General features: G+C 62.2%; 73 protein-coding genes and 1 pseudogene. 9 read left to right on the plus strand and 65 right to left on the minus strand.

Annotated elements, in window-relative coordinates; genetic code table 11:
• Positions 1 to 340: glycosyltransferase (locus Q0H50_RS00580; protein ID WP_294418214.1), on the minus strand; the 340-nt coding region annotated here is incomplete at its 3' end.
• A gap of 342 nt (positions 341 to 682) precedes the next feature.
• Here Q0H50_RS00580 and Q0H50_RS00585 point away from each other — a divergent pair.
• A complete protein-coding gene (locus tag Q0H50_RS00585; protein WP_294418217.1) occupies positions 683 to 1,093 on the plus strand; it encodes a GtrA family protein in 411 nt (136 codons plus the stop codon).
• 303 nt (positions 1,094 to 1,396) lie between these two features.
• Here the strand turns inward: Q0H50_RS00585 and Q0H50_RS00590 are convergent, their stop codons facing one another.
• From Q0H50_RS00590 to Q0H50_RS00765, 36 genes and pseudogenes are all read right to left on the minus strand, one after another.
• On the minus strand, positions 1,397 to 2,425 hold the full coding sequence (locus Q0H50_RS00590; RefSeq protein WP_294418219.1) for a GH25 family lysozyme: 1,029 nt from the start codon (positions 2,423 to 2,425) through the stop codon (positions 1,397 to 1,399).
• 1 nt (position 2,426) lies between these two features.
• Positions 2,427 to 3,077: a C39 family peptidase gene (locus Q0H50_RS00595; protein WP_294418221.1), complete on the minus strand. Its 651-nt coding sequence runs from the start codon at positions 3,075 to 3,077 to the stop codon at positions 2,427 to 2,429.
• A 2-nt stretch (positions 3,078 to 3,079) separates the two neighbouring features.
• Positions 3,080 to 3,388, minus strand: a complete 309-nt coding sequence (locus Q0H50_RS00600) for a hypothetical protein (RefSeq protein WP_294418223.1) — start codon at positions 3,386 to 3,388, stop codon at positions 3,080 to 3,082.
• An 11-nt stretch (positions 3,389 to 3,399) separates the two neighbouring features.
• Complete coding sequence (locus Q0H50_RS00605) at positions 3,400 to 3,741, minus strand: hypothetical protein (RefSeq protein WP_294418226.1); 342 nt, start codon at positions 3,739 to 3,741, stop codon at positions 3,400 to 3,402.
• A gap of 1 nt (position 3,742) precedes the next feature.
• Positions 3,743 to 3,910: an XkdX family protein gene (locus Q0H50_RS00610; RefSeq protein WP_294418228.1), complete on the minus strand. Its 168-nt coding sequence runs from the start codon at positions 3,908 to 3,910 to the stop codon at positions 3,743 to 3,745.
• Positions 3,910 to 4,236 (minus strand): hypothetical protein, encoded by a 327-nt coding sequence (locus Q0H50_RS00615; protein ID WP_035136723.1) that lies wholly within the window; start codon positions 4,234 to 4,236, stop codon positions 3,910 to 3,912. The genes Q0H50_RS00610 and Q0H50_RS00615 overlap by 1 nt, the downstream gene beginning before the upstream one ends.
• 138 nt (positions 4,237 to 4,374) lie before the next feature.
• Entirely contained in the window at positions 4,375 to 5,586 is a 1,212-nt protein-coding gene (locus tag Q0H50_RS00620; RefSeq protein ID WP_294418233.1) for an RNA-directed DNA polymerase, read from the minus strand.
• A 192-nt stretch (positions 5,587 to 5,778) separates the two neighbouring features.
• A pseudogene (locus Q0H50_RS00625) lies at positions 5,779 to 5,916 on the minus strand (DUF6273 domain-containing protein); the annotation flags it as partial.
• Between the two features lie 34 nt (positions 5,917 to 5,950).
• Positions 5,951 to 6,421 (minus strand): hypothetical protein, encoded by a 471-nt coding sequence (locus Q0H50_RS00630; RefSeq protein ID WP_294418236.1) that lies wholly within the window; start codon positions 6,419 to 6,421, stop codon positions 5,951 to 5,953.
• A 105-nt stretch (positions 6,422 to 6,526) separates the two neighbouring features.
• A complete protein-coding gene (locus Q0H50_RS00635) occupies positions 6,527 to 7,444 on the minus strand; it encodes a DUF6273 domain-containing protein (RefSeq protein WP_294418237.1) in 918 nt (305 codons plus the stop codon).
• 12 nt (positions 7,445 to 7,456) lie between these two features.
• Entirely contained in the window at positions 7,457 to 8,182 is a 726-nt protein-coding gene (locus tag Q0H50_RS00640; protein WP_294418240.1) for a hypothetical protein, read from the minus strand.
• Between the two features lie 10 nt (positions 8,183 to 8,192).
• A complete protein-coding gene (locus Q0H50_RS00645; protein WP_035136719.1) occupies positions 8,193 to 8,447 on the minus strand; it encodes a hypothetical protein in 255 nt (84 codons plus the stop codon).
• Positions 8,437 to 9,519, minus strand: coding sequence for a hypothetical protein (locus Q0H50_RS00650; RefSeq protein WP_035136718.1), 1,083 nt, complete (start codon positions 9,517 to 9,519; stop codon positions 8,437 to 8,439). Before Q0H50_RS00650 ends, Q0H50_RS00645 begins: the two co-directional genes overlap by 11 nt.
• Positions 9,512 to 11,821 (minus strand): fibronectin type III domain-containing protein, encoded by a 2,310-nt coding sequence (locus Q0H50_RS00655; RefSeq protein WP_294418244.1) that lies wholly within the window; start codon positions 11,819 to 11,821, stop codon positions 9,512 to 9,514. The genes Q0H50_RS00650 and Q0H50_RS00655 overlap by 8 nt, the downstream gene beginning before the upstream one ends.
• Positions 11,822 to 11,823: 2 nt before the next feature.
• Positions 11,824 to 14,421, minus strand: coding sequence for a tape measure protein (locus Q0H50_RS00660; RefSeq protein ID WP_294418247.1), 2,598 nt, complete (start codon positions 14,419 to 14,421; stop codon positions 11,824 to 11,826).
• Positions 14,414 to 14,650 (minus strand): hypothetical protein, encoded by a 237-nt coding sequence (locus tag Q0H50_RS00665; protein WP_035136714.1) that lies wholly within the window; start codon positions 14,648 to 14,650, stop codon positions 14,414 to 14,416. Before Q0H50_RS00665 ends, Q0H50_RS00660 begins: the two co-directional genes overlap by 8 nt.
• Before the next feature lie 149 nt (positions 14,651 to 14,799).
• Positions 14,800 to 15,261 (minus strand): hypothetical protein, encoded by a 462-nt coding sequence (locus Q0H50_RS00670; RefSeq protein ID WP_035136713.1) that lies wholly within the window; start codon positions 15,259 to 15,261, stop codon positions 14,800 to 14,802.
• An 11-nt stretch (positions 15,262 to 15,272) separates the two neighbouring features.
• Positions 15,273 to 15,812, minus strand: coding sequence for a phage major tail protein, TP901-1 family (locus Q0H50_RS00675; protein ID WP_294418254.1), 540 nt, complete (start codon positions 15,810 to 15,812; stop codon positions 15,273 to 15,275).
• Between the two features lie 16 nt (positions 15,813 to 15,828).
• Positions 15,829 to 16,248 (minus strand): DUF5072 family protein, encoded by a 420-nt coding sequence (locus tag Q0H50_RS00680; protein ID WP_294418256.1) that lies wholly within the window; start codon positions 16,246 to 16,248, stop codon positions 15,829 to 15,831.
• A gap of 9 nt (positions 16,249 to 16,257) precedes the next feature.
• Positions 16,258 to 16,623, minus strand: a complete 366-nt coding sequence (locus Q0H50_RS00685) for a hypothetical protein (protein WP_052043990.1) — start codon at positions 16,621 to 16,623, stop codon at positions 16,258 to 16,260.
• Positions 16,611 to 16,925: a hypothetical protein gene (locus Q0H50_RS00690; protein ID WP_035136711.1), complete on the minus strand. Its 315-nt coding sequence runs from the start codon at positions 16,923 to 16,925 to the stop codon at positions 16,611 to 16,613. The genes Q0H50_RS00685 and Q0H50_RS00690 overlap by 13 nt, the downstream gene beginning before the upstream one ends.
• Entirely contained in the window at positions 16,922 to 17,266 is a 345-nt protein-coding gene (locus Q0H50_RS00695) for a hypothetical protein (RefSeq protein ID WP_052043989.1), read from the minus strand. The genes Q0H50_RS00690 and Q0H50_RS00695 overlap by 4 nt, the downstream gene beginning before the upstream one ends.
• Positions 17,267 to 17,268: 2 nt before the next feature.
• Entirely contained in the window at positions 17,269 to 18,357 is a 1,089-nt protein-coding gene (locus tag Q0H50_RS00700) for a minor capsid protein E (RefSeq protein WP_052043988.1), read from the minus strand.
• 16 nt (positions 18,358 to 18,373) lie between these two features.
• Complete coding sequence (locus Q0H50_RS00705) at positions 18,374 to 18,688, minus strand: hypothetical protein (protein ID WP_178414293.1); 315 nt, start codon at positions 18,686 to 18,688, stop codon at positions 18,374 to 18,376.
• Positions 18,675 to 19,373 carry a DUF4355 domain-containing protein gene (locus Q0H50_RS00710; RefSeq protein ID WP_178414294.1) on the minus strand — a complete coding sequence of 233 codons (699 nt, stop codon included), beginning with the start codon at positions 19,371 to 19,373 and terminating at the stop codon, positions 18,675 to 18,677. Before Q0H50_RS00710 ends, Q0H50_RS00705 begins: the two co-directional genes overlap by 14 nt.
• Positions 19,374 to 19,530: 157 nt before the next feature.
• The gene (locus Q0H50_RS00715) at positions 19,531 to 19,791 is read right to left on the minus strand and encodes a hypothetical protein (protein WP_178414295.1); all 261 of its coding nucleotides are present in this window, start codon (positions 19,789 to 19,791) and stop codon (positions 19,531 to 19,533) included.
• Positions 19,792 to 19,883: 92 nt separating this feature from the next.
• The gene (locus tag Q0H50_RS00720) at positions 19,884 to 20,093 is read right to left on the minus strand and encodes a hypothetical protein (protein ID WP_294418282.1); all 210 of its coding nucleotides are present in this window, start codon (positions 20,091 to 20,093) and stop codon (positions 19,884 to 19,886) included.
• A complete protein-coding gene (locus Q0H50_RS00725; protein ID WP_294418284.1) occupies positions 20,090 to 21,613 on the minus strand; it encodes a minor capsid protein in 1,524 nt (507 codons plus the stop codon). The genes Q0H50_RS00720 and Q0H50_RS00725 overlap by 4 nt, the downstream gene beginning before the upstream one ends.
• Complete coding sequence (locus Q0H50_RS00730; RefSeq protein WP_294418286.1) at positions 21,606 to 22,037, minus strand: hypothetical protein; 432 nt, start codon at positions 22,035 to 22,037, stop codon at positions 21,606 to 21,608. Before Q0H50_RS00730 ends, Q0H50_RS00725 begins: the two co-directional genes overlap by 8 nt.
• Entirely contained in the window at positions 22,018 to 23,457 is a 1,440-nt protein-coding gene (locus Q0H50_RS00735) for a phage portal protein (RefSeq protein ID WP_294418289.1), read from the minus strand. Before Q0H50_RS00735 ends, Q0H50_RS00730 begins: the two co-directional genes overlap by 20 nt.
• Position 23,458: 1 nt before the next feature.
• Positions 23,459 to 24,736, minus strand: a complete 1,278-nt coding sequence (locus Q0H50_RS00740) for a hypothetical protein (protein ID WP_294418293.1) — start codon at positions 24,734 to 24,736, stop codon at positions 23,459 to 23,461.
• Positions 24,720 to 25,133, minus strand: coding sequence for a hypothetical protein (locus tag Q0H50_RS00745; protein ID WP_035136703.1), 414 nt, complete (start codon positions 25,131 to 25,133; stop codon positions 24,720 to 24,722). The genes Q0H50_RS00740 and Q0H50_RS00745 overlap by 17 nt, the downstream gene beginning before the upstream one ends.
• 5 nt (positions 25,134 to 25,138) lie before the next feature.
• Positions 25,139 to 25,378, minus strand: coding sequence for a hypothetical protein (locus Q0H50_RS00750; protein ID WP_294418300.1), 240 nt, complete (start codon positions 25,376 to 25,378; stop codon positions 25,139 to 25,141).
• Between the two features lie 256 nt (positions 25,379 to 25,634).
• Entirely contained in the window at positions 25,635 to 26,213 is a 579-nt protein-coding gene (locus tag Q0H50_RS00755; RefSeq protein WP_294418301.1) for a hypothetical protein, read from the minus strand.
• Positions 26,203 to 26,913 (minus strand): phosphoadenosine phosphosulfate reductase, encoded by a 711-nt coding sequence (locus Q0H50_RS00760; protein ID WP_148334132.1) that lies wholly within the window; start codon positions 26,911 to 26,913, stop codon positions 26,203 to 26,205. The genes Q0H50_RS00755 and Q0H50_RS00760 overlap by 11 nt, the downstream gene beginning before the upstream one ends.
• Entirely contained in the window at positions 26,870 to 27,136 is a 267-nt protein-coding gene (locus Q0H50_RS00765) for a hypothetical protein (protein WP_148334131.1), read from the minus strand. The genes Q0H50_RS00760 and Q0H50_RS00765 overlap by 44 nt, the downstream gene beginning before the upstream one ends.
• A gap of 222 nt (positions 27,137 to 27,358) precedes the next feature.
• Here Q0H50_RS00765 and Q0H50_RS00770 point away from each other — a divergent pair, with 222 nt between their 5' ends.
• From Q0H50_RS00770 to Q0H50_RS00790, 5 genes are all read left to right on the plus strand, one after another.
• Entirely contained in the window at positions 27,359 to 27,892 is a 534-nt protein-coding gene (locus tag Q0H50_RS00770; RefSeq protein WP_294418307.1) for a hypothetical protein, read from the plus strand.
• A 51-nt stretch (positions 27,893 to 27,943) separates the two neighbouring features.
• Complete coding sequence (locus tag Q0H50_RS00775; RefSeq protein WP_294418309.1) at positions 27,944 to 28,279, plus strand: DUF2958 domain-containing protein; 336 nt, start codon at positions 27,944 to 27,946, stop codon at positions 28,277 to 28,279.
• Positions 28,280 to 28,328: 49 nt separating this feature from the next.
• On the plus strand, positions 28,329 to 28,982 hold the full coding sequence (locus tag Q0H50_RS00780; RefSeq protein ID WP_294418311.1) for a DUF2786 domain-containing protein: 654 nt from the start codon (positions 28,329 to 28,331) through the stop codon (positions 28,980 to 28,982).
• 94 nt (positions 28,983 to 29,076) lie between these two features.
• On the plus strand, positions 29,077 to 29,400 hold the full coding sequence (locus Q0H50_RS00785; RefSeq protein ID WP_294418313.1) for a hypothetical protein: 324 nt from the start codon (positions 29,077 to 29,079) through the stop codon (positions 29,398 to 29,400).
• 10 nt (positions 29,401 to 29,410) lie between these two features.
• Complete coding sequence (locus Q0H50_RS00790) at positions 29,411 to 29,632, plus strand: hypothetical protein (protein ID WP_294418315.1); 222 nt, start codon at positions 29,411 to 29,413, stop codon at positions 29,630 to 29,632.
• 296 nt (positions 29,633 to 29,928) lie between these two features.
• Here Q0H50_RS00790 and Q0H50_RS00795 read toward each other — a convergent pair whose 3' ends face one another.
• The 28 genes from Q0H50_RS00795 to Q0H50_RS00930 form a co-directional block, all read right to left on the minus strand.
• Positions 29,929 to 30,468 (minus strand): hypothetical protein, encoded by a 540-nt coding sequence (locus tag Q0H50_RS00795; protein ID WP_294418316.1) that lies wholly within the window; start codon positions 30,466 to 30,468, stop codon positions 29,929 to 29,931.
• A 113-nt stretch (positions 30,469 to 30,581) separates the two neighbouring features.
• Positions 30,582 to 30,809, minus strand: coding sequence for a hypothetical protein (locus Q0H50_RS00800; RefSeq protein WP_294418318.1), 228 nt, complete (start codon positions 30,807 to 30,809; stop codon positions 30,582 to 30,584).
• 11 nt (positions 30,810 to 30,820) lie between these two features.
• Positions 30,821 to 30,949 carry a hypothetical protein gene (locus tag Q0H50_RS00805; RefSeq protein ID WP_294418320.1) on the minus strand — a complete coding sequence of 43 codons (129 nt, stop codon included), beginning with the start codon at positions 30,947 to 30,949 and terminating at the stop codon, positions 30,821 to 30,823.
• On the minus strand, positions 30,928 to 31,221 hold the full coding sequence (locus tag Q0H50_RS00810) for a hypothetical protein (protein WP_294418322.1): 294 nt from the start codon (positions 31,219 to 31,221) through the stop codon (positions 30,928 to 30,930). Before Q0H50_RS00810 ends, Q0H50_RS00805 begins: the two co-directional genes overlap by 22 nt.
• A complete protein-coding gene (locus tag Q0H50_RS00815) occupies positions 31,218 to 31,550 on the minus strand; it encodes a DUF4406 domain-containing protein (RefSeq protein WP_294418325.1) in 333 nt (110 codons plus the stop codon). The genes Q0H50_RS00810 and Q0H50_RS00815 overlap by 4 nt, the downstream gene beginning before the upstream one ends.
• Before the next feature lie 169 nt (positions 31,551 to 31,719).
• A complete protein-coding gene (locus Q0H50_RS00820; RefSeq protein WP_294418327.1) occupies positions 31,720 to 32,058 on the minus strand; it encodes a DNA cytosine methyltransferase in 339 nt (112 codons plus the stop codon).
• Positions 32,055 to 32,870 (minus strand): DNA cytosine methyltransferase, encoded by an 816-nt coding sequence (locus Q0H50_RS00825; protein ID WP_294418330.1) that lies wholly within the window; start codon positions 32,868 to 32,870, stop codon positions 32,055 to 32,057. Before Q0H50_RS00825 ends, Q0H50_RS00820 begins: the two co-directional genes overlap by 4 nt.
• Complete coding sequence (locus Q0H50_RS00830) at positions 32,867 to 33,187, minus strand: hypothetical protein (RefSeq protein WP_294418331.1); 321 nt, start codon at positions 33,185 to 33,187, stop codon at positions 32,867 to 32,869. Before Q0H50_RS00830 ends, Q0H50_RS00825 begins: the two co-directional genes overlap by 4 nt.
• Complete coding sequence (locus tag Q0H50_RS00835; RefSeq protein WP_294418333.1) at positions 33,184 to 33,432, minus strand: hypothetical protein; 249 nt, start codon at positions 33,430 to 33,432, stop codon at positions 33,184 to 33,186. The genes Q0H50_RS00830 and Q0H50_RS00835 overlap by 4 nt, the downstream gene beginning before the upstream one ends.
• Positions 33,401 to 33,610, minus strand: coding sequence for a hypothetical protein (locus Q0H50_RS00840; protein WP_035136683.1), 210 nt, complete (start codon positions 33,608 to 33,610; stop codon positions 33,401 to 33,403). Before Q0H50_RS00840 ends, Q0H50_RS00835 begins: the two co-directional genes overlap by 32 nt.
• The gene (locus tag Q0H50_RS00845) at positions 33,607 to 33,837 is read right to left on the minus strand and encodes a hypothetical protein (protein ID WP_294418336.1); all 231 of its coding nucleotides are present in this window, start codon (positions 33,835 to 33,837) and stop codon (positions 33,607 to 33,609) included. The genes Q0H50_RS00840 and Q0H50_RS00845 overlap by 4 nt, the downstream gene beginning before the upstream one ends.
• Positions 33,834 to 34,049 (minus strand): hypothetical protein, encoded by a 216-nt coding sequence (locus tag Q0H50_RS00850; RefSeq protein WP_294418338.1) that lies wholly within the window; start codon positions 34,047 to 34,049, stop codon positions 33,834 to 33,836. The genes Q0H50_RS00845 and Q0H50_RS00850 overlap by 4 nt, the downstream gene beginning before the upstream one ends.
• Positions 34,046 to 34,441, minus strand: coding sequence for a hypothetical protein (locus tag Q0H50_RS00855; RefSeq protein ID WP_278541288.1), 396 nt, complete (start codon positions 34,439 to 34,441; stop codon positions 34,046 to 34,048). The genes Q0H50_RS00850 and Q0H50_RS00855 overlap by 4 nt, the downstream gene beginning before the upstream one ends.
• 3 nt (positions 34,442 to 34,444) lie before the next feature.
• Entirely contained in the window at positions 34,445 to 34,882 is a 438-nt protein-coding gene (locus Q0H50_RS00860; protein WP_294418343.1) for a hypothetical protein, read from the minus strand.
• A 14-nt stretch (positions 34,883 to 34,896) separates the two neighbouring features.
• On the minus strand, positions 34,897 to 35,610 hold the full coding sequence (locus tag Q0H50_RS00865; RefSeq protein ID WP_035136676.1) for an ATP-binding protein: 714 nt from the start codon (positions 35,608 to 35,610) through the stop codon (positions 34,897 to 34,899).
• Complete coding sequence (locus Q0H50_RS00870; protein WP_035136675.1) at positions 35,588 to 36,202, minus strand: hypothetical protein; 615 nt, start codon at positions 36,200 to 36,202, stop codon at positions 35,588 to 35,590. The genes Q0H50_RS00865 and Q0H50_RS00870 overlap by 23 nt, the downstream gene beginning before the upstream one ends.
• A gap of 36 nt (positions 36,203 to 36,238) precedes the next feature.
• On the minus strand, positions 36,239 to 36,778 hold the full coding sequence (locus Q0H50_RS00875; protein WP_294418347.1) for a single-stranded DNA-binding protein: 540 nt from the start codon (positions 36,776 to 36,778) through the stop codon (positions 36,239 to 36,241).
• A complete protein-coding gene (locus Q0H50_RS00880; RefSeq protein WP_035136673.1) occupies positions 36,779 to 37,126 on the minus strand; it encodes a hypothetical protein in 348 nt (115 codons plus the stop codon).
• A 3-nt stretch (positions 37,127 to 37,129) separates the two neighbouring features.
• Complete coding sequence (locus Q0H50_RS00885) at positions 37,130 to 37,699, minus strand: ERF family protein (RefSeq protein WP_294418350.1); 570 nt, start codon at positions 37,697 to 37,699, stop codon at positions 37,130 to 37,132.
• Positions 37,700 to 37,702: 3 nt separating this feature from the next.
• Entirely contained in the window at positions 37,703 to 38,686 is a 984-nt protein-coding gene (locus Q0H50_RS00890) for a DUF1351 domain-containing protein (RefSeq protein ID WP_294418352.1), read from the minus strand.
• Positions 38,679 to 38,882: a hypothetical protein gene (locus Q0H50_RS00895; protein WP_178414780.1), complete on the minus strand. Its 204-nt coding sequence runs from the start codon at positions 38,880 to 38,882 to the stop codon at positions 38,679 to 38,681. Before Q0H50_RS00895 ends, Q0H50_RS00890 begins: the two co-directional genes overlap by 8 nt.
• An 11-nt stretch (positions 38,883 to 38,893) precedes the next feature.
• Entirely contained in the window at positions 38,894 to 39,211 is a 318-nt protein-coding gene (locus Q0H50_RS00900) for a hypothetical protein (protein WP_294418359.1), read from the minus strand.
• Positions 39,208 to 39,669: a RusA family crossover junction endodeoxyribonuclease gene (locus Q0H50_RS00905; RefSeq protein WP_294418361.1), complete on the minus strand. Its 462-nt coding sequence runs from the start codon at positions 39,667 to 39,669 to the stop codon at positions 39,208 to 39,210. The genes Q0H50_RS00900 and Q0H50_RS00905 overlap by 4 nt, the downstream gene beginning before the upstream one ends.
• Positions 39,666 to 40,001, minus strand: a complete 336-nt coding sequence (locus Q0H50_RS00910; RefSeq protein ID WP_294418362.1) for a hypothetical protein — start codon at positions 39,999 to 40,001, stop codon at positions 39,666 to 39,668. Before Q0H50_RS00910 ends, Q0H50_RS00905 begins: the two co-directional genes overlap by 4 nt.
• On the minus strand, positions 39,994 to 40,278 hold the full coding sequence (locus Q0H50_RS00915; RefSeq protein ID WP_294418365.1) for a hypothetical protein: 285 nt from the start codon (positions 40,276 to 40,278) through the stop codon (positions 39,994 to 39,996). Before Q0H50_RS00915 ends, Q0H50_RS00910 begins: the two co-directional genes overlap by 8 nt.
• Before the next feature lie 34 nt (positions 40,279 to 40,312).
• The gene (locus Q0H50_RS00920) at positions 40,313 to 40,687 is read right to left on the minus strand and encodes a hypothetical protein (RefSeq protein WP_035136664.1); all 375 of its coding nucleotides are present in this window, start codon (positions 40,685 to 40,687) and stop codon (positions 40,313 to 40,315) included.
• On the minus strand, positions 40,684 to 40,815 hold the full coding sequence (locus tag Q0H50_RS00925) for a hypothetical protein (RefSeq protein WP_294418369.1): 132 nt from the start codon (positions 40,813 to 40,815) through the stop codon (positions 40,684 to 40,686). Before Q0H50_RS00925 ends, Q0H50_RS00920 begins: the two co-directional genes overlap by 4 nt.
• Positions 40,815 to 41,021, minus strand: coding sequence for a helix-turn-helix transcriptional regulator (locus Q0H50_RS00930; RefSeq protein ID WP_052043979.1), 207 nt, complete (start codon positions 41,019 to 41,021; stop codon positions 40,815 to 40,817). Before Q0H50_RS00930 ends, Q0H50_RS00925 begins: the two co-directional genes overlap by 1 nt.
• 132 nt (positions 41,022 to 41,153) lie before the next feature.
• On the opposite strand from Q0H50_RS00930, the gene Q0H50_RS00935 reads away from it, so the two are divergent.
• The 3 genes from Q0H50_RS00935 to Q0H50_RS00945 all read left to right on the plus strand — a co-directional run.
• Positions 41,154 to 41,384: a helix-turn-helix transcriptional regulator gene (locus Q0H50_RS00935; protein ID WP_294418371.1), complete on the plus strand. Its 231-nt coding sequence runs from the start codon at positions 41,154 to 41,156 to the stop codon at positions 41,382 to 41,384.
• Between the two features lie 2 nt (positions 41,385 to 41,386).
• The gene (locus Q0H50_RS00940) at positions 41,387 to 41,668 is read left to right on the plus strand and encodes a hypothetical protein (protein ID WP_294418373.1); all 282 of its coding nucleotides are present in this window, start codon (positions 41,387 to 41,389) and stop codon (positions 41,666 to 41,668) included.
• Positions 41,669 to 41,758: 90 nt separating this feature from the next.
• Positions 41,759 to 42,963 (plus strand): recombinase family protein (locus tag Q0H50_RS00945; protein WP_294418374.1); only part of this gene is annotated, 1,205 nt, incomplete at its 3' end.

Raw genomic sequence — 42,963 nt, forward strand, 5'->3', positions numbered from 1 at the left:
CGTCAGCGAAAAGCGGCGCGAGCAGGGCCGGGGCGGCCTCGGCGGGGTAGGTGTCGTCGCCGTCGACCATGAGGTAGGCCTCGGCGTCGATGTCGCGCATCATCTGGCGCACGACGTTGCCCTTGCCCTGGCGGCGCTCCACCTTGACCGTGGCCCCGTGGGCGCGCGCGATGTCGCCCGTGCCGTCGGAGGAGTTGTTGTCGTAGACGTACACGGCCGCATCGGGCAGCACGCGGCGGAAGTCGTCGACCACCTTGCCGATGGTGACGGCCTCGTTGTAGCAGGGTATGATGATGGCCACGCCTTTGCCCGTGAGGGCGGCCTTGTCGGTTTCAGTCACCGGGCGCTCCTTCGTGAAAGTTGAATGCACAAGTACTTGCATGCTACTCGAAACCGCGTGGTTTCGCTACGTGAATGCTTCGCTTTCCGCAGTATATGCGCGGATGGCGTGGGATTGTTGTGCCGATGGGGCAAGGGGTGCCATAATCGTCGGGTTGCGCAGCATCCGTTTTCGCGATCCGCACGGGTTGTTCGGCGTGCTGCCGAAACGATGCGCCGCCTGGATGCTCAAGGTCGGTCCCACGGCATGCGCGGCACTGAATGAAATAGGTACCGAGGCGGGCCTTGCCTGAGGGCCCGACGAATGCGGGATGCCCCCGCTTGCGATGGAGAGGAGCCCTGCGTGAAGAAGCTTATCGCGCAGCTTATGAAGTTCGGCGTGGTCGGCGTGATCGCGTTCGTCATCGATTACGGCCTGCTTGCCCTGCTCACCGAGGCGTTCGGCGTGAACTACCTGGTCAGCGCCACCATCTCGTTCACGGTGTCGGTGGTGTTCAACTACGTGGCGTCCATGCGCTACGTGTTCACCCATAAAGAGGATATGTCCCGGCGCCGCGAGTTCATCATCTTCGTGGTGCTGTCGGTCATCGGCCTGGGCATCAACAACGCGTGCATGTGGGCGGGCGTCGAGCTTCTGGGCGTGCATTACCTGATCACCAAGATCTTCGCCACCGCCGTGGTCATGGTATGGAACTTCGTCACCCGAAAGATCTTCCTGGACGCCGGCGACGCGCCGCAGGGGCAGCAGGCGTAATCGCCGCTGCGTCTGATGGTGCGCTTCGCCCAAGGCTTTTATCTGGCAGGTGGGCGCGTTGGATGATGAAGTGCCCGACGCTGGAGGCGTGTGCGCTGGATGACGGGGCGCCCGATGCTGGAGGTGAACGCGTCCGACGACATGGCTCCCGGCGCTGAACTACGATGCGAGAAACAACGAACCCGCCAGACTTGACACCTGGCGGGTTCGAGGCAAATCGGAATGGTGCACCGTTTGCGCATCTCCTCGAACCGAGGTGTGCGCAGTCGGCACGATCATCTTCGTTAGGATACCACGAGCGGCCTAGGAAACAACCAGGCGCATGCCGGGATAGATCAGATTCGGGTTTGAGATGCCGTTCTTGGCGGCGAGATCCTGATAGGTCGTGCCGTACTTTGAGGCGATTCCAGAAAGGGTGTCGCCGCTCTGCACCACGTACACCTGCTCGGTCTCGGCCTGGCCGTTGATCACCGCCATGACCTCGTCGTAGCGCGGCCCCAAAACAGCCTTGCGGCGGCTGCCGTTGCCGTAATCGCCCGCCCATGTCTCCTTTGCCAGATCCTCGGCGGATGCCGTGAGGATGTGATTCACGAGCGACTGCACCTCCTGGTAGCGGTCGCCCAGCGCGTGCTTGCGGTCGTCGCCGTCTCCGAGCTCGCCAGCGAGCACCTTCGCCGCGAGGTCTGCCGCAGGCGTCTCGTCGATGCCGTGGATAAGCGAGTCGGGATCGCCGTTGGAGCCGCCCGCCATGGCCTCCCACTCCGCACGGGAGATATAGCACTTGTTGATGTCGAGGTTGCCCGCCCAGCCGTCCAAACGCCCGCAAGAGGAGTACTGGCGGATGGCGCAATCGTAAGCGCCCTCGTGCCACGGCGCGTCCTGGTAGCCAGTGGGATTCATGTCGGCGTACTGCGCCACCCACGTCTTAGCATCGGTGAGGCCCCACGGGAACACGCTCTTGGATGCGTAGATACCGATGCGATCCACGCTCACGCCAAGAAGCTCGGCAAGGCGCTCGGCCATGGCCTTGAGGTAGGACGTGTCGCCCCATGCCTTGTTGCCCTGATCCTCCCAGTCGATGAAGAACGCGGCCTTGCCGACGTAGCCCTTGCAGTGCTCGTAGAAGTACTCGGCCTCCGCCTCGGCATCGCCGCCGTTGACGTAGTGGTACACGCCCACGAGCTTGCCAAGGCCGATCGCCTGCTGGACCTGGCGGTCGCAGTCTGGCGACACGTAGCGCGTGCCCTCGGTGGCCTTGCAGATAACGAAGTCGAACGGGACGGCCGCGAGGTTGATGCCGTTCTGCCAATTGCTGATGTCGATTCCGTTCATTCTATTCAGCGCTCCCTATCGCTATGAAATAAGCCCAATCAACTTGTTCGTACCGTTCGCGGCTCAGACGCACCACGCCCTCGTAGGGGTCGTGGAAGGTCGCCGTCTCGCCGTCCCACCCGCAGAGCAGGACGATGTGACCGCCGTAGCTCTTGCCGCCTTCGCGCAGCCGGCCCGTTAGGCTGCAAAACACCATCCACCCGCTTGCCGCCTCGTTCAGTGCGGCATCGGCGTTGTCGTGGATAGGCGTGTAGCCCAAAGCCTGGTCGTTCGCGTTCATCCAACGGCAGAACTTCTCCATGTCGTTCACGCCGTCCGTGAGGCACGATTCGCCAACGAATCCCAGCATCTGCTCCGGCGTGCACGTCTGGCCGTAGAGCCATTCCCACGCCATGGCCGCGCACGTGAGGCCGCAGCCGGCAGCGGCCAGGTCTTCGCCCGCATACGAAAGCCCGCCCCAGCGCTCGTCTGCTTGGAGGTAGACGGGCACCTCGGCGGGCTTGTCGAGCGGCTTGTCGTAGATGACGGGCAAAGGCTCCTCCTTTGGCGCCTTCGGCACGTTAGAGGCTATAAGCGCCACGTCGGCGAAGGCGGCGAGCAGGGCCAGCAGCGAGACGGTGGCGGCGATGCGTGCGAGGCGCTTGCCGCCCATTCCTAGTCGTCCTTCTTCGGAGCGCCCATGGCAAGCAGTGCGTCGAGCCACTTGTCGGTCACGCCGACCGCTTTGAAGGCCGCATATGCCACCTGCACGCCGCCGACGCAGGCGAAGATCGCGGTGACCCACGCGCCGGGGTCGGTCGGGATTCCGTTGGCCATTGCGGTTAGGGCGCCGAAGAGCGCCGAAGCGGCGATGGCGAGCCAACGCGCGGCGTTGCCGCCCATGGCCTCGGACTTGATCGCCTGGATGATGAACGGAAGGATTACGGAAGAGATAACGGCGAGAGCCGCCTGGATCGTGGTCATGGTCTGCTCCTTTAGTCGATTACGGGCATCTTCATGGCGTCTTCGTAGAGGCGCGTTCCGGTGCCGTTGCCGCCCAGCCCGTGGTAGGCGGCGTAGACGTTTTCGAGGTGTTTGCGGTCTGCGACCGTCAAGCCGCCTTGACGGACTGCCTGCTCATGGATGTTCTTCAGCTCGCGCCAAAGCAGCGCACGCACCCCCATCCTCAAGGCCTCGTCCGTCGCCTTTTCCGCCTCGGTGCGCTCGACAGCCTTGCGTCCTTGCGATTTGAGTGCCGCCACCAAGGCGGATACCACGGAGCCGACGAGGCCAGACACGATGGCGGTGACCGCCACGGTGTACACGAGGTCGTTCACGCTAAGCCCCCGTGTACTCTTCGCCGGTGATTTCCTTGTACTCGTCGGCGGTGATCCATTTGCACTCGACAGCCTTGTAGACGCGCGCCTTGCTCCAAAGGTCTTTGTCGTAGTACTTCTTGACCTTCGCGAAGTGCTTGGAATGCTCAACGGTTTTCTTCGTAGCCATTACTGGTCACCTCCCACGGTCATGAGCAGGTAGTCGATGTTCGCCGTGTTGGTCTCGGTCTGCGTCGGCTGGGACGCCTGCTCGCGCATCTGTTCGAGCAGCGCCGGGAGGTCGGGCACCTCGCCGTTGGCGTAGGCGGCGAGCGCGGAGGTGTAGGCGAGCTTTCGCGCCTTCCGCTCCACGTACTCGTCATCGTCGATAACGCCCGCGTCGTGCGCCGCGTCGGGGTCGCCGATCTGCGACAGCAGGTCGCGCAGGGCGTTGACCTCGGCCAGGGTGCCGTCTCGAAGCTCGTCGGGGCGCGGCATGTCTTCCTCAGTGTCCATGCGGACTCCTTCCTTATCGGGGAATGTGCCGCCATCGTATTAGCGCCGTGAGATTGCCTGGCCGTTTGGGCGGGCGCGAAGAAAGAAGGCGCGCCGCAGCACGCCTTCGCTGTCTTGGTTATTTCGTTTTCGACCCGTCTAGGCCGCCGTTTTGAGTTGCCGCCCTTCCGCTATGGCGAGGGCGTTCCGCCCGAATCGTCTCTCGGGCTTGATTGCATTGAGCAACCCCCCCCCCGCGAGATTTTCGAACAGGCTGCGGTACAGCGCGTCCATGGCCAGCACGCTGCGGTGCGCGTCCAAGTGAGCCATGCCGCCGCGCCAGCTCTGGTAGCTCTGCTGCACCTGCTCGGGCGTCATGACCCCCTCGGCCACCATGCGGGCCATCTTCTTCAGCTTGCGTCGCTCGCGCGTGATGGAGTCGCGGCACGGCTTCATGACGATGCGGCCCGTTTCGGTGTAGAAGATGCGCTTCTTCAGCCACGTGAAGCCGCGCGTCAGCTTCACCACGCGGGTCTTGCGCGGGTTCAGCGCGATGCCGAGCTTCGCGCACTCGTGCTCTATCAGCAGAAGGCACACTTGCAGGTACTCCTTGGACTCGTGGATCAGGTAGAAGTCGTCCATGTAGCGCCCGTAGGCCTCGGGGCGCAGCATCTCGGCCACGTAGTGGTCGATGCGGTTGGGGTGCGCCACCGCGCATATCTGGTTTGGCTCGCTGCCCAGGCCCAGGCCGACCTCGCCCTGCGCGTCTATCAGGCGGTGCTCAAGGGCGACCACGCGCGGGTCGAGCAGCGCGTCGGCCACCTGCCGCTTGACCGGCTCGTGGGCAATGCGCGCGAAGTAGTCGGAGAAGTCGCCCAGCAGTATGTAGCCCTCGCGCCCATGCCGCCGCCAGTGGTCGGCCAGGTGGCGCTTGAGCAGCTTAAGGGCGTAGTCGGTGCCGCGCCCCTTGATGTTGGCGGAGTTCGCGGATACGAGCGTGGGGACTATCGCGGGCACGAGGGCGTTCTGGGACAGCGACTTCTGCACCACGCGCTCGGGGAAGTGCACTGCACTGATGTGGCGCAGCTTGCCGCGCTCCCACAGGTCGAAGCGGATGAAACCCCGGCATATGTCGCGGCCCTCCAAAAGGTCTTGGCGCGATTTCACGGCGTTTCGCAGGTAGTCCTTCATGTACCGCTGCGTCGAGGCCTTCCACATGACGCCACGCGCGGCCTGCTTGGAAGCCTTGCACAGGCTGTTGAGGTCGGCCACCGTCTCAAGGGTGCACGCCTTGACGCGCTCGGCCTTGGCCCTGGCGCGCTTCTCCTCGCGGCGCTTCCGGCGTGCGGCCCGCCTTTGCTCCGAGTTCATAGAAGGCACCCCGCACGGCTTTCAATGTGGCTCTGGCAGCCGCTTGAGGTATGGCCATGAAACGCGGCGAAGCCACGGAGCGCCGCGCCATGCAAGCAGCGTCCGGCCACCCTCGCGGGGTGCGTATTTACGGGCTCGCGCCCGATGGTCGCGCCTTCCTTCCTCTCCGCGCTCTGCTTTCGGCCCGTTGGCCTACTCGGTCTGGCAGTAAGGGAATCCGGGGCGGGGGCGAACCCAGGTGGTCGTCGCCGAGTTGTAGTTGGCATTGCCGTTATTGTTGACGTAGCACACGTTGGACGAGGAGCCACCCATGACGGAACGCAGCCACCAATTGTACCGATATACAAGACGGGACCGCCGCCCATTATAGCGAACGCAGGCGCTCTAGCTCGGCCTCGGCCTCGGCTATGCGCTCCTCTGTCGACTTCTTGCCGGTGACGCGCACGTTCTTGCGCGCGCCCTTGAGCAGCTTGATCTCCTCATCGACCATGCCCGCCAGCGCCTCGAAGCGGTTGGCGTTCACGGGCAGGCCTATGTCCATGAGGCACTGCATGTCGAGCATCAGCTGCTCGCAGTCGGCTATCGCCAGCGTCAGGTAACGCTTGCGCTCAAGTGCGTTGAACGAACTGTTGGGGTAGAAGCAGTCGGCGCGGTTGACGTTGTATACGATGCTGCGCGCGGTCTCCACCGTGGGGACTGCGTTCAGCAGCCTGTAGGCTTTCGGCACGACCGACGAGGAGGCCATGAGCTTGTTGACCTCCACGCGGATGGCGATGGCCTGCGTGAAGAACTTGTACTCGGACACCTCGCGGTTTCGCTGGTAGACGCCGCTCATGGCACCTCCCGGAAATAGTGGCGAAAAAAACGGCCCGCTGCGCGGGCAGGGATGCGACCGCGCAAGGCGGTCGCATCGAAAGAGAAGTATAGAGCACTCGGCTGGCTAGCCGACGAGGAAGCCGGGGCGGGGGCGAACCCAGGTGGTCGTCGCCGAGTTGTAGTTGGCATTGCCGTTATCGTAGACGTAGCACACGTAGGACGAGGAGCCACCCATGACGGAACGCAGCCACCAAGAGTACCGAGTTCCGTTCAAGCGGTGCGCGGTATCGCGGAACAGGTCGAACTGGCAGTCGAAGCCCACGCTGTAGCCCTTGGTGCCCCACACTGGGCAGCCGTACACCTCCATCTCTGACAGGGACCACACCTTGCCGATATCCTGCCAGCTCCAGTTGTTGGAGTCGGTGAGCGCCCCGCTCGCGCTGTACCTCTCCTCCAGCAGGACGCGCTGGGTGAGCAGGTACTTGGTCAGGCCCTCGGGCAGGCACGCCTCGAAGGCCGTCTCCCACGCCTTGAGGTTGCTCCCCAGGTAGGGGTTCTTGGTCTCGGCCGTCCCTTGGTTGGTGTTGGTGGTGTTCCACATCAGAAAGCTGTCGTTGGCCACGCCGGTCACGGTTTTGGCCACGGACACGGGAGCGGACGCCACGAACGCGATGTGGTGCCCCTTGCTGTTGTCGCCGCAGTACAGGTACGGGTCGATGTGGGCCAAAAGGAAACGCACGGACTGCTGGGCCGCCACGTTTGACGCGCTCACGAGCGGCACGTCGATGTAGTCGCCCACGCGCATGCCGCTGAAGTTCGCGGCCTGCACGCGCTTGTGCAGCGCGTCGTAGATGGTGACGGAGCCGGAGACCTCGCCCGCGAGAAGCGTTGCGAGCGACTGGCCCGGGTACTTGCCGATCAGGCCCTGTCGGTTGTACTCGGCGTTGTTGAGAGCCGTGGTGGCGTTGGTGCGGGCCAGTGAGTCGATGATCTCATGGCTCACCCCGTTCACGTTAAAGCGCTCGGCGTTTACGTTTGCCATTCGTTTTCCTTTCTATGCGAGCACGATGGTCGTGCCGGATACCGTGCAGGAGGAACCGAGTTTTACGGTTCCGTCCTCGAACGTTGCCTTTGAAGACGGCGCGTACACCGTGCCGTCCATGAACACGAACTTGCCGCTCGACTCAGCGAGCATGTTTGCCAGGATCGCGTTCTGCTCGCGCAGCGCCGCGATGTCCGAATCGCCCGCGCTTCCTTGCGCAACGGAGTTGGCGATCTGCAACGCCTGGTTGGCCGCCGCGTCAGCACGCGATGCCGCGCCGTTTGCCGCCGAGGTCGCGTTGCTCGATGCCTGTTGGTCGGCGATATGCTCGTCATGGCGCTGGCTTTCGGCCTTTTTGCGTTCGATCTCGGCGTTCGATCGGCTCGTCTCGTTGTTCTGGCGCGTGGTTTCGGCATTCTTTCGCGCAGTTTCGTTGTCTTGACGTGTTGTCTCGGCGTTCTTGCGCGACGTCTCGTTGTTCTTGCGGGTTGTCTCGTTGTTGCCGCGCTCGGTCTCAGCCGTTTTCCGAGCGTTCTCGTTTGACACGCGCGTTTTCTCGGCCGTTTCAGCGCTTTCCGTCATGGTCTTGCAGTTGGCGGCTGCTGTCTTTGCCTCTTCCGCCGCCTCCACGGCAAGCGTTGACTCGATGCGGTAAATAGAGCCGTCAGTCGTTCTCACGCGGTCGATGTTGCCGTTCTCGTTGAGGACAAACGCCGCGATCTGCGTTTCGTCTGCCATCGCACCTCCTCTACTTCGCGATGATTCCGGTTACTATGGCCTGCGGCCCGATCGTCTCGACAATGCAGCGGTCGCCTGCCTTGGCGCTTGAACAGCCAGTGGTCATCGGTAGACCGGAAAGCGTGGCCCCCGACATCGAGACGGTAACCTTCGCGTCGGATATCGATTTGACCGTGGCGAAGCCCATGGAATGGCCCGAGCCGCCTTTCGGCGTGAAAAGCTCGGCGAGCATGTCGCCCGCGTTGCTTATGTCGTTAACGTTCAAAGCGTCTCATCTCCAATTCCATCGGGCATCCTCCCACGAGGGTGAGAGTCTGCTTCCTGATTGCGAAGTTCCCGCTGATACCCTCGCTTGGCCAGCGCACGTCGATAGCGTCGGAAATGCCGACGGGCGCGTAGATGTGTGTGGCCGTTAGGCGGTGGATAGCCGATTGCTCTGTGGCAAGCAGGCTTTGCGCCTCGGCATTCGCGTTTGCCTGCCGCTCGGCTGCTGTGCTTCCGTGAGGAAGCTCGCTTCGCGTGTAGGAAACCGCCTTGCGCCAGCCACGGCGCACGGTCGAGTACTCGCTGTTCGGGTCGGAGTCGATGGCGGTGCCGCGTATGCTCTCGTCGCTCGTCGAGTAGTCGATATGGACGACGTTCGCTACCTTCGACTTGTCGAACTCCTCGGTGCCGTCGTCCACGAAGCGTGCGCCCTTGCCCTCTTCCATGACCATGGTTGGCGCTCGCTTGTCGGGCTCGATGTACTTCCGCAGCAGCACTCGGCCCAGCGGGTCGCATGAAGCGGAGCTGAACCCAGCCGCCGCGAGAAGCGCGTTGACAGCCTTTAGGCGGGTTCGGTAGTTGCTCTCTCCGTTTCCGATCGCTCCGACCACCCACGCCGTCGTGAGCTTGAAGTCCGATTGGTCGGCGATCACCTCAAGGCCGGCCTCGCGCAGCAGCTTCGCCGCATAGTCAACGGCGTTCGTGCCGGCGGGAACCGATCTCGGCTGGTCGAACTCGTCCTCGTCAACTTCGGCCAATCGCCCGGAAAGGTCTGCCTCGGCCAGCGCCTGGCCGATCGGGCGCTTCGGCGTTGACACGAGGAAGGTTCCAAGAGGCTCAAGGTGAATAGAGCCATCTGGGAACGCTGCCTCAAGGTACACGCGCAAAAGGTCGCTCCCGAGGTCTAGCGCGCCCTTGTAGCTGACCTTGCCCGTCTCGTAGTTGGTATCCAGGTTGCGCTCGATCGTCCCGCCGTTGCAGATGTTCCTAAGCCGCTCGACGTCTAGGTTCGTCTTGCGGTCTACGCGCATGTAGCGGTAGGACGATGCGAAGCGCTTCTTCCAATCAGGCATTGTTCGGCTCCTCGAATACGTCGTGCTCTATCTTCACGGATGCCGACCAAAGCCCCGGCGCTTTGAGCGATTCGCTGAACGTCATCGCTCCGAAGGCGCGCTCGCCAGCGAGGCCGCGCCACCAGCCCTGCCATTGGCTCTTCATGGCGCGTCGGAAGGCGTCGTGGCCGTCGCGGCGGAAAAGGCACGAGGCGGATGTGGCAAGGTCGCACTCGTCGAGCAGGTACGACATCGGAAGCCCGCCGTTCTCCCCGCCGTCGGCGAAGTGGTAGCTCTTGTAGCTGCGCGCCGCAGACGTGGAGTAGCCCGCATCAAGCTCCATCTTGATGAGCGTTGACGCATCCTGCCCGAAATTGAGCGCCATGCAGCTCGCAAGCAGCTTCGCGTCGATCTCGGCATACGCAGACGTTCCGTTCGCGGCCGTGCCTGTTGCGCGGTACTTCATGTCCGCATTGAGCGGCGGAACGCGGTCGATCGTCTCCTGGGCATCGAGCAGGCCGCTTGCCAGCGTGCTTGAATCATCGTCGTAGATTCGCTCGACGATGAAGCTCTCGCACTTCGATGCGCTGCCAAGCACAAGCTCGTGGCCATCGCACGTGATCGTTCCCAACATGGGAAGCTCGTTGTTGTCCTCGTCGTAGGTCATCGGGCCGATAAGCGTCGTTTCCTCGACGTTGTAGGCTGAAACGCCGTTCTCGACCTTCACGTGGCATGTAAGGTCGTCGCCGTAGGAAACGGTGACCACCGGCGTCGCAGGTTCCGCCCAATGCGTCCTGAATCGGCGCGTGGCGGTTTTCGACAACCCGGAGCCGCCGACGACCACAAGCGTGAGCATGTAGTCGATGCCGTTTTTGATGGTCGCGTAGCTGCCGAACTGCACGGGCTGCAAGCTCGTGACGTCTGCGGTGGCGACAACTGCGCCGCCGACCTCGGCAAGGGAAAGCGTTGCCTGGGCGATGCCCGTCTCGTCGGACGCGGCCACGCTTACGGTGAGCGGAACCTGGTCGATCAGGATGCCATCGGTGGCGGGCGATGCCACCCAGCACTGCGGGTAGTCGGCGACGACGATCGCCACATATCCAGACCATGCGCCCCAATCGGCATGGAGGCCCTTGGTGCGCACGCGCGCCTTCCAGTTGCCTTTCGCGAGCGCCACGGATGCGCTTTTGGCGGTCGTGTACGACTTGGTGATCGTCTCTGGGCCGCTGAACTCGATCTGCGCGGCGGTCTGTGCCGAGCCGTCCTGATGGTTGGGCACCCATGCCACGCTTGCCGCTGTTCCGGTCGGCACGACGGAGCTTGCGGTCACCTTCGGGGCGAGCGGCGGCGTGATCGTCGTGACGGAGTTCGATTTGACCCACGAGGAGGCAAGGCTTCCGCGCTTGGCCCTGACCCTGTATACGACCGTTCCCGCAGGAGCGGCCTTGTCGTGTAGGTCGAGCCAAGCGGGGTCTTCACCCTCGGTGCTGGCCGTTATGGACGACCATGTGCTGCCGCCGTCCGTCGAGCGCTGGATGTCCCATGCGGCTGCATATGTCCAAGCACCGTAGACGCGAAGCGTTACTTCGGTGGCGCCCGCCTTAACGGCCTCCACGCGCGATGGCGCGGAGGGCGTGGTGTAGGCGGTTCCGCAGGACACGTGCGTGGAATTGCCGCCAGGGCCGTGGGCGCAAAGGCGGTACTCGTATTTATGGCCCGGCTTCGTGGAGTTGTCGGTGTAGTTGGTCACGTCCCACGACACGTCGGCGATATTGACCCATGAGCCGTCGTCGGTGCGTCGATCGACGTACACGCCAGCCCAAGGGTATGCGCCGTCCATGCCCGTGTAATCGACGTCCCACGTGATCTTGTGCGAGGTGTCGGAAACGCGAGCAAGCTTCGGATTCCTGGGCGGATGCGGCTGCGAGTACCCGCGCTGGGGAATCCAAGCGTACTCCGTTGCCCAGGCGTCGCCGCCCGCGCTGCCGTAGTAGTTGTTGTACGTCTTGCCGTAGACGTGGATCTGCACGGAGCAGTTCCAGCCGCTGGCTCCGCGCCCGACGTCCACGGTGAAGGTCACGGCGTCGCGCGTGGCCCAGTTGCCGTAGTTGTTGAGCAGCACGTCGCGCGACCTGTAGGTGACGCCGTTGACGATTACGTCATAGTGCGTGCCGTACTGCGCGGCGTACTTGTCTTCGAGCGCGGCGGTGACTGTGATGCGCGAGGTGGTGTCATTGACGGTGTTCACCGCATCGACCGAGATGTAGCCGCAATACCAGCGGTTGAGCCCCGCGATCTGGATCTCTCTTGTATAGGTTCCCACGTCTACCTCCTCGCCGTGGAAGAGCGGCGTGCGGCGGATACCAGCACGTCGATGGCGTTAGCCACCGCGATGTCTGCGTCTGCCGTGTTGCCGTCGATGGTCATGTAATAGGTGTCGCCGCCGGCCACCGCTCCGACTGCGGCTGCGGCTCCGGTCTCGTAGGTGACATCAGGCCCGCCGAACGACATGCTCAGCTCGTCGGCGAAGCCCGAAACGGTGTCCTTCACGCCCTCGAAGCGCTTCTTGAGGCCCGTTTCGAGCGACTGCATGATCCAGCCGCCGTTGGGGATCAGGAGCCTCAAGTCCTTGCGCTTCGGGCCTTTCAGGCTCGCGATCGTTCCGGCGATGCCGGACACGAAGTCGTAGACGCCGCCGATAGTCGACTTGATGCCGTTGAGCAGGCCGCTCACGATGGAGCTGCCGGCGCTGTAGAGCAGTGAGCCGAGGTTGCCGAGAGCGCCTACGATTCGTCCGGGGATCGAGGAAACGAAGCTCACCACGGAGTTGATGCCGCTCGAAACGCCGTTGGTGATTCCGCTCCAAGCGTTGTTGAGGATGCCCTGCACGGTGTTCCACGCCGAGCTCCAAAGGCTCTGCACGGTCGAGAGGCCGCTTGAGATGAACGACTTGACGTTGTTTATGCCGCCCTGCACGACGGACTTGATCGTGTTCCAGAGGTTCGTCAGCCGATTGCCGATCGCCGACCAGATGGAATCCCAGACGCTTTGGATCAGCGCAAGGCCGTTCGTGATGACCGCCTGGATGAACGCAACACCGCCGTTGACGATGTTCTCGATGATGCTCCATACGCTCGAAGCGAGCGCCTGGATGCCGTTCCACACGCTGCCCCAGTCCTGGTTGATGATGCCGAGGACGATCGTCACGATCGCCTGGATGGCGTTCATCGCTGCGGTGACGATTGCGGAGATGTACGGCCAAACGGCGTCGATAACGGCCTGGATGGCGGTCATGGTTGAGCTGAAGATCTCGACCATGACGGGCAGAACCGTGCTGATGATCGTCTGGATCACCGTAAGAACACCAGTGATTACTTCCTGGATAACGGGCATGTTCGCCGTTATGAGGTCGGTAATCTGCTGGATGATCGGGCAGAGCGTGGTTGTTATCACGAGCGCGATCTGGCCCACCACGTCTATGATCGTGCTGATGATTGGCACGAGTCCCGAAACGATGGTGGCGATCACAGGGGCCACCGCAGCTACCAGGCCGCCAAGTGCGAGCGCGAAGCTGTTCACAACGATAACGGCGGCGGCAAAGAGACCTTGGAGCGGTTCGGCAAGCCCGGTGAGCGACTGGAACGCGGGGGCAAGCGATGACGCGATGCTGGATGCTATGCCGATGATTTGGTTTCGGAACGCCTCGTTGGTGGCCATGCTGTAAGCGAAGATCGCCGCAAATGCAGTGATGGCGGCAACGGCAACGGCGGCAGGTGCGCTCAGCGCCGCAAAGCCTGTGGCAACGCCCTTAATTGCAGGAATAATCCCGCCCGTGAGCGAGTTTGCCAAAGCGCCGAGAACTGGGATCTGGCCGATAAGCCCGCCCAACGACACGGCGGCAAGTCCCGCCAGAGCGGCTGCTGCGATCTTGCCGCCCGTTCCGAGCTGCGAGAGGTCAACGCCCTTGATCTTCTCGGCCAGCCCGTCGAGGAACGTGCAAAGCTTCTCGGCTGCTCCGCCGGTGCGCGTGAGGTTGCCCTGAGCGTCGTAGGTGACGCCCAAGAACTCGCCGAAAGCGGTGGAAAGCGGCTTGATGGCCGCGCGGCACGAGTTGAGAACCCCACGGATGGAGTTGAACACGGGGATGGCGGAGTCCTTGAGCGGTGTCATCCAGTCCTGGCCGATCTTGGAAAGCGCTGCTTTCATGTTCGCCATGGAGCCGGTAAACGACTCGTTGGCTGCTTTTGCGGAATCGCCGAAAGACGCGTACATGGCGTCGGAGAACGTCTGAAAGTCGATCTTGCCGGCTGTGACCATCTTGGAAACCTCGTCGGAGGACTTGCCGAGATAGGTTGATAGCACGGAGATCGCATTGATGCCTCGGTCTGTGAACTGGGCCACCTGCTCGCCCGAGAGCTTGCCGTTGGCGGCAACCTTTGCCCAGATCGACGAGAGGTCGCCGAGGTCTTGAGAGAACGTTGCGGCGGTGCCGACGCAGCCGTTGAGGGCCTTTTCCATGTCGGAGCCTGCCGCAACGCCGGAAGCCGCCAGCTGAGCCGCAGCCGTCGCTGCTGTGTCGAAGCCGAAGGCGGTTCCATCTACGGAATCTTGGATCGTCTGGTAGAAGTCGCCCCATTCGAGCTTCATGCCCTTGAACATGGCCTGCGCCTTCTCGATGTTGAGGGCGCGGCTCATGCCGCCCGTGGCGGCTAGCGTGGTGACGCCTGCGGTCACCGTGCCGATCGCGGTGGCGATGGACTTGCCAACGCTGCCGAAGCTTGAGGCGAAGAAGCCGGCAACCTGCGAGCCTACGGACTTGGCGGTGTCCTTGAGGCCGCTGAGCTTGGAGGCGGACTTGTCGAGGCCGCCGTCCATGTTGGAGCCGTTGTAGGTTCCCTTTGCGGATAGAACGTAATCAGCCATTCGGTTTCGCACCTCCCCATGGCGTCCAAGGCGGGTTCTTGCGGTATTGCTCCTTCAGGGCGTCGATCTCGGCGTGGGTGAAGTCCGTCTCGCGGAACTCGCCGTTGCGCTTCTGCCAGAGCTTGTAGGTCTTCTTGGAAAGGCAGTTGGCTACGGCGACCTGAACCGCATCCTTGAGCAGGTTGGAGTCGCGAACCGTCGCGGTCTCAAGCTCCTTGCGCACGAACATGAGCTGGACGGGCGTGTGCTGGGCGTACTGCTCGTAGTCCCAGCCGAGACGCGCGGCGAAGAACGCGAAATCGGCCTCCCTGTGGAACAGGGCAGCGTCTTCGGCATCCTCGCCGCGCTTTTGAACGGTCTTGAAGTACTCGAAGCCCGTTAGGCGAGTGAGAGCGCGTTCTGTGCGCCCATGAATAAAAAAGCGCAGTCGCGCTGAAGGGCCAGCATCACGGCCTGGTACACGGCGGGGTAGCCGTTGGCCTCGATCAGCTTGTTAACAATCTCCTCGCCCTTGTTCGGGATGAAGTAGCCGCCGCCCACGAGCTTCAGACCGTAGCCGGCAATGGCGGAAAGCTCCTTGAACGTGAACATGCCGTCGTTCTTGTAGAAAGAGGCGATGATGGGCGTGTGGCGCTCCTCGTAGAGGTCGATGCGCTTTCGCGTGAAGGCGATCTCGCACTCGCGCCCCTTGACGGTGAACGTTGCGCGCTCCATCTCTTCGATGTCCTGCTCAAGCTCTCCCTTGAACTCCTCCTTGACGGAATCTTCGAGGGCGTCTTCCAGCTCCTCGTCGGACTCGTTGCCCTCGATGAACTCGTCGAAATCCTTCTCTTCTGCCATTCGTGTGCTCCTTAGTCGTTGGTGACGGTCACGGTCGCTGCGGTGATCTGGTCTTCGGTCGCGGTCTCGTAGAGCCACGGCTTGCCGGAGCCTTGGAACTCCATGGAATAGGTGGTGTTGTCGTCGTTCGGCGCCTCGAAGGTGTCGGAGGTGACAATCGCCAGGCCCATGCGCAGGGGGACGTACTTGGTGTTCGCGGTTGAGCGGATGCGCTTGCAGATCTTCAGGCAGAGGTAGGTGCCGTCGGCGAGCGCCTTGACGACCATCTTCGTGGCCTCGTCGTCGGGCGAGTAGAGGCCGTCGATGGACGCGTCCCAGTCCTTGTTGCTGGCGAAGCGCAGCTTCCAACCGCCGATGGCGTCGTCTTTGGTGGCCGCCTCGGTGGTGTCCTGGTTGAGGTTGAAGGAAAGCCCCTGCTGTCCCGCCACGGCCAGAAGGTTCGCGCCCGTGCTGTCTGTCACGAGCGCCACGATGTCGTTGCCGTTGAGCGCCTTTGCGGTGGCGGAGTCGAAGTCGCACCCAACGAGCTTGTTGTCGGTAACGGAAGCCATTGCGGCCCCTTTCTCGTTATTTGACGCGGAGGCCGTAGCAAACGCGGAAGGTTACCCCCACGATCGCGTGCCCCTCGTCGGTTTCGTCTTTCTTGAGCGTCTGCACGCCGTCGAAGGTCGTGCGGTATAGGGAGAACGGTTCGGGCAGCTCGAACCCATCCGCAAGCGCCTGCTCAAGGCGCTGGATCATGCCGAGAACCTTTGCGTTGCTGTACGGGCGCATAGGCTCGCTTATGCAGTGAACCCATACGCTGATCGCGTCGATGTACATGGTCTTGGTGTTCTCTGGCTGCGTGTTCTGAAGCTCCACGCTGTATAGCGGAGAAGCCCTGTTTTCGGGGCTGTCGTAGCATTTCGTGCCGGTGCCCTGCTCGATCGCGTCAATGAGGCAACCGAGAAACACGGCCAGGCTTAGGCGCTGCACTGCTCGCGGCATCGTTCCTCCTTAGAGCTTCTTCAGCTGGTCGATCAGGTCTTGCTTGAAAATCGGGCGCTGCGTGTCCACGTTCCGCTTGAGGAACCGCTGGCCCTGCACGTAACCGCCGTTCACGGTTCGGTGGCCGTACTCGACGTGCGGCGCATAGCTCTTCGTGTAGCCAACGGTGTCTCCCGAGTGGCCCAGCGACATGCGCAGCTCGCCGTGCGGCCCGCCCGGCCTGGTCTTCTCGGTCGATACGGGCGTTCCGCCGTCGGCTTTGCCACGGTTGAAGATCTGGGCCATGTTCTTCGTGATGACCGCATCGAAGCGCACGGAGGAAAGCCGCTTCAGCTTTCCCGCGAGGTCGTTCACGTCTTGGATCACAAAACCCATGGCTTGAACCCCTTCACGGTGAGGACGGTCGTATCGCCGTCCGCTGATACGTTCGCCAGCTCGTAGGCGTGGCCCTTCACCTCGACCGCGCACATTCCGCCGAAGTCTGCTGCGGGCCTCTTGGTGAGCAGTGAGCGGGTAACGCCGTCGTAGGCGTTGCCCGCGTTGTCTGCCTTGACCTTGTGCCACGGGCCTACGCGAACGAAGAAGTCGAAGGCGGACACCTCGGAGCACACGGGGTTGTGCAGCTCGTCGGTGCCCGTTTGCTCGCGCTTGATCGCAGCCGCCCTGTACCACCTCATCGCCGCGCCCCCATGAACTTGATGCCCTTGGGATGGCACGCATCGCGCAGGGCCTCGATGTCGGCGGAATAGGCGGACAGCACGTCGTCAACGAAGGAGTTCGACATGCTGCCGCCGTCCGATGCAGATTCGGAGGTGCTGCCCTCGTAGCCGCGCAGGCGCAGGGCCTTGATCGCCGCATCCACGGCGATCGACTCGGCGAGGCGCGGCAGCTCGGCCACCTTGAGACGGATGCACAGGCGGTCTGATACCGTCGCGATCATCTCCTCGATAACGGCGTCTGCCGGCACCGCCTCGTCTTCCAGGTAACGCGCCTTTACGCGGTCTGCGAGGGATGCCATGGCTAGCCCTCTACCGGGCGATCGCCATTTTCGAGCGCCTGCTCGGAGGTCGTGTCGATGGTGGCGATGATGTGGCCGTAGACGTTGGGAAGCACGGGGATGAACAGGCCGGAGGCCTTAGTCCACGTGGCAACCGGGTCTTGGGTGTCCCAGCGAACGCAGGTGACGTACTGCTCCTGGCGCTTCTCGTCGAACGCGCCGCCCTGCTCAAGCTCCTCGGGGGTTACGCCCCAAAGGCCGGTGCCAACGGAGCCGTCGTAACCGACGGAGCACATGACGAACTTGTCCTCGGGGAAGAAGCGGCCCTGGGTAACCTTCATGGAGTCGGCGGCGGTGTCGATCACGCCGTAGCGCTCCTCGTCGATGTTCAGCGTGAGGCCGTTGAACTGCTGCGCGAGCAGGTTGTTGACCTGCGCGAGGCTCGGCAGGATGCCGGCACCGTTGATGCCGAAGATCGCCTTCTGCACGGCTGCGTTGCGCTGGATAAGGGAGAACACCTTCTTGGAGGTGATTGCGACGGTGGGGGTCTGGCCCTTGCCGTTGGCGATGGTCACCCACTTGTCGATGTCGCCGATGATGTCGGCGTCGGCGACGGCCCACTTGGTGGCTACCTTCTGGTCGCTGGGGACACCGAAATCGACCTCCATCGAGACGTTGTTCTCGTTGATGGTCATCTTGCCCGTGGAAAGGGCCTCCATCTTGGCCTTCTCGACGCGGGCGACGACGGACTCTGCCATGCGGGCAACGTCGTCGAAGCAGTAGCGGCGCACGGAGTCCATCTGCATGTCGAGGCCGCGCGTGACGAGGCGCAGGCGCTCGGTGAGGTTGATCTTCTCCTTGATGAGCAGCTGCTCGGTGACGACGCGCTCGAACGGAACGCGGGAGGCGATGTGCGCCTCGGTGTCGAAGCCGTGGATCATTGCCACGGTGGGAAGGTTGCCGTTCTCCACGATGCGGGAGTACTCGGCCTCGATGTACTGGGTCTTTTGATCCGGGAACAGTCGGGAGCCGAGGTAGTTTCGCTGGACGTTGAAGCCCTGCGAGAAGTCGAGCATGTCGCGCTCGGTGATGAGCTCGGAAATGGGACGCATCTAAGCTGCTCCTTTCTTACACGAGGTAGAGGCCTGCGGCGGCGAAGTCCGCCTTCTTGGCCTTGGCCTCGGTGGATACCTTGTCGGCCTTGAGTCGGCCCTGGAAGATCACGGCGACGGGGCACTTGTCGGTGTCCGTCATGTCGTAGTCCTCAAGGAACACGCCGAACTCGTCGGTGCCGGTGAACAGCGCACCGGCCTTGATGATCTTGCGACCGTCTACCTCCTTGGCCATGGCCTGGGTAGCGGTTCGCGTCTTGGTGACGATGCCCACCTCGGAATCGAGGATGCTTTCGGACTCGCCGTAGGTGAACGCCTTATTGAGCGCCATCTTTCTTTCCTCCGTTCATTCGGTTGCTGTATGCGGCTGCGAAGCTAGCGCCGAAGGACTGGGGCTTGCCCTCGCTGCCCGCCTTGGGGGGCTGGCGCTTGAGCGCTTCCTGCACTGCGGCGTCTACCGCCTTGGGGAAAAGCTCCTTGATCTTGGAGATCGCGGCGTTGGTGTCGTCCGCCTTCTCCGTCACGAACATGGAAAGAAGCTCGTCGCCGAGGTCGATGCCTGCGGCCTTCAGTTCGGCGCGCGCAACGCCCATCTGCTCGGACAGGTTGATGCGGCGCTCAAGCGCAGCCTTCTCGGCGTTGGCCTTCTCAAGCGCGTACTGCGCGCGCTGCAAGTCGTTCATGCCCGCAAGCTTCTCGGCCTCGCTGCGCTGGTCGTCGGCCTCCTGCTTGATCTGCTCGCGGATTTGCTTCTCGATCTGCGCGCGCTCGCGGGAGATGCGCTTCTTGACGATCTCGTCAACGTCGGCGTCGGTGTAGGTCTTGCCCTTCGTCTTGGGCTTGCTTCCCTTGTCGTCCGGGTCTTCACCCGCGCCCTGCTGGTCGCCTTCGGGGCCTTCGCCCTCGGTGCCCGCCTCTTCGCCAGCGCCTTCGGTTCCCTCGTCGCCTTGCTGCGGCGGGGTGAGGTTTCCGCCCGCTACTCCTGCGAACTTCTGTCGGTTTCCGTCCTTTGCCATGCTTCGTACCCTCCATAAGGTTTCTCGTGGCTCATGCCTGCACGTTTTCCGTAGCTTTTAGCGGGTTCCACGCCTGCCCGAACCGTGGCTTTTAACGACCTCAACGCTCGGTCGGTCTTTGACCATGCGAGTGTCCTTCATGCGTGAGATTCGCCCGTCAGGCGGGTTCCAGGATGTCCTCAAGGCGCTCAAGCGTTGGCATCTCAAGCAGGCGCATGACCTCGCGCCCGCCGTCGGTTACAACGACCATGGGAACGCGGGTGATGCGCTCGGCGTTGTTCAGCCGCTCCATGAGGCCGTCCCATGCCTGATGAACCCTCACGCGCCCCGGGTACTCCTCGGAAAGCGGGTCTATGACCGCTCGGCGGTACGCCTCGCATGACGGGCACCCAGCGCGGGTGATGTATTCGATCTCCATGGCTCCTCCTTGACGCAAAAGAAAAGGCCCCCGTGTTGGGGGCCTTGATTGTGCCGTTGGGGTGAGATGCCTATTCGGTTTTCGCCTGTTTGCTATCGGTGCAGCGCCTTGTCGCGCTTTCTTATAATCGCCTCGGCCTCTTCCTGGCCAATCTCGTCTAGCCATAGGTCGCCGCTTTGCGTTCCGAACACCTCTGTGTCGAATACCCAGCGCCCGAGCGTGAAATCGTAGGTCTCGCACACCATCTGTTTCGCATCGAAGCGCGATACGCGCCTGCGGGAGTCGTCGGTGTAGTAAATCATTTGCGAACCTCCTCGATATTCGGCGGCGTCTTTATTTTCGCGGCGTTGTCGGCCATCTCGCGGCGAAGCTCCCACTTGCGCTCAAGCGGGGTGTCCTCAAGCCGCTCCTCCTCGTAGAGCGCGTGGTTGCGCTCCTTCACGTCGAGGCTCTGCTTCGTGTGGAACTGAAGCTCGAACTTGAAGCCGTCGGGCGTCTCGAACTGGGTGTTGACGCCTCGGTAGGCGCTTGCCGCGTCTCCGAGCGTATTCTTGACCTTGACCACAGTATAGCCCGCCTTCTCAAGCGCCTGCCTGATGCGCGCGAACTCGTCAGCAAACGACTCCACGGGCAGCACGTAGGTGTAGCGCAGCACATCGTTTATGCCATCGGATGCCTCCTTCTCGCTCACGTCGAGCTTGTGCGAGTCCGTTCGGATCTTCCGCGCAAGCGACTGCTGGCCCTTGAGCCTGAAATCAAGCCCGGCCAGCGCCGAGCCGGCGCGTTGCAGCGATTCGAGTAGGGACGTGGTGGCGGGTTCTCGAACCATGGCGTTTGATCGCAGCGTCATGGCGTGGGTCGCCGAATCGCCGCCGCGCTTTGCAACGTAATCGTCGATCCACTTGTCCCAGTCGGCAACCGCAAGGGTGTACGAGCAGCGGCACCACGGGTGCATCGGCGGGAAGTTCGTGCCCGGCATGCGCTCGGAGAACTTCGCCGGGTGCTGCTTCTGGTAGGCCTCAAGCTCGCGGCACACCTCGCAGGCCCTGCCGTCGTGGATGCACGACAGCGCGTAGCTGTCGAACTCCGACTCGTGCACGCGTGCCTGCGCCTCGTTGAAAAGGTACGTTCCCTCTGTGTACACGAGGCGCATGGCGGTCTTCGCGCCGCTGTGGTTGAGCCTCTGGCGAAGCTCGCGCGAGATCTCGTCGTACGAGGCGCCGCGTGCGATCAGCTTTGAGAAGTCGTCGTTGAGGTAGCTCGCCAGCTTCTCGCGGTTCGCCCAGATGTTGGCCGAGAAGTCTCCGCCCGCCGCCCAGGCAGCTCCGACCGTCGCACGCACGACCTCGGAGTCGTAGCGGTAGAACTCCTTGCCGAAGCCCAGCTCCTCGGCGGCGATGTTTGCGGCACGCCGCGCCTGCTCCTCGAAGTGCCTGCGGAACTCCTCCTGCTCGATCGCGCCGATCTCAAGCTGCTGCAAGCGTATCTGCATCTGGATAGCCTCAAGCTCGTTCAGGCGGTAGATGCTCTCGCGCACAGGCATGAGGTCGGCGTACTGCGGATACTTCTTGGCGAACTCGTCCATGCGCTCCATGAGCAGCGTGTGGTCTTCCGCGCTGATGGATTGCAGCAGGCGGCGGTACTCGATCACCTTGTCCTCGCCGTACTTGGCGTAGTAGGCCGCTATCATGCGGTCGAGCTTCGCCGCCTCGGATGCGTAGACCTTGGAAAGCCGCCTTGACAGGTCGGCCTCGTCCTTGGTCAGCTGCTGCAAGAACTCGTCGCGCCTCTCGCGCCAGTATTCGTCGCTCGGCTTACTCATTGGAAAGCAACAGCTCGATGATCTTGTCCTTGGTGGCGTTCTTCGGTATCTTCACGCCGCTGTTGCGGGCAAGTTCGCGCAGGTCGTTGAGCTTCATGCTGCCAAGCTCGCCGCTGTCCTCTGCCGGCTGCTCCTTGGCTTCGGTTTCGCCTGGCTGCTCGGCAGGCGTGACGGCATCCGTTTCCTGCTGTGGTTCATTTGGCGCTGTCTCGGGCTGCTTGATGCTGTAGGTGGTCATATCGACTAGGCCGTAGATGCTCACGAGGTCTTCGCGCACGTATCCGCCCATCGTCAGCTCAACCCAGCCGTCGGCGACGGACTCCACCCGCGCCGCCGTCATGTTTCCCATGGTGCCGATGATCTCGCCGCCCGGCTCCTCGCGGATGGCAAGCTGCTTGCCTCGGCTATAGGTCGCTACCTTCATCGTTGGTTCCTTCCTCTTGGTTGGTCTCGATCGTTCGGTTGGTTGGATAGCCATCGCTCACCGCGTTGGCCTTCTCCTCCTGCTCGTCGCGCTTGCGCTGTATCTCGGCTTTGGGATCGCTCACGCAGGAGAGCACGGAAAGCTGCGTTTCCTCGGACACGATGCCCGAGAGCTGCCCGGCAACCGATGCCTCGCTCTGTAAGTCGTCGGGCATGTTGCGGTGCATGGTCACATCGACCATCTGCCAATCGTCGCCGCTGAATCCCTGGCTCAACGGATAGGCGGCTAGGAGCTTCAGGCGCTCCTGCACGCCGCGCTTGAACTTGCGGTCTTTCTTGCGGGCGAGGTTGCTCATGGGCATCATGCGCATCTTGAGCGCTATGCCGGAGGCGGTGACGAAGCTGTCGGAAGTGATGTCGGGCACCATCGCCATCTTGAAGATCAGCTGCTCAAGGCGGTTGATAAGGTTCTCCTGCACGGAGTCGGCGTTGGGCTTCGCCAGGAACACCACGTCAAGGCCCTCCAAGGACTCGCCGAAGAGGTTGATCACCTTGTTCTCGCGGATGTTCACCAGCTCGTCATCGGTAAGCTCTTTGCCCTTGACCACGAGGTAGCAGTCGCTGAAGTACTCCACGTCGTTCGCCTTCTCGGAAAGCACGGCGTTGTACTGCTCGACCATGGAAAGCACGCCCTCGTAGAGGCCGCGCCCCTTGGTGTTCTGGCGGAAGTCGACGGCGGGCACGCTGCCGAAGCTGTGGCCCTCGGCCTCGCCGAACTCCAAGCCGGCATCGCCGCGCCTGAACGGCACGACCTCGTGGGCATCGGAATAGCTGCCCTTGATAGCGCCGTCATCGCCGTAGAACCAGCGGACGAAGAACATCGGGCGCTTCAGCACGGAATCGTCGTAGACCATGAACGACGTGAGCGGCGACACCGCGATTGATCGCGGCAGGCCCTCTTCGTCTTGGTACAGCATCTCGTAGGCATGGCCGAACTTCGACGCCATCTCCGACAATTCAGCGTCCACGTCCTCCTGGAAGTTTCTCGCCGTATAGTCGGCGATGAACGCCTCCACGGCCTTCTTGCGCCCATCGTCCTCGCCCTTGACCGAAAGCGTCATGGGCACGCCGATGTAGTAGCCCTCGAACGTGTCCGTGATGGTGTAGCAGAAGTCGGCAGACAGGCGGTTGTTCGGCTTGTAGCCGGGCTTCTTGCGCCATGATCGGTCGAAGATCGCGTAGTGCGTGTCGTACACCTTGTCCAGGTACTCGTAGCGCGGCTTGTGGTCTTGCTCGAACTCGTCAACCAGGCGCTGAAGCAGCTCCTCGGTCATCTCGGTTCCAGCGGGCAGGCGGAAGTCGTCGGTGGACGGCTCTCGCTGCATTTGGTCGTAGTAGAAAGAATGGAACTCGTGGCTCAAATCAGATACCCCCCTTGAAGGTTTTTATGCCGGGTCGGTTCTCCCATTGCCTGATCGCGGACGCCAGGGAGTCGGGCATGTCGTCGTGCGCGGCGTTCTCGTTGTAGTCGAGCACCTGGTTCAGCGCCTCTGCGTCAAGCGGGTACTCGTCGCAGTCGAGGAAGCGCACGTTCTGCCACTCGCTGCGCAGGTGCGTGCTGATCTTCAGGTACTTGTTCTCCTTCTCCTGGTATCCCACGCACGGCCTGCCGCGCTTTAGGATGCCCTTGCGCAGGTACCCCTTGTCGGCGTTCATCTCGCAGTGGATCGAGCCTATGCGCAGCGCCTTGCAAATCCCGATGATCTCGTCCAGGCAGTCGTCCACGTGCTTGTGCCACATGCGGATGAGGCAGTACCAGATGCCGCCCCTGTTGCATATGGCCGTGAAGGCCGTGAAGTCAGCGCCCCCGTAGCTCGCGTCGATGTGGCCTATGCCGTCTCGCAGAAGCTCAGGCTCCTTGAAGAACTTGGCGTTGGTGAACATGGCGTCCTCGTCGGCGATGTGCTTCAGCTCGTAGTTGGCGGCGAACAGCGACGGCGACATGCTCGCCCGCACCTGTTCGATCTCCTCGCGGCTCATGAGGCCCGTCTGCCAGCAGTCCCAGCGGCGGATGTTCGGCATCAGCTGGAACGCGTCGTCCTTGTGCCACGGCGTGCCCGTGTTGAAGATGCGCCCGCCACGGTTTCGGATGTTCTGCAACTCCTGGTAGATCAGCTTGATGCGCTCGCGCTCCGCCGCCGACACGCGATCCTTCACGTTCACGATGTCGTCTGTGAACACGCGGTCTGCGTGCTTGCCGGTCAGCGACCCTCCGCATCCCAGGCCTAGCAGCTGCGGAGCGCCCGACACGCCCTGCTTGAGGTTGGTGGATACGGATGACTGCGTGGCCCTCGTAAGCTCAAGCTCCACGCCGTAGAGCATGCGCACGATGCCGCGGAAGTAGTCGGTTTGCAGCACGTTTGCCGTGGCCGCCATGACCTCCGCCACGTCGTCGTCCGTCTTGCGCAGGAACATGGATCGCAGGCCGGGGAACAGCACGATGATGAACGCGAACGAGATGCCTAGGCACGTGGTCTTGAAGCTGCCACGGTGCGCCTGGATCGTCTCGTCGTCGGTGCCGAAAACCATGTCCTTGATCCACTCGTTGTGCAAAGACGTCAGCTTGTCGAATCCGATGTGCACGGCGATATCCACGGGGCAGTCGTACACCAGGTCGATCAGGTCAGCCCTTGTCGGCATTGCGCTTCGCCTCGATGAGCTTGCCGATCTCGTCGCAAGCGGCCCCGATGTCGGCGGACACCTCGATCTGCTCCACGGGCTTCTCGCCTGCGGTGTCGCGCAGGAACTGGATGGCGGCTATGTCGCCGCGCATCGCCTTCTTGGCGACCTTGAGGATCGAGATCTCGGAAACCGTGAGCTTGCGGTCGGGGTAGTCCTCGAAGCTCAGGCCCTCCAAGTCGTCCAGCTGCGCGTCCGTTCCCTCGAACGGCATGTGCAGCACGATCTTGGCTATCTCCTGCATCTGCTTCTTCTCGCGGCGCTTCTTCGCAGCCGCCTTGCCGGCCTTCGATGCTGCGGCCTTGCGCTGCTCTGCGGTCTGATCCCTCTTGGGCTTGATGAGGTTCTGGTCGTTCACGGCGATCAGTCCTCGAACGTGAGGCCCATGAAGGCCAGGCGCTTGTGAAGCTCGGCCAGTGCCCCGAAGTCGTTGGAGCCGTAGACGAGGGCGTGGACGATGGCCGTGTCCATGACGTACTGCCACTGGCGGTCGTCCCAATGGTCGCTGCAACGGTTTGAGCGCCACGCCTCGAACCACTCGACGGTCTCCTTGGGCCAGTCTGTGTCTTCGGGCAGCGTCGGCTTGTCCTTCTTCGCGGCCATTTCAGCTCCTCTCTATCGGTTGTCGTTTTCAGATGGAAAGGGCGCAACGGCTAGCGCTGCGCCCGGGTGCCCCCTCTAGTAGGAGGAGCGGCCAGAAGAGCTGCCACGGCTGCGGCTGAACGCAGAGCGGACTCGGTTGGCGATGTTGCCTGCTGCGGCACGGATGCGACCGAACATGCCTGCCTCCTCTCGTTTTCGGGAACAAAAAAGGCGACCCGTAGGTCGCCTTAGATTCTCCTATGCGCGTGAGATTGGCCTATTCGCCCATGGCTCCAAGGATCTTCGAGCCGTCCATGTACAGGTCGCCGTACTTGGCAAGCGCGTACTCCCTGATGAAGCTCTCAAGGTCGTCTGAATCGCGGAACACGCACACAACGTGGTAGACGCTGCTCCAGACGTTCTCGTAGTAGGGCTTCACCTCGATCGCCTGGAAAGCCTTGAGGATTGCGTTCGCCTCGGCGAAGCTGTCGGCTTCGAGGTCACCCGTGGGCTCGATCCCCGCGAGCGGGTTCGGCACGGGCGTGCCCTTCTGCTCCTTGGGCTTGAACTGCCGCTTGTTCTGCAAGCCGATTCGCTCGGTGAACACGGGGCGGATGACGTCGCCGTAAGTCCAGCCGTCCTCGTCGGCCTTTACCAGGTCGGCGAACTTGTCCCTATCGGCCTGGTCGTGGAAGCAGAAGCAGATCCAGAAGCCGGAATCGACGGCCATCTGGAAGCGCTTCTCCTCGCGCTTCTCGCGGTCTCGGTACTCCTTCTGGTGGTCGGTGAGCTGCGCTGCCTCAACGGCCCTCTTCTCGGCCTTCGCCTCCTGCGGCTTCTCGAACTTAAAGCCCATAGTGCGCCCACCTCTTCTCGTCGGCCTCGATGAACGGGTACCACTGCTTGACCACCTCGAAGTCCTTCGGGCGCTTCTCGCGCAAGGGCTTCATGAATCGCATGTCCAGGCCGTCGAAGCTTCGCCCGAACAGCTCGTAGTCGGGCGGCAGGCCGATTCCGCGCCTATCGATCGCCGCCATCACTTCAGATTTCGTCCAGTCGGCAACCACCGACGCCTTGCGCGTGGTGAGCTTCATGAGGCCGTGCTTGGTGAGGCTCGCGCGGCGGTAGGGGTTGTCGCAGGCGCGAACGCCATCGCAGAACCACGTGTCCTCTGGAAGCCCGAGGTCTTCCAGGATGAACGGGCGCATGTCGTCGTAGCCGAACACGGGCATGTTCGCCGCTTCGATCACGTCGCAATGCTCGGGGCTTTGGAACACGCAGTTGTTGAGCGTCCTCGACCACCTGGGATGCGGGTACTGGTGGATCTTCACGCCGAAAACGCCCTCGATCGTCTTCACGTTGTGCTCGACCATCGGAAGGCCTGGGATGGACCAGTAGTAGATGGGCACTACCTCGATACCCTCGTCCTCAAGCGCGATCCACGCTGCCAGCGAGTCCTTGCCAAGCGAGCAGGACAGCACGACGGGCCGTCCCTCCTCCTTGAGCTTGCGCCTAACCTCGGCGCTTGTTGGCTGGCCCTTGATTATCGTCGGCATCGTCACTCCTCTCGGTTATCTCTATCGGCTCTCCCGAGCCGTCGAGCACGAGCTTAAAGCCCATGTGAGAAGCCATCTCGGCCAGGCCGGACGCTCCGAGGTCGGAACCTTGCTTGAGCGTGTTCCCGATGTAGTTGCGGCTCTTGCCCATCGCCTTGGAAAGCGCGTACATGCTCATGCCCGAGCGGTCGAGCATTTCCCTAAGCGCCTCTGTTGGTGTCATTCACCCTCCCTTCAGATCTGATCACTATTGCACATGATTATAGCACAGTAGCTAAAGTGCTAGCACATTTATTATTGTGTGCATATTGTGTGGCCCAGTAGCTATTGTGCAATTCTCACTTATGCACAGTAACTATTGTGCAATACTATCAACTGTCAGCAGGGGCCACAGAGGCCACCAGGAAGCCGACAGGCACCTACAAAACAGAAGAGAGGTAAGCAGATGGCAGAGCAAGAGAGCTTGGATCTGATGGTGAGTGGTCAGCTGGTAAGCAACCACACGATTTTGGCAATTGTCGAGGGCATGAGAGCACGAGGCTACTTCAGGAAAGGCTCACAGGGCCGAAAGGATGGCCTAGAGCTTGCAACAGCCCTGAAGCTTGTTAACGAGTACATGGCCTACCCAGACCTTGGAAGGTACACAGTGGAGGCCATGAAGCACAGGCCGATAAACGAGATCCCCCGAGCCGATTACGAGCAGGTGGAAATCATGAGGGCTTGTGATAACTGGCTGGCCCAGATTACCGAGGCATTCAAGACCAACAGCGACGAAGAGACCATTATCTACATGGTAAGGGATCTTCGAAAGCAGGTCATAGCCGACGGCATGGAGGCAGGAAGCCTGAAAGTGCGGAAGTACTTCGGGAAGCACGGCTTCTACTACCTGGACGATCAGGGCAAGTGGCAAAACGCCAAGAACGTCGATTGGAACATCGGCGAGATCAACCCCATCAGACCGGCAGAGCAAGCAGCCTAAAGGAGAGGCCCCGAAAAGGGGCCTCAACCAACACACACAGGAGATCATACCATGCAAAAGCTCATGACCAAAGAACTACAGCGCAAGCTCCCGCCCCTCTACTCGCAGGACGGAAAGAAGTCCGAGACCGTGGTATACGGCCACTGGTTCAGCTGCCTCAACGGCTGGGACTTCTACGCCACCGAGTACGACGAGGAGAGCGGGGACATGTTCGGGTTCGTCTTCGGGGCATTCCCGGAGATGGGCTACTTCAACCTGGCAGAGCTTGAGGAGATCAACCGAAAGTACGGGATGAACTTCTTCGAGCGCGACGCCTATTTCAAGCCGGCGAAGGTAACCGAAATCCCGAGGATAGCCGATCAGTTCGGCTACCTCTGGGAGAAGTAACGAAACACGACCGGGAGGGGCTGCGGCCCCTCCCCGATGGGAGGCAGACATGGACAGGCAGAAGATCATCGAGAAGATCAAGAAGCTTCGCGAGCACAGCGTGGAGAACGGCTGCAACGAAGCCGAGGCGATCCAGTTCGCCCTCAAGGCCCAGCGCCTGATCGCGGACAACGACGTGGAGGAATGGGAGCTTGCCGACGAGGTGAAGCAGGTGACCGAGACCGCCACGGCGCGAACCGCGAAAGCATGGGCGCCGAGCCTCGCATCGGTGATCGCCGACAACTTCCGGTGTAGGGTGTACCAGCGCAGGGTGACCGACCGCAAGTACGAGTACGTGTTCGTCGGATGGAAGGCCGACGGCGAGGCGGCTGAGATCGTCTACCAGAACCTGCTTGAGGTGGGCGACAAGCTGGCGCACGAGTACGAGGACTTCGCCTATACCGACCCCAACGCCTACTCGAACTTCATCGTGGGGTTCGTGGACGGCGTGAAAACCGAGCTTGAGAAGCAGAGCTTCGAGCTGATGATCGTCTGCCCGTCCGAGGTGAGCGACTACTTCGAGGGCCTAGACCTTGGCCGATCCACGAGGCGAGGCCCGAGGGCCACAAACAGGGACAGCATCAGCAGGGGCCAGGCAGCGGGGCGCGACGCGGTGCGCAGCCGCCGCATGGATGCACCGAGGGCAGGGCTTCTCACAGCCTAGCAGGTGAGCACAGGGGCAGGGCTTGAGGCCTTGCCCCGATCACGAAACGAGGCATTAAACCACGAGGCACGATCACATAGGGAGGCATTAAACCATGGTCAAGCAGGGCGACATATTCACAAGGGAAGGCCTTTTCTACCAGGTGACCAGGGCCACAGCGAAAACAGCCACGATCAAGCCCATAAGGGCCGAGTTCGTGGGACACGCAGACCCCTGGGGATGGGAAAGGGAGTACATGCCGGTACCCGGTGAGTTTATCGACGACGACCCGATCATGGGCAGGAAGGCCAGCGCCGAGGGGAAACGCCTCAAGATCCACGACTACAGCGCGGCAAAGAACATGCCGACCCTCGTTCTCGGGGGCGAAAATCTCTACCTATGGGACGGCGAACCCAGCATTTTCGACACCTACGACTAAGGAGGGAGCAATGCGCAACTCAAGACGATACACTTGCATCATAAGACACAGCGGCGGCTTCGACGGCGGCTGCGGCGGCATCTACGAGAGGGAGCACAGCTACTACTCGACGCACAGGGCAGGCAGCAAGGCGAACGAGGAGGACGCCATAACCACATGGCACAGGCGGAACGGCTACACCGGATGGTGCGAGGTCGTGCCAGGTACTGCGAGGATCGACGAGGAGGGCTAGCGATGGAAGCACGAGAGCCGAAACAGTGGGCCGAGATCCTGAAGATCTTGAAAGATGCCAGGGAAGACCTAGGGAAGGCCATAGGGGCAGAGAAGCCCATAGCCGAGGGGATCGCATACAGGCGATAGCAGGAAGGCCCCGGGGATACCCCGAGGCCTTTTGTTGTGGCTAGCAAATCCCCCATATAGACATGATCCACCTAAGCAGCAGCGACACGAGGCCGACGAACAGCAACAGGCAGGCGCATATAGAGCCTACTAGCACGATCCAGGTTATGACCTTCTGTGCGCGCGCCACTATTCGGCACCCCCCATCGCCTTGCACCTTTTCACCAGATGCTTGCACATCATGATCCCGGCGGTGACGTTATGTACGTTTGCCATGTCCTGCCCGATAACCTGCTCGCAGTACCCGATCGGCGACATCGCGCTATCGTGTTCGATCGCCTCCCACGAGTCGCTGGACTTCTGTCTCACCTCAATGGGCACGAAAACGAAACGCTTGCACTTCTCGCGCGTGCACTGGCTCCCACGATCGACCATGCCGGTTATGCGCCCGCGCTTGCGGTTGCGATCCTCGCAGTCCCACAGGGCAAGGCGCAGGTCGTCGCACCCGACCGCAGCGGCCATGTTGCAGCATGCCTGGATCATGTCGCAAAGCTCGGCGATGAGGTCGCTGGAATCGCTGAAGGTGTCCTTATCGAGCTTCTGCCAAACGCCGAAGACCTCCGCAGCCTCTTCCAAGACTTTCATAGCCTGGGCCTTACCGCATTCCACGTTGTCGAACACTGCCACGCTGCCAAGTTCCACCGTGTTCTGGTAGGTATCGTCAAACATCTATCCTCCAATGATCATGCGGGCCAGCGATACCGCCGCCCACAGCGTAAGTCCGTCTATTAGCAGGGATGCCGCTATCACGAGCAGACATCCCCGGTTGCATCCTGGGCGGCTCATTCGTCCTCCCACCTGACGGTTCCATCGTCGTACTCGGCCTTGAGCCAGTCCAGATACTCGCCCCATGAGCCGAAGTCCCGCACCCAGCGCGATTCGAACGCGCACGTGGTGAAGGGGTTGCACTCGCTCAACGAGATTTTGAACCGCCGCCCGTCGCGCATCATGCGCACCTCCATGCGCATCGCGGCCTCGGGCGTGCCGAAGTACCGCTCCAAGTTAGTCAATCCGCCACCTCCTACCAGCAGGCGAGCAGGGCCAGAAGCACCAGCCCCGCCGCCAGCATGCGGATCGCGTAAAGCTCAATGGACAGCACCGCCAGCAGCAGCGCCACGGCAAGCGCGGCTAGGGCTTGAAGTGCTCGCAAGCTATCTCGCCCCCGTCCCTCAGATGATCGAGCGCCCAGTCCACGGCCTTGTTAGCCGTGTCTGCCATGCTCTTGCCCGTAAGCTCCTCGTTGGCGATCGCGGCCTCAAGTTCAAGGACGCACACGCCGTCGTCTCCGTCGGCGGGATTGAACCACCTGCACTCGCAGCACGGCTCAGGCTCCTCCCGGTTCCACGGCGCGTTCGGGTCTCCCTCGAAGCAGCCTGGCGGCAGGTTCCAGCCGCTATGAGGTTCGCAGTCTGCCATGCTCATGAGGCATCACCGCGACACGGGAGGTCGTACCCGATGATCTCAAGGTCGTAGGCCACGGCTGCGGCACGCTCGACCTTGCAGCCACGGGCGTTCTCCCAGCCCTCGCACAGGTACACGGCGTCGCATTCGGCCATCTTCGCGAGGCTCTGGCTTATGTAGTACAGCGGCACGTTCACCACCTTGGGCGGAACCGTGAGGCCGTCCTTGAAGTACGTGTTAACGACCTCGTAGCCGCGCTTCTCAAGCTCCGCAACGGCCTTGGCTCGTTCCTCTTCGATCTGCTTCTCGCCAAGCCCGTTCATGGGCTGGACGATCATCGCCTTCTTCATTTCTGCTCCTCTCGCACGTTGCTATAGTCGATTTCGTCGCGGCACTTTTCGCAGACCTCGCCGACGCGCTTCTTGTTGTCCTTCCAAAATTCGCGCGGGTAGCACGTGAAAAACGGATTGAGGTACGTTCTGCCGCATCGGGCGCACGTCCATTCATACGGGTCGCAGCTCACGAGATCTCACCCGCCTCGGCCATGGCGATCCTCTCGCCGATCCATCGCATCACGGGCACGGCCATGCTGTTGCCGATCGCCTTGTAGCGAGGGCCGTCCGGGCACTCGTCTGCGGGCTTGCCGCGATAGGGAATCTTCGTCCAATCACTGGGGAAGCCTTGCAGCCGCTCGCACTCGCGCGGCGTGAGCCTTCGCACAACCATGTCTCCTCCTTCCTCGCTGAAAAGCGTCTGAGTGTTGCTGGTGGAGAGGGTGAGCGACACTTCATCGCTCACCAACGCGCCCTTGCCGCCACCCGCGCATCCGCAGCGGACGAGCAGCGTGCAGGCGCTCATATGCACACCGACGGCGCGTCGCCGCCCACCTTGAGCGTGCCCACCATGTCGTATCCGATCGCCGTGTTGGCGTTGAGGTCGGCCATCGTTATCGGCTCGTCGATGGGGTACACGGCTGGGTTGTGCCAGTCTGCGGTTAGCGTGGGGGACTGCTCGGGTTCCGCGCCTACTCCTCCCGCGCCTGCTCCCTGGTGGTACTTGAAGCCTGCGCTACGAGGGCTTCTTCCAGCCTCTTCGGCAAGGCTCGCCCTCTTTTCCGCGCTCGATTCAAGATCCCCTCGCATGCTCTCCGGCTCAATGAGTACGCCGACGGGGGGGCAGGCTCCAAGATGTCCGACAAGAAAGAGACGGCGGCGTCTTTGGGCCACTCCGAAAAATTGCGCATCGAGTATGCGCCACGCCAGGCCGTACCCGAGCTTGTCCATTTCGGACAGGAGCTGTCGGAAAGCCTCCCCATTCTCGCTTGAGAGCGCTCCCGGGACGTTTTCCCAAAGAAACCATCGAGGACGTATCTCACGTACCGCCCGAATGTACTCGAACATGAGTCCTGACTCACCTTGCAACCCCTCCCGTTTGCCCGCGATCGAGAAGGACTGGCACGGGCTTCCGCCAACCACCAGATCCACCTTGTTGCGGTACTTCTTCCAGTTCATCTTGGTAACGTCGCCGATATTCGGAACCTCTGGGTACCGCTCGGCCAACACGGCGCTGGGGAACTCGTCGAACTCGGCGAAGCACGCAGGCTCCCAGCCAAGCGGCTCCCACGCCACGGTTGCGGCCTCTATGCCGCTGAAAAGCGAGACGTACTTCATTGGTGCGCCCCCAATGCTTGCTCGACGAGCATGAAGAAGCGGCGCTCGGCGTTGTCCGACGGGTTGCGCTTTCGCATGTCGGCGATCTTCAGCAGCTCGTCTTCCTCATAATGGGTGGCGTCCCAATCGACCTCGGGCCAGTCGTAGCAGGAGCAGTGCCAGCCCTCAAGCAAGATGTAGCCTTTGTCGTAATAGTCATCGCTTCTATCGCCGGCATAGATCAGCATGTAGCGCTCTTCGCTGTAATCGGGCTCGCTTTGGGCCGCGCAGATGATGCGCCACGGCTCGATAGTTTTCGGCGCCTCGACGGTTTTCATGACTCGTCACCGTCCTCGGCCTTTGGCGGTTTCTGCTCGAATCGACACCACCTGGTTCCGCGCACGAGGCGAGATTTCGCGATGGCGTAGGTCTCGCCTTTCATTCGCTCCGTGTAGTCGCGGAACGCCGGGCATGCGCAATAGATCATCGTGCCGTCGAAAGGCTTGAATCTCGAATGCATGCACTTGATGCATGACGGCGTTCTGTACTTCCTAATCTCCCTGATCGTGTTCTTGATCTTCATGAGCCTTCACCTCGTTTCTCCCGTGAATGAACCGCTGCACCTCAACGCTGCAATCGCGGCACAGGTCGAAGCTCTCGATTTCGCTGGGCCAAAGCGCCCCACGGAACGTGCCGTGGGGGTCGTCGCCGATAATCAACTCGCCGCATTTGTCGCAGCGCATGCACTTGACCTTGCTCATGCGCCATCGCCTCCGAGCTTCGCGCCGCACATCGGGCAGTAGCTGATGTCCTTCGTGTAGCAGTAGTCGCCGTTGTAGAGGCTGATGCCGATCACGTACGGCTCCTTCGCGGGGCCTTCCTTGCCGAGCACGCACAGGCGCTCTACCGATATGTCGTCGATGTCGCAGGCGCGGCCCTCTGCACTGGCGAACAGGGTTCGCCCTTCCTCGCAGTACTCGCAGCTCATGCCATCACCCCCGCGAGGCATCCGGGGAATGTGCCCGTCAGGTCGATGCACGTGCCGTCATCGTCGACGGCGAAGCACTGGTAGCTGTCCTCGGTCATGGCCTCGACCTGCTTCAGCGCGTCCTCTCGCGTCTCGGCCTCGCCGATCTTGATGCCAGCCCTGTAGGCGCTCGCGTAGCTCTGGCAAAGCGAGCGCTCGTAGATCCCTATCATTCCTGGCCCGCCTTCCACTCGTTGACCAGCTCGTCGTACTCCTCTCGGAACTCTGGCTCGAAATAGGCGATGAACTCGCTCTTGGTCATGCCGCAGCGCAGGCTTGAGTAGCCGACGTGCTCGATGCACCAGTCAGAGAACGGAATGAGCTTGCCGCCGTCGTCCACGCTCGTGCGGTAGCCGGTGCCGTCGCGGTAGAGCTTACGGCGGCCTTCCTTGCGGATGGCCTGCTCGACCTTCGAGGCATCGCGCTCGCCGCGCTCCATGAGCTTGCCGCGCAGCTCCTCTGCCTCGTCCTGCGCCTGCTCAAGCTTGCCGCGCAGCCAATCGCGCTCAGCCCGCGCCTGCTCCAACTGGTCGAGCACGTACTGCTCGCATGTCTTGATCTCCATGGGTTACATCCCTTCACGTATCATCTCGTTGCCGTCACGGTCTGTGATCAGCCAATATCCGTATTCGTAGAGGCCAGGGCTGTGCGGCTCGTAGACCTGCAACAGCTGGCCCGTCCACCAGGCCTCCTCGTAGACCGGATGCCGCCAGCGCCACTCGGCCTTGAGCCGCGCTCCGCCGTGGAACTTGTCGTGGCATCCGGTGGTGCCGCTGCCGCAGAGGCAGAACAGCGGGCTTCGCAAGTCCCAGGTGCCGCACGGCGTCACCAGGCGGAAAATCTCGCCCCAAGAGCGGTGCGCCACGTGGTGGACGCTTCCCGCACGCCCGCCGCAGACGCAGCATCGGGGCGAAAGCGCCTCGTAGGCCTTTCCATGGGTGTAGTGCGCCCCCAGGTGAGGCTTGCCGTAAAGCTCGGCTCGCTCCTTGGGGTAGCCGCGAAGCACCCCTGCATCGAGGATCATTGCAACCTCCCGTCCGGGCCGTCGAAGTGCACGACCCTCGCGCCGCCCCTGAGCCGCGACACGATGGCCTTGGCGGTGTCGGGGTCTCCCTGCTCGGCGAGCCTGCGCACGAGGTCGCTTGGCTTGTACTGCGTTGTTACCAGCGTGGGCAGCATCGCGGAGTAGCGCTGGTCAATCAAGCTGAAAAGGCTGTCGAGCACGAAGCCCGTCGGCCTGCGCTTGCCCAGGTCGTCCACGATCAGGTAGCGCACCTCGGCGTAGCGCTTGAGCGGGTCGCCGCCGTCGTGGAAGCTGCGCTGGATTTCGTCGAGGATGCGGTACATCGGGGCCATGAGCACCGACCGCTTGCCTCCCGCAAGGCGCTTGGCCACGGCTGCGGCGCACGTGGTCTTGCGCGTTCCCACGTCGCCCCATAGGTACACCCACTGGCCGTTCTTCATGCCGTCGGCGATCTCGGCGGCCAAGGGGTGGTCGAGGCTCATGTAGCGCTCGGGAACGCCGGCGCGCTTCCAGTCGTGCATGGCCTTGTCCTGAACCGCCTTGCGTGCGGCCTCCGCCTCGACCTGGCGCTCCTTCTCGCGCTCGGCCTCGGCGCCCGCGCAGCCGCACTGCTCGTAGCCGCAGAACAGCGTCCGCCCAGCGAGCCGCGTGGTGCGGGCCTTGAGGGTCGCGCCGCAGTGCGGGCACTCAGTCGTAGGCCGAAAATCCATCGTCTGGCACCTCCTTCGCAATGCCGTTTTTGGGCTTCGAGGTGCGCAGCCATCGGCGCACCGTTGCCTTCCAATCCTTCATCGGCTGTTTGCCGACATGCCATCCGTTTGACTCGTAGTAGTCGCAGAAGTACTCGGGATCGAAGTCGATGGCGCGGAGGTCGAGGTTCTTCGTTGCGGCGTATTGCTGGGCATACTCGGACACCTCGGCAGGGGAAGGGGCGCGGAAACGCGCCGCCTTCCTTTTCTCCTTAGCTCCTTCCTTATCTACTTCTCTATCTCTTTCTCTATCTGGGAGGGGTTTCGTAGACCCTTCCGCAGCATCGTTCGTAGCGTCTTCCGTAGGCTCGTTCGTAGGCTTCGAATCGCTGTACCGATTAGCCACGTTTGCGGCGTTCGTCCTGCTTTTCGAAATGCGCCCCTCGCAGCCCTTGAAAACCTTCATTCCGCTCTCGCTCAAACCCTTCGGTTCGATGCCTTCGAAGAAGTAGTCGAGCAGGGCCGTGTTCACCTTCCTTCGTTCGGCCTCCGGTAGAAGCGTCGTGAGGTCGTAGAAGGTGCGGTAGAAGTTCATCCGCTTTTCCTCAGCCATCGCCTTCACCGCCGATTTCCGCTCGCACGATGGCTCCTAAAACGGGATGTCGCCGTCGTACAGGCTTTCCTGGGCGGGCGGCATGGGCGCTTGCTGCGGCGCGTACTGTGCGGGCGCCTGCTGGTAGCCCTGCGGTGCCGTCGGGGCTTGCTGGTAGGCCTGCTGCGCGTTCCACTGCTGCGGCGCCGCCTGCGGGGCGGGCTGCGGCGCGTACTGCTGCTGGTATCCCTGCGGCGCTTGCTGGCCCTGCTTCTGGCTCATGAGCTCGATCTCGTCCACGATCACCTCAAGCTTGGATCGGCGCTGGCCGTCCTTGTCCCAGCTCGAATAGCGCAGCTTGCCCTCGATGGCCACCTTCATGCCCTTGTGCAGGATGCGGCCCATGCTCTCGGCGCGGTTGCCGAACATCGTGCAGTCCACGAAGTTCGGGTAGTCTTCCCACTCGCCGGTTTGCTGGTTGCGGCGGCGGTCGTTGACGGCCACGCCGAAGCCCAGAACCTGCATGCCGCCCTGGGTAGCCCGCAGCTCGGGGTCGCGGGTCAAGTTGCCGCTGATGTTCACTCGGTTGATCGACATTTAGTAACTCCCTTCGCCCGTCCCGTTGGACCAGGTGCGCTTTATGTCCTCGTCGACGGTTCGGATCTTGAGCTTGTACACGTTTATCGCCTCTTGGCTCGCCTTGTAGAGCGCTTCGGAGCAGTCCCTGCGCTGCTTCAGCTCGGCTATGTCCTCCCGGCCTCGGCAGAGGTCGCTTATCACCGTCACGGGCGTTCCCTTGGATCGCTCCTCAAGAATCGCGATGCGCAGCGCCTTGCGGTACTCGGCCTCGTTCTCGGCGTACTGGCTTCCGCTGTTGCGCAGCGCCTGAAGCTCGTCCATGAGCCTGTCGAAGAGCTGCATGCGCTCGGCGTAGAGGTCTTGCATGGCCTACACGACCTGCCATGCGGGGGACGGGCAGCACTCGGGGTTCGCCTTGAACTGCTCGTACTGCTGGCGGCTCTCGAAGACGTAGGAGGTGCCGCAGCTCTTGCACTTGGCGATGAACTGGCCAAACTCTGGCGGCTCCTTCTCGGCGTGCTTCTCGGTTCCCATGAGCGTGTCTGGGTCTGAGGTGCCATCGATGTCGAACGCTCCGCAAAGCGCGTACTTTCTGGCATAGCTGGATGCGCTGCCCGTGACCTGCGCCTCGTTCATTCCCTTCTGGCTCAAAGGCTCGCGGGCGTAGGCCGTCACGTCCATGGGATCGCCGTGGCCGTCCTCGAAGAACAGGCGGCACGTGGCCTCGACGTAGTAGCGCTCGCCGATCTGCACGATGCTGTCGTTGAGCGTGAAGGCTATGCCCGCCTCCTTGCACGGCTCCTTGAGCGCCGCCACGATGTCCTCCATCGAGCGGTAGTAGAAGTTGCCGTGGGCGTTGTAGCGTGCTTTAGGCACAACTACGGATCGCTGCACCTGGGCCACGGCCTCGGCCAGCGTCATGTGCTTGTCTTCTGCCATCGTCTACTCCATCCTCGCCGCCACCTGGGCTGGCGTGCCCCGGCGGATGCTTCCGGTGATTCCCTGCGCCTTGAGTACGGATGCGAGCGCCTGCATCTGCGATCGCGTGGCGCTCGGCACCTCGACCGTCCACGCCTCCAAAGGCTCCGCGACCGGTGCTGGCATGGGTGCCGGCATTGGTGCGGGCATTGGCACTGGCGCGGGCATCGGCTCAGGCTCGGGCGCTGCGATCGGCTCTGGCTCAGGCTCTGGTTCAGGTTCAGGCTCCGGCTCAGGCTCGGGTGCCATGGCCGCCTTCAGCTCGGCGATTCGCTGGTCTTCCTCGTCGGCCAGACGCGCCGCGTTCAAGGCGGCTCCGAGGTCGAGCGTGCGGAAGAACTCGCGCTCCGCGTCGGCGTAGTGCGGCATCGCCTCCTGCTGGGCCTTGAGCGTTTCCCAGTCTCTGGCCACGTCGGACACCTTGGCCTCAAGCGCCTGCTGCGCCTTGATCTCGCCGAAGGTCTTGTTGAGCCACTGCGGCTCATGCAGGCGCTCGTAGGGGACGACCGGCGCGAGCAGCCCCGCGAACTCCTCGTAGTGCTGCTGTAGGCGCGAGTAGAGCGCGTCCTTGCGCGTCTGCTCGGCCTCGTCAAGCTGCGCCTTGATGGCATCGGTTGACTCGTCGATGATGGCCGTGATCTGCTTGCAGCGCCTCTCGAATGCGTCGAGCGGCTTGTTGTACTCGCGCTTCACGGCCTTGCGGCGCTCGTCGATCTCCTTCTTGATGCCGTTGAGGTAGCTGCGGTCGTGCTTGGCCTCCTTGACGGCCTGGGCGCTCGCGAGGTCGTAGGTGGCGCCCTCGTACTCGGCCACGACCTTCTTCACGTGGGCCTCCAACGCGTCCATGTTCGAAGCGATAGTGGCCTCGGTGTAGGTGACCTCAAGCGTGGTGGCCTCGGCCTCGATGACCTCTGCCTCGACCTGCTGCGGTTCGGTTTCCTTAGCCATAGATCTCGCCCGTCTCGTCGTCGAAGTCCATGGCCTGCTGCTGCTCAGCCACGGTGAGCAAAACCGTCTTGCCGCTCTGCTTGATGATGCGGAAGGCGTCGGCGTTGTCGGTCAGGATCTCGAATTGCAGGGTCGCAACGCTGCCCTTCACGGTGGCCTGCTTGAACTGCGCCTGGATGGTGGCTTCGTTGATCATGTCGTTACCTCCTATTTGATGCCGAGAACGGCGGCAAGGAACGCGCGACCGAACTCGCGCTCTTCCTCGCTGACGGGCTTGATCTTGTCGGCGATGAACTCGCGGCTCTTGGCGACGCACTTCTCGTCGATCCTGGAAAGCCCGGCCTCGCAAAGCGCGATCATCACGTGGTAGGCGTTTGCCGCCGTCTCGCCGTCGTTGTTGTCAGGATGCGTGGCGTCGAACATGAGGTTGTTCGCGATGCAGGCGGCGTGGTCGAGCACTGCTTTGTGGAACTTGGTCCCGTGGAAGTCCTCAAAGCCGTTCTCTTCGAAGTATTTGGCGTTCATTTCTTCTCCTTCACGTACTCCTCGACGAAGTACTCGATGTAGATGTCTATGCGCGGCTGTGTGCCGTATGGGCTTCTTGGCCGCTTGGTGACGGCTCCCGTATCGACCTGCGAATCGTCCTTGAAGGCGATCCCGTTGAGCGCGTCGCAGGCGAGCTTGCCCAGGTTGTCCCAGTCGGGCTTGCCGAGGTCGGCGCGGCCCTCCCAGTACTTGGGGTTGCTCTTCGCGAGCGGCCTGGTGGTCGAGATCCGCATCACAACCGGGCCGTCGTGGTCGGCGAATGTCTCGCCGTATGCCGCGCGGAACGCGTCCTTGATGGCCTTCTCGGCCTTGAGCGTCTTGGTCGGCGTGTAGGTGCGGTGGTTGCGGTAGTCGGTCATAGGGCGCTGTTTTCCGACAAGCTGGGCGGGGTGCATGGTGATGTGCGCCGTGGCCGCAAGGGTGCGCTGCCAGCTCATTCGGAAAACCCATCGCTCTGGCTGCGGTGCTTGTTGAAGGCTCCGCGCAGCTCCGGGTATCGCGCCTCCATGATTCGGGCAAGGGCGGGGGCTATGCCGTTCTTGCAGCCGACGTGCAGCTCGTTGCGCACCATGTTCACCAGGTAGTTGATCGACACGTAGCCCTTCTCCTTGAGGCGGCGGGCGTTGGAGAGCATGAACCGCCACGCCTCGGGGTTGGCCTCGATCCACTTCTTGGCCTCGGCAACGTCCTGCTCGCCAGCCATGCCCAGGCCGAAGATCTCAAGCTGGTTGCTCTGGGGTTTGGGGCGGTATCTCTCGTCGTTACGCATTGAGCACCGCCATGCTGCCCACGGCTCGCTGGGCGTCGGCAACGGCCTGGTCCATCGTGGGGATGACCCAGAGCCAGAGCACGGCGAGGAAGACCATGAGGGCCGCGAGGAAGCCGACCATGACGCCCGCCTTGAACTGTGAGCGCTCAAGCTGCTCCTGCGCCGTCGGGCGCTTGCCCTCGAATGGTATGATGGACGCAGCCTCTTTCGAGGCGGCTACGTAGCGGGTGCCCGAAGTGTGGTAGCGGGGGGCGCTCGCTTTCTTTTTTGTCTGCATTTCCGTTCTCCTTCTGGTGTTTTCGCAGGTCAGGTTAACCGTGGCTTTTTCCGTGGCTATTTTTCTTTTTCTTAGCCCGGCTTTTCGCGCTGTAGAAGCACTGGCGCGTGCGGTTGTTCCTGATCTCCCTTGAGGCCTCTTCCTTCATGGCCTCTGCTTGTTCTGCCAGGTCTGCCATGTGAAGTTCCTTCGTGCACTCGATGCACCAGCCGTTGATGCGGTTGAGCGGTCGAAACGTCCACTGCCCGCAATGGGGGCACTGCCTGCGCTTGCGCAGCGAGATGCCGCACTTCCGCGCCTGCCACTCGACCGAATCAACCGATCGCCCCAGGGCCTTGGCAATAGCCGCCGCACCTTCGCCTGCGTGCTCTTCGAGGTAACGAAGTTCACGTGTAGACCATTGCCTCATGCCGTCTTCTTCTCTCCTTTCTCCCATTCGCGGTACACCTGCTTGATCGTCGAGCACATGGTGTCGAAAGCGACCTCACGGGCGGTCTTGGGCTCGTTCTCTTGATTTCGCTTGGAATCGTCTGGCATTAGGCCACCGTCCTGTTTTCCGTCAGCCCGAGCAGGTAGTCTGCCGAACAATGGAATAGGCGCGTCATGGCAATGAGCTTCGAGCTGGGGATTTCGCCACCGCTCTCGTATGCGGCAATAGTTGCACGGCTCTTCAGATCGAGCTTGCTTGCTAGTCCCTCCTGGCTCAGGCCGATACGGACGCGTTCACTTGCGATTGGGTTCATTAGCACCTCCACTTCACTATCTGTGAACTTCACAATTAGTGAATATAGAAGAACATAGGACTTTTTGCAAGTAGATAATTCACTATCTGTAAAGTTTTTTGTACAATATGCCCATGGAGTAAGGAGGACACGGTGGGCACACGTCTTAAAGAAACGCGGCTTAAATATGGCAAGAAACAGCCTGAGGTGGCTGAAGTGCTCGGTATCGGCGTACCGGCTTACTCAATGATGGAAAGCGGCCAGCGCGAGATCAACTCGTCGAAGCTCATAAAGCTTGCCGAGTTCTACGGATGTTCGGTCGATGAGTTATTGGGAACGTGGTACTGGCACGAAGTCGAGAGCCAGCGTAAAGGTAAGGAGTAGCTATGGGGATGTTCAACAAAAGCGCCGCAAAGAAGATGGCGAGCGATGCGGAGGGCTTCATCGTCAACGACGGCAAGCTTCACGCGCTCGTGTTCCAGGTGGCTGGCAAGGCCGTGTTCTCCACGGGCACGCAGTTCGAGGACAAGGTAACCGAGCGCCTGGACGGCGCATTGGCACGCGTGCAGGAAAGCGGTTGTCAGGTCGTTGACGTGAAGATGTCTGCGTGCGCCAACTCGCGCGACACGGACATGATCCTCTACAGCTTCACCGTTCTCTACCGCTAGAAAAAAGAAGAAGCCCCACGGGGTCATAGCGCTGCAACGCTGCCCGCGGGACTTTCCTAAAGAACCTCTGAAAGGAGGCCGTTTCCAATTATGCCAAAAACTGCGGTGATATACGCCCGCTTTTCGTGCAATAAGCAGCGCGAGGCCTCTATCGACGACCAGCTGCGCATCTGCCGCCAGTGGTGCCAGCGCGAGAAGTACGCCATCGTGGCGGAATACTGCGACTATGCCATAAGCGGGCGCACCGACGACCGCCCCGAGTTTCAGCGCATGGTAGCCAACGCGGGTGAGAGCGACATAGTGCTCGTGTACATGATGGATCGCTTCAGCCGTGGGGAGTACGACGCGCCCATATACAAGCGCGAGCTTGCCCAGCACGGCGTGAAGCTCGTCTCGGCGCTTGAGCAGATACCTGATTCGCCCGAGGGCATCATCTACGAGAAGCTGCTTGAGGGCCTTGCGGCGTGCGAGTCGAAGAAGACCGCGATCCGCACGAGGCGCGGCATGGAGGGAAACGCGCTCAAGTGCAAGACCAACGGCGTGCGCGTGTTCGGCTACGCCAGCAACGAGGCCGACGAGTACGTGATCAACGAGGACGAGGCCGCTTTCGTGCGCGAGGCGTTCAAGCGGCGCATAGCAAAGGAGACCACCAACTCGATAGCTCGCGACTTCGCGGCACGCGGGGTCAAGACCTCGCAGGGAAACCCGTGCGGCTACTCGATGGTCGAGCGGATGGTGAAGAACCGGAAGTACACGGGGCGCTACGAGTGGGGCGGCGTTGTCAAAGAGGGCGGCATGCCCGCGATCATCGACGAGGTGACGTTCATGGAGGCACAGGGCATACGCGCGGCCAAGGAGCGCAGCGCGGAGAGCTGGGGCGACTTCGCCCTTTCCGGCAAGGCGATCTGCGCGGGCTGCGGGCGCAACCTGCAAGGCGTGAGCGGGCGCGGGCGCAAGAACGTGAAATACGAGTACTACCGCTGCCACGACGGCTGCGTGAGGCCCGTGCGGCGCGAGGAGCTTGAGGGCGAGATCGTCAAGGCGCTGCGGGCGCTCCTGCAAGACCGCGAGGAGGCCTTGAGGATAGCCCGCATGGTTGCGGAAAGCTCGGACGGCGCGGAGGTGGCGGCGAGGCGCAAGCAGGCCGCCCAATCGCTCTCGGCCGCCGAGCGCGGCCTGAAGAACATCCTCAACGCCATCGAGCAGGGCATAATCGCCCCGGGCGTGAAGGAGCGCATAGCGGAGCTTGAGCACCAGCGCGACCGCGCCAAGCTCGACCTTGAGGCGATCAGGGA

This window comes from uncultured Senegalimassilia sp. (genome assembly GCF_934632265.1).
GTDB lineage: Bacteria > Actinomycetota > Coriobacteriia > Coriobacteriales > Eggerthellaceae > Senegalimassilia.

Coding starts and splice junctions, on each gene's coding strand:
- Q0H50_RS00590 (WP_294418219.1), bottom strand. CDS start 2,425: ATGAACGGAATCGACATCAGCAATTGGCAGAACGGCATCAACCTCGCG.
- Q0H50_RS00595 (WP_294418221.1), bottom strand. CDS start 3,077: ATGGGCGGCAAGCGCCTCGCACGCATCGCCGCCACCGTCTCGCTGCTG.
- Q0H50_RS00600 (WP_294418223.1), bottom strand. CDS start 3,388: ATGACCACGATCCAGGCGGCTCTCGCCGTTATCTCTTCCGTAATCCTT.
- Q0H50_RS00610 (WP_294418228.1), bottom strand. CDS start 3,910: ATGGCTACGAAGAAAACCGTTGAGCATTCCAAGCACTTCGCGAAGGTC.
- Q0H50_RS00615 (WP_035136723.1), bottom strand. CDS start 4,236: ATGGACACTGAGGAAGACATGCCGCGCCCCGACGAGCTTCGAGACGGC.
- Q0H50_RS00620 (WP_294418233.1), bottom strand. CDS start 5,586: ATGAACTCGGAGCAAAGGCGGGCCGCACGCCGGAAGCGCCGCGAGGAG.
- Q0H50_RS00630 (WP_294418236.1), bottom strand. CDS start 6,421: ATGAGCGGCGTCTACCAGCGAAACCGCGAGGTGTCCGAGTACAAGTTC.
- Q0H50_RS00635 (WP_294418237.1), bottom strand. CDS start 7,444: ATGGCAAACGTAAACGCCGAGCGCTTTAACGTGAACGGGGTGAGCCAT.
- Q0H50_RS00640 (WP_294418240.1), bottom strand. CDS start 8,182: ATGGCAGACGAAACGCAGATCGCGGCGTTTGTCCTCAACGAGAACGGC.
- Q0H50_RS00650 (WP_035136718.1), bottom strand. CDS start 9,519: ATGCCTGATTGGAAGAAGCGCTTCGCATCGTCCTACCGCTACATGCGC.
- Q0H50_RS00660 (WP_294418247.1), bottom strand. CDS start 14,421: ATGGCTGATTACGTTCTATCCGCAAAGGGAACCTACAACGGCTCCAAC.
- Q0H50_RS00665 (WP_035136714.1), bottom strand. CDS start 14,650: ATGTTCGTGCGCAAGGAGCTTGAGACCGCGACGGTTCGCGACTCCAAC.
- Q0H50_RS00670 (WP_035136713.1), bottom strand. CDS start 15,261: ATGGCAGAAGAGAAGGATTTCGACGAGTTCATCGAGGGCAACGAGTCC.
- Q0H50_RS00675 (WP_294418254.1), bottom strand. CDS start 15,812: ATGGCTTCCGTTACCGACAACAAGCTCGTTGGGTGCGACTTCGACTCC.
- Q0H50_RS00680 (WP_294418256.1), bottom strand. CDS start 16,248: ATGCCGCGAGCAGTGCAGCGCCTAAGCCTGGCCGTGTTTCTCGGTTGC.
- Q0H50_RS00685 (WP_052043990.1), bottom strand. CDS start 16,623: ATGGGTTTTGTGATCCAAGACGTGAACGACCTCGCGGGAAAGCTGAAG.
- Q0H50_RS00690 (WP_035136711.1), bottom strand. CDS start 16,925: ATGAGGTGGTACAGGGCGGCTGCGATCAAGCGCGAGCAAACGGGCACC.
- Q0H50_RS00695 (WP_052043989.1), bottom strand. CDS start 17,266: ATGGCATCCCTCGCAGACCGCGTAAAGGCGCGTTACCTGGAAGACGAG.
- Q0H50_RS00700 (WP_052043988.1), bottom strand. CDS start 18,357: ATGCGTCCCATTTCCGAGCTCATCACCGAGCGCGACATGCTCGACTTC.
- Q0H50_RS00705 (WP_178414293.1), bottom strand. CDS start 18,688: ATGGCGCTCAATAAGGCGTTCACCTACGGCGAGTCCGAAAGCATCCTC.
- Q0H50_RS00710 (WP_178414294.1), bottom strand. CDS start 19,373: ATGGCAAAGGACGGAAACCGACAGAAGTTCGCAGGAGTAGCGGGCGGA.
- Q0H50_RS00715 (WP_178414295.1), bottom strand. CDS start 19,791: ATGGAGATCGAATACATCACCCGCGCTGGGTGCCCGTCATGCGAGGCG.
- Q0H50_RS00720 (WP_294418282.1), bottom strand. CDS start 20,093: ATGATTTACTACACCGACGACTCCCGCAGGCGCGTATCGCGCTTCGAT.
- Q0H50_RS00725 (WP_294418284.1), bottom strand. CDS start 21,613: ATGAGTAAGCCGAGCGACGAATACTGGCGCGAGAGGCGCGACGAGTTC.
- Q0H50_RS00730 (WP_294418286.1), bottom strand. CDS start 22,037: ATGAAGGTAGCGACCTATAGCCGAGGCAAGCAGCTTGCCATCCGCGAG.
- Q0H50_RS00740 (WP_294418293.1), bottom strand. CDS start 24,736: ATGCCGACAAGGGCTGACCTGATCGACCTGGTGTACGACTGCCCCGTG.
- Q0H50_RS00750 (WP_294418300.1), bottom strand. CDS start 25,378: ATGGCCGCGAAGAAGGACAAGCCGACGCTGCCCGAAGACACAGACTGG.
- Q0H50_RS00755 (WP_294418301.1), bottom strand. CDS start 26,213: ATGGGCTTTAAGTTCGAGAAGCCGCAGGAGGCGAAGGCCGAGAAGAGG.
- Q0H50_RS00760 (WP_148334132.1), bottom strand. CDS start 26,913: ATGCCGACGATAATCAAGGGCCAGCCAACAAGCGCCGAGGTTAGGCGC.
- Q0H50_RS00765 (WP_148334131.1), bottom strand. CDS start 27,136: ATGACACCAACAGAGGCGCTTAGGGAAATGCTCGACCGCTCGGGCATG.
- Q0H50_RS00770 (WP_294418307.1), top strand. CDS start 27,359: ATGGCAGAGCAAGAGAGCTTGGATCTGATGGTGAGTGGTCAGCTGGTA.
- Q0H50_RS00775 (WP_294418309.1), top strand. CDS start 27,944: ATGCAAAAGCTCATGACCAAAGAACTACAGCGCAAGCTCCCGCCCCTC.
- Q0H50_RS00780 (WP_294418311.1), top strand. CDS start 28,329: ATGGACAGGCAGAAGATCATCGAGAAGATCAAGAAGCTTCGCGAGCAC.
- Q0H50_RS00785 (WP_294418313.1), top strand. CDS start 29,077: ATGGTCAAGCAGGGCGACATATTCACAAGGGAAGGCCTTTTCTACCAG.
- Q0H50_RS00790 (WP_294418315.1), top strand. CDS start 29,411: ATGCGCAACTCAAGACGATACACTTGCATCATAAGACACAGCGGCGGC.
- Q0H50_RS00795 (WP_294418316.1), bottom strand. CDS start 30,468: ATGTTTGACGATACCTACCAGAACACGGTGGAACTTGGCAGCGTGGCA.
- Q0H50_RS00810 (WP_294418322.1), bottom strand. CDS start 31,221: ATGAGCATGGCAGACTGCGAACCTCATAGCGGCTGGAACCTGCCGCCA.
- Q0H50_RS00815 (WP_294418325.1), bottom strand. CDS start 31,550: ATGAAGAAGGCGATGATCGTCCAGCCCATGAACGGGCTTGGCGAGAAG.
- Q0H50_RS00820 (WP_294418327.1), bottom strand. CDS start 32,058: ATGAGCGCCTGCACGCTGCTCGTCCGCTGCGGATGCGCGGGTGGCGGC.
- Q0H50_RS00825 (WP_294418330.1), bottom strand. CDS start 32,870: ATGAAGTACGTCTCGCTTTTCAGCGGCATAGAGGCCGCAACCGTGGCG.
- Q0H50_RS00830 (WP_294418331.1), bottom strand. CDS start 33,187: ATGAAAACCGTCGAGGCGCCGAAAACTATCGAGCCGTGGCGCATCATC.
- Q0H50_RS00835 (WP_294418333.1), bottom strand. CDS start 33,432: ATGAAGATCAAGAACACGATCAGGGAGATTAGGAAGTACAGAACGCCG.
- Q0H50_RS00840 (WP_035136683.1), bottom strand. CDS start 33,610: ATGAGCAAGGTCAAGTGCATGCGCTGCGACAAATGCGGCGAGTTGATT.
- Q0H50_RS00845 (WP_294418336.1), bottom strand. CDS start 33,837: ATGAGCTGCGAGTACTGCGAGGAAGGGCGAACCCTGTTCGCCAGTGCA.
- Q0H50_RS00850 (WP_294418338.1), bottom strand. CDS start 34,049: ATGATAGGGATCTACGAGCGCTCGCTTTGCCAGAGCTACGCGAGCGCC.
- Q0H50_RS00855 (WP_278541288.1), bottom strand. CDS start 34,441: ATGGAGATCAAGACATGCGAGCAGTACGTGCTCGACCAGTTGGAGCAG.
- Q0H50_RS00865 (WP_035136676.1), bottom strand. CDS start 35,610: ATGGATTTTCGGCCTACGACTGAGTGCCCGCACTGCGGCGCGACCCTC.
- Q0H50_RS00870 (WP_035136675.1), bottom strand. CDS start 36,202: ATGGCTGAGGAAAAGCGGATGAACTTCTACCGCACCTTCTACGACCTC.
- Q0H50_RS00875 (WP_294418347.1), bottom strand. CDS start 36,778: ATGTCGATCAACCGAGTGAACATCAGCGGCAACTTGACCCGCGACCCC.
- Q0H50_RS00880 (WP_035136673.1), bottom strand. CDS start 37,126: ATGCAAGACCTCTACGCCGAGCGCATGCAGCTCTTCGACAGGCTCATG.
- Q0H50_RS00885 (WP_294418350.1), bottom strand. CDS start 37,699: ATGGCAGAAGACAAGCACATGACGCTGGCCGAGGCCGTGGCCCAGGTG.
- Q0H50_RS00890 (WP_294418352.1), bottom strand. CDS start 38,686: ATGGCTAAGGAAACCGAACCGCAGCAGGTCGAGGCAGAGGTCATCGAG.
- Q0H50_RS00895 (WP_178414780.1), bottom strand. CDS start 38,882: ATGATCAACGAAGCCACCATCCAGGCGCAGTTCAAGCAGGCCACCGTG.
- Q0H50_RS00900 (WP_294418359.1), bottom strand. CDS start 39,211: ATGAACGCCAAATACTTCGAAGAGAACGGCTTTGAGGACTTCCACGGG.
- Q0H50_RS00905 (WP_294418361.1), bottom strand. CDS start 39,669: ATGAGCTGGCAGCGCACCCTTGCGGCCACGGCGCACATCACCATGCAC.
- Q0H50_RS00910 (WP_294418362.1), bottom strand. CDS start 40,001: ATGCGTAACGACGAGAGATACCGCCCCAAACCCCAGAGCAACCAGCTT.
- Q0H50_RS00915 (WP_294418365.1), bottom strand. CDS start 40,278: ATGCAGACAAAAAAGAAAGCGAGCGCCCCCCGCTACCACACTTCGGGC.
- Q0H50_RS00920 (WP_035136664.1), bottom strand. CDS start 40,687: ATGAGGCAATGGTCTACACGTGAACTTCGTTACCTCGAAGAGCACGCA.
- Q0H50_RS00925 (WP_294418369.1), bottom strand. CDS start 40,815: ATGCCAGACGATTCCAAGCGAAATCAAGAGAACGAGCCCAAGACCGCC.
- Q0H50_RS00930 (WP_052043979.1), bottom strand. CDS start 41,021: ATGAACCCAATCGCAAGTGAACGCGTCCGTATCGGCCTGAGCCAGGAG.
- Q0H50_RS00940 (WP_294418373.1), top strand. CDS start 41,387: ATGGGGATGTTCAACAAAAGCGCCGCAAAGAAGATGGCGAGCGATGCG.